This window comes from Intestinibacillus massiliensis (assembly GCF_900155735.1).
Classification (GTDB): Bacteria; Bacillota; Clostridia; order Oscillospirales; family Butyricicoccaceae; genus Intestinibacillus; species Intestinibacillus massiliensis.
Genome location: NZ_LT707052.1, coordinates 17729 through 65821, shown reverse-complemented (window position 1 = coordinate 65821; position 48093 = coordinate 17729). Strand labels below are relative to the sequence as shown.

Here is a 48093-nt window from a genome sequence, read left to right as displayed (position 1 = left end):
CCAAAAATCTCGTCGGCCCAACAGGGGGGGGCCCGCCCCCGGGCCCCCCCGGGGGGGGGGGGGGGGGTACGCCCCTTTGAGCGCCCCGCGCCCCTATTTTCCCTTTTGCAACGCTGCGTGAACGCGAGGACCGCATGTCGATGTACGCCGGCCTGGAAGTCCGCCTGCCCTTCTGCGACCATCGCATCGTAGAATACGCCTACAATATGCCCTGGGCGCTGCGGGGGATGGACGGAGGCATCCTGCGCCGCGCGTTCGCGGCCGACCTGCCTGGGGAGGTGGTAGGGCGCAAAGAAAGCCCTTACCCCAGGGCGTCCCATCCGCTTTACACGGCGCTGGCTGCCAGCTACGTGCGCCAGATCTTCCGTGACGAGCACTCAATCGCGGCCAGCCTCTTTCGCCAGGAGGCCGTCCTGCGGCTCATGGAGCAGCCTGAGACGCTGTCTGCGCCATGGTATGGGCAGCTTATGCGCACGCCGCAGCTATTCGCGTATATCATCCAGCTTGACCGCTGGTTTAAAAAGTACCGTGTGGAGCTGGTGTGACTTTTGCACAGGGTGTGCAAAAGATTGTCGCTAACCCGCTGGACAAAAAAACGCCCCCGCTTTTTAAGCGGGGGCGTTTTGCATGTTATCCTTTGCTTGTGCGCCGTCCCATGACGAGCAGCGCGGTCAGCGCCGTGCCGCTTGCAACCATCAGGACGATGAATAGCAGGATCGGGGTGCTGTCGCCGGTCTTGGGGATCGCGGCCAGCGGGACAGCTTCCTCTTCCACGTCGATCTCCGGTAGCCCCAGCGGGACGTCCGGGTCTTCTACGACCACTTCCGGGTCGGGAAGGTCGAGCGAGCCGGTCGGGACTTCAGGGTCCGTCACGGTCACGGAGGGGGTCGGACGCTTGTTGCTGCCGCCCGTCGAGCCGCCCGGCGTGGTGTCGCCGCCGCCGCCCGGTGGGGTGACGCTGCCGGTGACCTGCTCGGCATAAAACATCCAGTTGACAAAGCTCTTTGCGCCCTGGAAGCCATTGCCCAGTTCAATCGGCACGGTCAGCTTGACTGTGAGGTCAGCGCTTTCGCTCCCGGCAAACGTGCCGAGCAGCACACCCGCGGTGCCTTCGCCCGCGTCCATCACCTTCAGCTCGTTGTTCTGGCTATCCTGTACCGTGAGGTTCAGGGAGCTTAGGAAATCCTCGGTATTGGCCTCCTCGGTGTTCTCTCTCGCGTAGAGGTAAATACGGTAGCTGTCCGGGTTGCCGGAAGCCGCCTGCACCCGGATAGACTGCGTCAGCTCGTCGCCGGGCATGACGCCGGTAAAATTATCAAACAGGTTGCCGCTCTCGCGGTTAAAACTGAATGATGCGCTTGCGCTTGTGGCCGTGAGCGTGACGGTGGGGGTGGTGCCCTGCTCGCTGGGGTTCAGGACAGCCGCCGCCAGCGCGCCTGCGCTGTACACGAAGACGAATGCCGTGCACAGGATGGCGGCGATGACAAGCTTACTGAATTTCCGTTTCATAGTTGCCGCCTCCTTTAACTGAGTGTGCCGTCAGCACCCGGCGTGACGCCCCAGGCTTCTTTAACCGCATCGGCGGGGTCGGCCTGGATGACTTCGGACAGGATTTGCAGGTCCATGTGCGCGCCGTCCGGGGCGCCGGTTACCGTGATCTTGTCCGCGAGGTTCGCTGTCTGCCCATTTGCCGCTACGACGCTTTTGTGGTAATAATAGCCATCCGACTTAAACCAACCACTGCCAAGCGCAAAGTTCAGATTCGCTTCGCTGGCCGATTGCGGGAGGATGTTGCCGTCCTTATCGACCCATGTCGGGACGAGCGCGACGCGGACATAAACCGGGATGTTGCTTTTGTTCTCCACATAGACATTGCTTTTCGTACTGCCATTAAACGTCTCATGGATTTCGCCTGTGACCTCGCCGGGGACAAAAGCGTTTTCTGCGGCATCCGTGCCGATTTGCAGCCACGCAACCGTTCCGCCGACCGCCACCGCTGCGACCGTCGCCATCGCGACGATCAGCAGGAGGGGCTTTGTAAATTTCTTTCTGAATTTCATGTCAGTCCCCTCCTTTCTCAGCCTTTCGAGCCGAAGACGTTGGACTTACTGTCGCCATCGGACAGCCATTTATGGTTGTTAAATGCGTTGTTAAACGTCAAGTCCTGATCCGCGATCGTGGGCGCTGTCCGGGAAGTCTCATTCGTTACTGCCGGGACGTTTTTACTGCCCGGCATGCCGTACCGCCAAGCCCACGCGCCGTCTTCCGCTACCGTATACGCCTTGCCGCACAGCAGGCCCTTGAAGGTCTTACTAAGGCCGAGGTCGCGATTGTCGCCCAGTGCGAACGGGACGCTTAAGCCGCTGTCGCCCGTCAGCTGGAACGCAAAGGTCTGGGCGCCGTATTCCGGCGGGGTGTTATGCGTCTTTGTAACGGTAAGGTCAAAGCGGTTTGTGTGAACGGTAAAGTGGTCTCTGTTGTCCGGATAGGCGACCTGGATATAAATCGGGTCGGTGCCCGCCGGGACTGTAAATTCCGTACCATGGATTTTGTACTTGGCCAGCGCCACCTTGAAGTCCGTATCCTTTTCGCCCGTCGTGCAAACCGAACCACTCAGCGAGCCATCCCCGTTGGGGTCTGCCTTCTTGGTGAAGGTGAACGTGAAATCAGACATATCGTCCAGCGTCGGCGCTGTGCCAATGGCGCCGTCCACCGTAACTGTCTGATGCTTATTGGCATCGACCCACTGGCCTGCTTCAAAGGAGGGTTTATACCCTGTGATTTCCCCTGCCTGACCCGCACCGCCGAGCGCCCACTTGCTGAGGTCGACGGCTGTGCTAAAGTCTGCCCAGACGTCGTTGGCCTGGATTTTAAACTTCGGCATCATGACATGGACGGTAGCCTTTTCCGTATCGCAAACCTTATCCGATACGCTGCCCGGAGATGCCGGGGATACCGTGCAGCCCAGGGTGTAACCGGTGCAGTCGGAAAGCGCGGGTTCCATGGCCGTAGGATTGCTCCACGTGCCGCTGGCCGCCCCTGCCGGGATTGTCATTGTGGCAACCGTCGTGCTCCCCTGCTTGAGGGTGTACGTGATGTCCACATAGGCATTGTTCGTGCCGTTGGGCTGGTAGTATTCGCTTGCGCTGCCCTTGCCGGCATAAACCATGAGGCCGGCTAATTTGGCCTTGTTGCCGAGATAGATCGTCTGATCCTGCGCCGCGATCTCGTACTGAATGGGAATATTCACCGTGGGTACTTCAAAACTACCGATGCAGGAATCGTCTTCGCCATTATAAACAGCAGAAACACCGCCGAGGTTCGTAGGTACTGTTGCCCCGCCGAAGAAATCGTCCGCGGGCTTCACATAGATGCTTGCCGAGAACTTCTCACCGGAGGTATCAATTTCACCAGGGTCAAGCGTAATCTTTGTCCACTCAACATAATAGCTGTTCTTCTCGGAATCGTATGCTACTGTGCCGGGATGCCCCGCGTCATCATAAACGGTATCTCCGGTATCCAATACATTGCCATTGCTGTCGATTAGCTGCAGATAGGCGGGGATATAATCGCGGATTGTCGCGTTTTCAATCGTCTTGCCTGTCTGCTGTGCAATCTTCTGGAATATTTTATCCAGTTCATCCAGATTGTCGGTGGTCAGATAATAATATGGCGGCTGGTTGCGCGTCCTGGAATCCCAGTAAGCTGAGTCCCATCCCGATACATGGGAACCATCCTCGCGGTTACTGGATACGCGGTACAGGTACTCGTTGATCATTACATCACCGGCTGGAAGATTTAATCCAACGGTATACACTTTAGCGCCGCAGCCGGTCGTATTATTAAAGCTGTCGTTGCCATGGTAGTTATAGAAACCTTCGTTCTTGTTAATCGTTACGCTCGACCCCTTCGCGCCTTTTAAAATCTTGGACCATTGGATCGAGTCCTGCGCAGTATGTTCAGCAGAATAAGGATTGAAACTAAACCAATCATTCCAAGAACCATCACCAGGTACGCCGTCTGTAAACAGGATCACCGCGCGCGTGTTGTTATAATTGGAATCATTCGGCCGTATCGCCTGGAACATTTCAGTTGCTTTTTCCAAGCCCGCGTCAGAATACGTGCTGCCGCTAGTACCATAACTTTGAATCGTATTTTTTAAGAACGTCGCGCCGGTACTAACCTGCGTCAAATCCGTATAAGATTTTACACTGTTGCCGTAAGCCACCAAGCCAATCCGGCTTGTCGGGGAATTTTTATTTACGGTATCGACAAAATTCTTAGCTGCGCTTTTTAAACTGTTGATCGCCTTACCCGCCATACTGCCCGAGGTATCCAATACCAAAATAATGTCACAAGGCGCGCTCGTCACAACGATATTGGACTCCGCTTCCGCCTTCAAGTCGATTTGGAATTTGGAACCGTCGCCTCTCATGTCCGTTGCAGATTTGTTAAGCAGCAGCCCTTCTACCGGCTTGGTAAAATCATATGCAACGGTGTATTTTTTCGGCATTGCACGAAACGCCCTTGCAAAAACCTGCATTCCGTAGTCTTCCTGTACGGCCGGGATCAAATCGCTTTCTTCCACCAGCGTACCAACTTCAGAAAAGGGTTCTTCGGAAGAAGTATCGGATTCGGGTCTCTCCCCGTTTATGAAATCCTTATAGAAGTTAATCTCATCTTCGTCTACCAACGTTGCCAAAAGTGCCCATTCATCTTCGCTAAGTGCGCTTAACATATCCCAAAATGCGCCTAAATCCGAACCGGTTGCTTCAAACTTATCGACTAAAGCCTGTTCGGTGACTGTCGGAGCCACGACCGGGGGAACTTCTGGTTCAACCGGTGCGTTCGGATCAACCGGCGCGTTCGGGTCGACGGGGGGTAATTCTGTGCCGCCGCCCTCGGTGGAGCCGCCGCCTTCGGTAGTGCCGCCGCCCTCAGTGGAGCCGCCACCCTCGATAGTGCCGCCGCCTTCGGTAGTGCCGCCGCCTTCGGTAGTGCCGCCACCCTCGGTGGTGCCGCCGCCCTCGGTGGTGCCGCCGCCTTCGATAGTGCCGCCACCCTCGGTAGAGCCGCCGCCCTCAGTGGTGCCGCCGCCCTCGATAGTGCCGCCGCCTTCGGTAGTGCCCCCGCCCTCAGTGGTGCCGCCGCCTTCGATAGTGCCGCCGCCTTCGGTAGAGCCGCCACCCTCAGTGGTGCCGCCACCCTCGGTGGAACCGCCGCCTTCGGTGGAGCCACTGCCCTCAGTAGAGCCGCCACCCTCAGTGGTGCCGCTGCCTTCGGTGGAACCGCCACCTTCGGTGGAGCTGCCGCTGCCGGTCTCAGTAGAGCCGCTGCCGCCCTCGGTGGAGCCGCCGCCGCTTACTTCGCTGTTGGAGGTGCTGCTGTCACCGCCGGCCGTACCTTCGCCTTCCTCTGCGAAGACTGCCGTAGAGAGTACGGACATCACCATACACATCGCCAGCAACATGGCTAAAATCTTTTTACGTTTCATGGTAATTCCCCCTCCCTGTTATACTCCCGGTTCCGGTTCCGGTGTAGGTTCCGGCTCTACTACGGTGCTGTCGTCCGGCCAGCCCTGCACCTCAAGGACAGTCTCGCCGTTGTTTACATCATACGTGTTGTTCTTGGACTGTACGGCCTGGGCAATGTTCAGCACGTCGAACTTTGCGCCCAGGTATTCGTTGGACATCTGCTTGCCATCAAAAAAGATGTTGCAAAGCAGGGGTTCCGCGGTTTCCGAACCGGGCGTCAGGATTTTGTTGTAACGCATATAGCCGTCTTCATCGAGCGTCCAGTCCTGCCCCTCCGGGAAGGTGATCTTTACGTCATCCGGATCGACCTGATCCTCTTTGCCCTCAGGCGGCGTGATCTGCATACGCAGCTTAAGGCGGACATAGCAGTCGCTGTCGCCAAGGTTCTTGATGAACACACGCTTAACGACTTCGTCGTCCGGCTTGATATCCAGCGTGTCCGGGAACTTTTCCCAGGCTTCCTCTACGTCCACTCCCGCCTTCTGTATTTCATCCCGCAGGCCAATCTCCACGGTGCCCATTGTGATGACATTCTTTGCGGTTGCGGTCGCATTGAGCGCCGCCCAGGTGCCGTATCCAGCCACCCCCAGGAGCAGCGCGACCGCGGCAATTAACGCTATCTTTTTTTTCATACAAAAACCGCCTTTCTACGAGGTATCGGTTGATTTTTTAGGGCTTAAGCCTGCCGTCTATCTTACAGGAAACAGCAAGCTTAAGGCCTAACGGTGGCGCTGCCCGGGGCGGGTTCCCCCCGCCCCGGACGCACCACATAGCATTTTTTCCAGGTTATTTTTTGTCCGGGTTACTCGCCAGTCTCTTCCACATACTCGCCCATTGCATCAGCTACGTTGTTGAACAGCGGGGAAGTCTGGATCGCCTTCGCGGAGACATTGACGACAAAGCCGTCATCGCCAAGATCCTCCGTAACCGCCGACCACTGGTCGTTATCAAAGTTCGGAATAATTACATGCGTGAACGCGGTTACCATACCTGCCGGGGCTTCTCCCTCAGCGGCCAGGACAACATCGTCATACGGATAGCTGACTACCAGCTTGCCATCCGCATAGCTTGCGTCCATGCCGGTGAAGCCTTCGGGCGTGCCGGTGAACATCGCCTTGGCAAGGTCAATCGCATTCGTCGTTTTCGTTGCTTCCTTCCACGCTGCATAAGCGGCTTCGCTCATCGGGACTTCCACGTCGATCTGTACCCACGCGTCGTACGCGCCGGTGTTGGTAACGGTCGGATCCTTCGGAAGGGTTACATTCGGGACGATGTCCTTATAGGTATTGCCTTTGTACGTGCGGGTTTCCGCGGCTACCCAGCCCCAGTTATCATTGTCATCCTTGCCGTTCTGGGACAGCGTCGCTTCATCAAGGGTAATGGTAAAGTCGTTTTTTCCGTCGGGGCCGCCCATGGTGAACGCGTTCTTCAAGGATGCATTCGCCTGCAGGTACGCCAAGGTGCCGCCGATGGCGATGGATGCGGTCATCATAACCGCCGCTGCTGTCATAACGATACTCTTCTTTTTCATTTCATTTCGCTCCTTTTCATGTCGTAGGTTGGTTAGGTAAAAACTTATTAATTTTCGTATTCAAACACACATCTTTTCCCCTGTGTGTGATTGATTTCATGGGTTGCCGTTACGGGTTCACGGGCGTGGCAAAATACGTAAGCGCTGCCTGGTCTGCGAAAGCCTGACGTTCTGCTTCCGTATCGCCGGTGCCGTTTGCCTGATGGGCGAAGCCTTGGATCGTGATCTGCGAATCTTGCAGCTTCGCGATATTTTCCATCGTGACTTTTTCGCCGTTGACAGTGACTTTGGTAAAGATATCCGTCAGCTTCTGGGCGGTATCTGCCTTTTGCACGACTTCCTTATAACGGTAGATGTCATAGCCCTTTTTGATGGGCGTCCAGTCTTTCGAAATATCCAGTGTGGTGGCGCCATCAACCGCGGTGTTCAGCCCGTTCTCAATTTGGACATATACATAGCAGTCCAGGCTGCCCTTGTCCACGGTAATCACCGGCACTTTATCGACCACCGCGCCCGGGTAAACGACTTGCGGATCCTCCGGATACGCTTCCTGATGGCCGGTGTCCTTATATTCGTTCAGTTCAAGCGTGATACCGTCGAATAGGAACTTATTTTCCAATGCGTCTGTCTTGCCGGTCAGGAACGCCAGCGTGCTCCCGATGGCAAGCGCTGCGATAATCATGACCGTTGCGCCAATTGTAAGGATCTTTTTCATGTTGTACGCCTCCTTATATATCGTCGGGTTTTTTCCCATTTTGCTTCTTCTTATCCGCGGCGTCCGCCTTTTCCAGCACCTCCGGCAGGAACACCAGGATGATGAGGACGATGCCCGCGGTGATTGCGATGTACATGCCCGGCGGGTTCGTGATCCAGTAGGATAGGAAACCCAGCAGCGGGATGGTGAATATCGGCTTGCCGATCAGGTTCGGGAAGTATACCCCGCCCGCGTCCGGCGATTCGTTTGCGTCGCCCTTGGTCTGGAAGGTCTGGTTTTCTGTGTCGATGCCGATCACGCGGTGCGTTGCGACAACCAAGTCTTCATTGAGTACAAAGGTGATCGGGTCCCCGACCTTGATCGTTTCGGGTTCCACATGCTTGACGTAGATCAGGGAACCGACATGGTATGTCGGCTCCATACTGCCGCTCAGTACGGCGTAGGGCGTGAGGCCGACGATACGGACGCCGGCCATCAGCACGGCGAGTACGGCGGCGCACAGCACCAGGACCCATGTGACGATATTCCATACCCTTTTAACCGTTTTGTTCATATAGGCCTCCTAGCGCGCTGTCCAGGATGCCGATCAGCTCAAGGACGCTACGGAACTGCGCGGCCGCCTGCCGGTCGACCCAGACAAGGTCCCCTTCCCAGCTCGCGTTCTGCCGGAACAGCACCCGGAGCTTGAAGGTTGCAACCGGCCGTTCCCGGTCGGCCTCCTCCACCGTCACGGGCTGCACCCTGGGGGCTTCGGTATCGAAGGTGCGGCGCTCCATGCTGCGCTGCGGGAACCGCAGGGAGTCCAGCATGTCTTCCATCAGCTGAAGCATCGGGATCAGCCCGTTAAAGTAAACGCTACCGCCGAAGAAGGGGTTGGACAAATAGCCGCATAGGTTTTTGTACTCGTACGACGTGACTTTGACCAGCGTCGTCTGCATTTCGTAGGGTACGAAACGGGAAGGCATTTTCTCCAAGCCATCTACCTTCTTTCCTGTTGACACAGCCTCAAGGGCTGCTTCATCCATTGCTTGTAACTTCAGTATAAAAGGCCGGGGTTATCTGCCCGGTTATATTTCTAATTTGTACATGAGGATTTTTGATTTCCACACATTGCACAATATACTGTCACATATTCTGTCTAGTTTGCCTATTCTTTTCACAAAATTAGCGCATCCGAATTGATTTAATGGCATTTTTATGCTATGCTGAATACATAAAAGCGCCTATGGTTTGCTACCGCAGGCAAAACGCGATCGCGAAGGGGGGGGATTTGTGATGGACACTTTGGGAAGCCTGCATGTAACCATGTTCAATAGCTGCACGGTGACGCACCGGGCAGGCGGGCAGGAATGGGTAATTTCCGACCAGGACAATTCCTCCCGGAAGATGTGGCTGCTGCTGGAATACCTGCTTTGGAACCACGGCAAACCCGTCCCGCGCGACGCCCTGCTCGACCTGCTCTGGGGGGACGAATCGGCGGCAGACCCCGCCAATTCCCTCAAAGGCCTGCTATTCCGCGTGCGCGCGATGTTTGGCAAGGATGGGCTGGGGTTTGAAAACCCGAAGCAGGTAATTCTCTACCAAAACGGTAGTTATTTTTTCAACGAAAATATCACGATCGAGCTGGACACCGAGGCTTTTGAACAGCATTACCGCGCCGCGGAATCCATGCTGGATCACCACGATACCTGCCTCGGGCACATGCTTGAAGCGCTCGCGCTTTACCGCGGCGATTTCCTGCCGCAGAACAGCGGCAACCGCTGGATCACACCGCTGAACGTCTATTACCACTCGCGCTTCCTCAAGCTTTGCACCGATGCGGTCGATCTGATGCGGGAGGACGGGCGGCACGAGGAAATCATCCAGCTTTGCCGGCATGCAATCGCGATCGAGCCGTATGACGAAAACCTGCACCGCTCGCTGATCAGCGCCCTTGCGGCGACCGGGTCGATGCACTCGGCCATGCAGCACTACAATTACACGACGGAGCTGTTTATGAACCAGTTCGGCGTAACGCCCTCGGCTGAAATGACCGCGCTGTACCGCGAACTGAGCAAGGCCATCCAGAGCCAGGAACAGGATTTGCAGTCCGTCCGCGAGGACTTGCAGGAGACCGACTTCCAGCGCGGCCCCTACTTCTGCGGCTACGCCACCTTCAAGGAGGTGTACCACCTGTCCGCGCGTTCCGCCGCCCGGTCAGGCGAAGTGGTGCAGCTTGCCATGCTGACGGTACAGTCCCTTTCGGGCGCACCCCTGCCCAAGCCGCAGATCCACGCGGCGATGTCGCGGCTGCGGGATACGCTGTCCAGCACCCTGCGCCTGGGCGATGTGATCACCCAGTTCAGCCCCACCCAGTACCTCATCATGCTGCCGTCAGCCAGTTACGAAAACGCCAAGAAGGCAATCAGCCGGCTGATGTCCAAGTTCCAGCAAGCCCACCCCAGGCCGTCCTTCGGCGTGCAGTACAGCCTGCTGCCCCTGCTACCGGTTATGAATACCGTTATTCCGTAAAACCAGTCCCCGGCAGGTTCCAAGACTGCTAAGGCCTGGTTTTTTTGCGCGCAAAAAAAGAGGGCAAACCTGTTTTAGCAGGTTTGCCCTCTTCGCGCTTCTATCTTTACTTTTCCGCGATGAACTCCGCGAGCGTATCGACGATAAGCTGGTGGTCGTCCAGGTGCGGCAAGCCGGATACCGCGATCACGCCCACGACGCCCACGCCCCGGACCGTCAGCGGGAAGCCGCCGCCGCCGAGCGCATAATCGTTCGGGTTGAGCTTCTGCGCGACATAGTCCTCGCCGTTGACCTCCAGCTGCGCCATGGTGCGCAGGGACGACATTTCAAACTGGGTGACCGTGCGCGCCTTGCGCTCGAGCCACTTGATATTGTTCAGGCAGGCGCCCTCGGGCACATAACGGAAAACCGACAGGCCGTTGACCGTGATCTCGACCGCCACGCCCTGCGGGTACTTCAGCGCGTTTTCGTGCAGCTTTAAGCCGAGCTTCAGCGCGTCCTCACGGGTGAAACGGTCAAACTGATACAGCGCCTCCTGGCGCTCGCAGGCCTGGAGCAAGGTTGCAGAATCATTCATGGGAATACCGCCTTTCCTCTCACATTGGTTGTCCTTATTATACGGGAGCGCCTGGGGCGGCGCAATCCCATAACCTGCTTTTTTACTTAGGTTTCTTGCTTACTTCAGGCGGTCCTGCCCGCCCATGTACGGGCGCAGCGCCTCAGGGATGCGCACCGTGCCGTCGGCCTGCAGGTTGTTTTCGAGGAAGGCGATCAGCATGCGCGGCGGCGCGACCACGGTATTATTGAGGGTATGCGCGAAATACAGCTCCTTGCCGCCTTCCTTGCGCACGCGGATGCCCAGGCGGCGCGCCTGCGCGTCGCCCAGGTTGGAGCAGGAACCGACCTCGAAATACTTCTGCTGGCGCGGGCTCCAAGCCTCCACGTCGCAGGACTTGACCTTGAGGTCGGCGAGGTCGCCCGAGCAGCACTCCAGCGTGCGCACCGGGATATCCAGCGTGCGGAAAAAATCAACCGTGTTCTGCCACAGCTTTTCATACCACATCGGGCTTTCCTCCGGCTTGCAGACGACGACCATTTCCTGCTTTTCAAACTGGTGGATGCGGTAAACGCCGCGCTCCTCAATGCCGTGCGCGCCGACTTCCTTGCGGAAACAGGGCGAATAGCTCGTGAGCGTCTGCGGCAGCGTGGACTCGTCGTTGATCGTGTCGATGAACTTGCCGATCATGGAGTGCTCCGAAGTGCCGATCAGGTAGAGATCCTCGCCCTCGATCTTGTACATCATGTTCTCCATCTCGGCAAAGGACATGACGCCCGAGACCACGTCCGAGCGGATCATAAACGGCGGGATATAATAGGTGAAGCCGCGGCCAATCATGAAGTCGCGTGCATAGGACAGGATCGAGGAATGCAGGCGGGCGATATCGCCCTTGAGGTAATAGAAACCGTTGCCCGAGGTGCGGCGCGCGGCGTCCAGGTCGATGCCGTCGAGCTGCTCCATGATGTCGACGTGGTACGGGATCTCAAAATCCGGGACAACCGGCTCGCCGAAGCGCTCGATCTCGACGTTTTCGGAATCGTCCTTGCCGACCGGGACGGAGGGGTCGATGATGTTCGGGATGACCATCATGCGCTTCCTGACCTCTTCCTGGAAGGCTTTTTCATCCTCTTCGAGCCGCGCCATTTCGTCGGCCATGGCCTTGACCTCGGCCTTGACGGCCTCCGCCTCTTCCTTCTGCCCCTTGGCCATCAGACCGCCAATCTGCTTGGACTTCTGGTTGCGCTGTGCGCGCAGCTCGTCGCAGCGGGTTTTCGCGGCGCGAAACTTCTGGTCGAACTCGATGACCTCGTCCACCAGCGCCAGCTTTTCATCCTGGAACTTCTTCTTGATGTTTTCCTTGACCAGCTCCGGGTTCGTCCGAACTAACTTAATATCCAGCATCTGTAATTTACTCCTTACCTTATATATAGAAACTCTATCAGCCTTCGTCCTGCGCCGCGGTGCGCGTATACAGCGCCTGGAACTCCGCCGCGTTCTGCCCGAGCAGCACGTCGCCGGAAGGCGGCACCAGGCGGCTTTCGCCGTACTGCGCGACCATCTTTTCCAGCACCTCATGCGCGCCTGCTAGGTCGTCCGCGTCCGCCATGCGGCGCGCCTGTTGCAGCGCGTCCAGCGCGATATAACGCGCCTTGAGCAGCTCGGCTTCCGCCATCAGCTTATCCTGCGAATCCACGCCCAGCGTGGCCGCAAGCGCGTCCAGCACCTTCTGCTGCGCCTCGATCTGCTTGCGCTGCTCCTCCGATGTGGCCTGCAACGTCTCCATCTTCTGCACCGCCCCCTGCGTCGCGCTGATCTGTTCATTGAGCTGCGAATCCTTGGACGCAAGCTGCCGGTCTGCGCGCACCTGGGTCAGGTAACTGAGCAGGATCAGCACCAGCGCCACGGAAAACAGCCCGATGATGTACACGGCCAGGAACCGTTTGCTCTGCTTTTTGTGCTCCTCGGTCTGGGGGGATTGGTTTTTCTGATCGTCCATCATGATCCTCCTGTGAAATTGTTGGGCGCAGGGGCTAGATCTGCACCGCGCCCAGCGCCTCGCTCAGGCGCTCAAGATCCTCGTCGCCGTAAAACTCCAGCGAAAGCATCCCATGGCTTTTGCCTACTTCAATGCGCACGCGGCGGCCGAGCTGCCCTTCCAGCTTCTTTTCCAGCTCCGCGATGTAATCGACCGCCGGGGTCTCGCCCGCGGGCTCCTCCTTCGGCGCCTTGTTCAGGCGGCGCGCCAGGCTCTCCGCCTGCCGGACGGACAGCGNAGCGGCATCCCCGGGAAGCCCGCGCCGCAGCCCACGTCGACCAGCGTGCGGCCTTCCAGCCCAAGCATTGCCCCCGCCGCCGCGCAGTCCAGGAAGTGGCGCGTGACGACCTCCATCGGTTCAGTGACCGCGGTGAGGTTCATCACCTTGTTCTTTTCCAGCAATAAATCCGAGAAATGCACAAGGTTTTCCACAGCTTGTGGAAAACCCATGTGGAGTTCCGCCAGCCCTTGTGTCAGTGCTTCGCGTTCGTTCATGCCTTCCCCCTCTGCTCCACGTAGATCATGAGCGCGGTCATATCCGCGGGCGACACGCCCGAGATGCGCCCGGCCTGCCCGAAATTAAGCGGCCGGATACGTCCCAGCTTCTGCCGCGCTTCCAGGCGGAGCGACGGCACCGCCCCGTAATCGATGTCCGCGGGCAGCGGGCGGCTTTCCAGCCGCCGGAACTGCTCCACGTCCTTTTGCTGCCGCTCGATATAGCCCGCATATTTGATCGAGATTTCCACCTGCTCCCGCACCGCGTGGCTGAGCGCGGGACGCGCCGGGTCAAAGGGCGCAAGTGCGCCGTACCCGAGTTCGGGACGGCGGATCAGGTCGATCAGCTTCGCGCCCGATTTGAGCGGCGTGCTGCCGTGCGCGGCCAGGAAGGCCTGCATCCCCTCCGACGGGCCGACCGAGACGCGNCTGCCGGACGCCCTCGTCGAGCGCGAGCAGGCGCAGCGCGTTTGCGACCGCGCTGCGCGACCGGCCGACGCGCTCCGCAATGCGGTCCTGCGTCATGCCGAAATCCTTGAGCAGCACGTCGTAGCCCTCGGCCTCTTCGATCGGGTTGAGATCCTGCCGCTGCAGGTTTTCGATCAGCGCCAGCTCCATGACCTGCTCGTCCGTCACGTCGAGCACCATGGCCGGGATTTCGGTCAGCCCGGCGCCGCGTGCCGCGCGCCACCGGCGTTCGCCGGCGATGATCTGGTAAAAGCCGTTTTCCTGCCGGCGTACGGTGATCGGCGTCACGACGCCGTGCCGCTTGATGCTCTCGGTCAACTCTTCCATGGCGGCCGGGTCGAACACCTTACGCGGCTGCCCGCGGTTCGGTTCGATCTGGTTCATCGGAAGCTTGGAAACGCCGGCCACTTCCGGCTCGCTGACGTCCACCATCTCTTCCCCGCCGAACAGGTCGGTCAGGCCTTTGCCAAGGCCGCTCCTATGCAAATTTTTTGCCATCCCTTCACCGCCTTATCCCTTATTCTTTTGTAAAAACTCCTCCGCAAGCCGCATATAGGCTTCCGCGCCCCTGGAATACCGGTCGTACGCGGTGATCGGCTGGCCGTGGCTGGGCGCCTCGGACAGGCGCACGTTACGCGGCACTACAGTTGCAAAAACCTGATCCCCGAAGTGTTTTTTGACCTCTTCGACCACCTGGATCGACAGGTTTGTGCGCCCGTCGAACATGGTCAGCAGCACGCCTTCCAGCTTAATTTTCTTGTTAAGCGCCTTTTGCACGGTGCGCACGGTGCTCATCAGCTGGGTCAGCCCTTCCAGCGCGTAGTATTCGCACTGCAACGGTACGAGGAAGCTGTCGGCGGCGCACAGGCAATTGAGCGTGAGCAGGCCGAGCGACGGCGGGCAATCGATCAGGATATAATCATACTGCGGGCGCACGCGCTCCAGCACGGTCTTCAGGCGGTATTCGCGATGTTCCATGCCGATCAGGTCAAGCTCCGCGCCGGCTAGGTTGACGTTCGCACCGATCAGGTCGACCCATTTTGTCTTTACGATGCAATCTTCGACCTTCAGCTCGTCGTCGATCAGCAAGTCGTAAATGCTGTATTCCAGCCCGCGCGGGTCCACGCCGAAGCCGGAGGTCGCATTCCCCTGCGGGTCAAAATCGCAGATCAGGATCCGTTTGCCTTTTTCGCTCAGCGTCGCGGCGAGGTTGACCGCCGTGGTGGTCTTGCCAACGCCGCCCTTTTGGTTTGCAAATGCAATTATTTTCGCCATAGCACTTCTCCCGTTCCGTAGCTTTTCAATACTTACTTATTATATCACGAAACGGACAGGTTGCAATGTACAAAGTGCAAATGTTTCACGTGGAACACTTCTGTTTTTTTAGTGTTTCCCAAAAAGCGCAAAAAAATGTTTCACGTGAAACAACCGATCTGCGCCGGCCTCGTGTTTCACGTGAAACATTTAACGTCCCTGGAACAGCTTACTTCTTTGCGTTCGGGATCAGGATATGTACCAGCAAGCCGGCCTCCTGCTCTTCCTTCTCGACCTTCGCCTCGACGCCGGATTGCTGCATCACATCGACCGCCTTGTCCACCGTGTTCAGGAAAAAGCGTACGTCCTTGATGAAGCGCAGCACATGCCGCTCCTTCTCCTTTTCATTCGGCTCGGCCAATAGGCGGTCGATGTACTGCTCGCTACGGCTGACGTTCAGCTCGTGCGCGATGATGTACTCGGTCGCGGACAGGCGCGCGGCCTCGTCCGGCAGGCGCAGGATGCAGCGGGCGTGGCGCTCGGTCAGGTTGCCATCCCGGATAAGCTGCATGTTGCGCGGCGAAAGCTTGAGCAGGCGCAGCTTGTTCGCAACCGCGCTCTGTGTCTTCCCTACCTTGCGCGCGGCTTCCTCCTGCGTCAGCCCGTGCAGCTCGATCAGGCGCTTGTAGCCCCAGGCCTCCTCGAAGAAATCCAGGTCGCGGCGCTGCAGGTTCTCGACGAGGGCAATGGCGGAAGAATCCTGCTCATCCGCGGACATGACGATGCAGGGCACTTCGGTCAGGCCGGCCGCCTTGGCGGCGCGCATGCGGCGCTCCCCGGCAATCAGCTCAAAGCCTGTCCCGATCCGACGGACGGTCAACGGGTTCAATACACCGTACTGACGGATACTTTCGGCAAGCTGGGTGATCGCTTCGGGGTCAAAGTATTTCCGGGGCTGGTAAGGGTTACGGGTAATTGCGGACAACTTGATTTTTCTTAGGGAGCGGTCGATCCCGCCGCCTATCAGGGTGGATAGCATATGGTGTCCTCCAGTCGCTAAAATATTTCTCTTAGTATTAGATTACCATTTGCTACCAAATTGTAAAGAAAAATCGTGCGCGTATTTTGACAGAAAGCCGCAGATTACGACGAAATACATGCAATTCATGCATTTCCAGACCTATTATTTTCAAAAAAAATTACAGGTTGTTAAATCAACAACCTGTAATAAATTCGTGCTTCCTGCCGCTTACAGCGGGGCGGCGGAAATCTTGCGGAACGGCCGCGGGTATTTCCCCGGTGTTGGTTTGACCTTGCGGACGACGACCAGGCGCTGCGTGACGTCGGTCAGCGGCACATGGTAATCGTGCACGGCCTCGACCTCGCCGCCGAGCAGGCGGATGGCCTGCCCCGCTTCGCGCAGCTCCCCGTCACAGCCCGTGCTCTTCATCGCGGCAAACACCCCGCCGACCTTGACCAGGGGGAGCGACAGCTCGGCCAGCACGTTCATCCGCGCCACCGCGCGCGAGGTGGCAAGGTCGAACTGCTCCCGATGCGCGACGGCAAACTCCTCCGCCCGCGCGTGGACGGCCACGGCGTTTGGCACGCCGATTTCCGCGATACAGTCGTTTAAAAAGCGGATGCGCTTGCCCAGGCTATCGAGCAGCGTCACCTGCAGCCCGGGCGCCAGCAGCGCGAGCGGCATCCCCGGGAAGCCCGCGCCGCAGCCCACGTCGACCAGCGTGCGGCCTTCCAGCCCAAGCATTGCCCCCGCCGCCGCGCAGTCCAGGAAGTGGCGCGTGACGACCTCCATCGGTTCAGTGACCGCGGTGAGGTTCATCACCTTGTTCTTTTCCAGCAATAAATCCGAGAAATGCACAAGGTTTTCCACAGCTTGTGGAAAACCCATGTGGAGTTCCGCCAGCCCTTGTGTCAGTGCTTCGCGTTCGTTCATGCCTTCCCCCTCTGCTCCACGTAGATCATGAGCGCGGTCATATCCGCGGGCGACACGCCCGAGATGCGCCCGGCCTGCCCGAAATTAAGCGGCCGGATACGTCCCAGCTTCTGCCGCGCTTCCAGGCGGAGCGACGGCACCGCCCCGTAATCGATGTCCGCGGGCAGCGGGCGGCTTTCCAGCCGCCGGAACTGCTCCACGTCCTTTTGCTGCCGCTCGATATAGCCCGCATATTTGATCGAGATTTCCACCTGCTCCCGCACCGCGTGGCTGAGCGCGGGACGCGCCGGGTCAAAGGGCGCAAGTGCGCCGTACCCGAGTTCGGGACGGCGGATCAGGTCGATCAGCTTCGCGCCCGATTTGAGCGGCGTGCTGCCGTGCGCGGCCAGGAAGGCCTGCATCCCCTCCGACGGGCCGACCGAGACGCGCCCCAGGCGTGCGATCTCCGCTTCGACGGCCTGGTACTTGCGCGCGACGCGTTCGCCGCGTGACGGCGGGTTGAGGCCGACGCGCACGCCGATCGGGACGAGCCGCTGGTCGGCGTTGTCCTGCCGCAGGAGCAGGCGGTATTCCGAGCGCGAGGTCATCATACGGTACGGTTCGCTCGTGCCGCAGGTCACAAGGTCGTCGACCAGCGTGCCGATATAGCCGTCCGCGCGGTCAAGCACCATGGGCGGCTGCCCCTTGAGCTTGAGCGCGGCGTTGATCCCGGCGACCAGCCCCTGCGCGGCCGCTTCTTCATACCCGGAGGATCCACAGAACTGCCCCGCGCCATACAGGCCGGCGACCTTTTTGGTCTCGAGCGTCGGCAAAAGCTCCAAGGGGTTCACGCAATCGTACTCGATCGCGTAGGCCGGGCGCATGACCTCGGCGTGTTCCAGCCCCGGCACGGAATGCAGCATCTCGAGCTGCACCTCCTCGGGCATGGAGGAGGAGAAGCCCTGGATATACATCTCCTCGGTGTCCAGCCCCATTGGCTCAATGAAGAGCTGGTGCCGCGGCTTGTCCGAAAAGCGGACGACCTTGTCCTCGATGGAGGGGCAATAGCGCGGGCCGATGCCCTCGATCTTGCCCGAATAAATCGGCGAGCGGTGCAGGTTCGCCCGGATAACCTCGTGTGTGCGCGCCCCGGTATAGGTGAGGTGGCACACGGCGCGGTTCGGGGGCGGCGCCTCGGTCTCAAAGGAAAACGGGATAACGTCCTCTTCCCCTTCCTGCACTTCCAGGCCGCTGAAATCAATCGACCGGCGGTTGACGCGCGCGGGCGTGCCGGTCTTGAAACGCTGGAGGTCAAGCCCCAGCCCGCGCAGGCAGGCGGTCAGCCCGGTCGCGGCAAACATGCCGTCCGGCCCGCCGTCGCGGAAATGCTCGCCAATGATGATGCGCCCGCCCAAATAGGTCCCGGAGCAGACGATCGCGGCGCGCACGCGGTACACCGCTTCCATATCGGTCTCGACCCCGCACACCGCGCCGCCCTCGGTCAAGATTTTGGTGATCTCCGCCTGCTTGAGGAACAGGTTTTCCTGCCGCTCAAGCGCGTGCTTCATATAAACGCGGTACCGGACGCGGTCGGCCTGCGCGCGCAGGGAATGCACCGCCGGCCCTTTGCCGCGGTTGAGCATCCGGTACTGGATGCAGGCCGCGTCGGCCGCCTTGGCCATCTCGCCGCCGAGCGCGTCGATCTCGCGCACCAAGTGCCCCTTGGCCGTGCCGCCGATCGCGGGGTTGCACGGCATATTGCCGACCGCGTCCAGGTTCATGGTAAATACCAGCGTGCGCAGCCCCAGCCGCGCGCAAGCAAGCCCAGCTTCAATGCCCGCGTGCCCCGCGCCGATCACGGCCACATCATATTGTCCTGCTTCGAATGTCAAGGCACAACCGTCCTTTCCGCCGCCAAAAAACAAACGGCTTTTTCATCAAGTATTTTTGCCTTCTATCGCTTGACATGATTACCCCCAGCCTGTTGATAACTCTGTGTAAACTGTGGATAACCCGCTTTTTTCAAATTGGTTGATTGCACTGCGTTATAAAACGGCAATGCTATCTGTATTGTAATTTTATCAACAGACTTTTGCACAGCCTGTGGAAAACCCTTGCGGATGACGGGGGAGAGTTCCCCCCTTCCCCTTGCCTATCATACCGAATCACGCGTCGATATGCAAGGGAAAACAAAGGGGAAAGGGCATTTTTTTGCCCTCTCCCCCGCGTTTCAGCCGCCCGCCGCATGGCGGGACGGCACTTTATTTGCCCACGCAAAAATTTTCAAAAATCTTGGAAATCACGTCTTCCGTGACGTTCTGGCCGGTCACCTCGCCGAGCGCGGCGATCGCGCCCTCCGCGTCCATGACCACCGCGTCCGGCGTCATACCGGACTGCGCCGCAAACAGCGCCTCCTCGCAGCGTTCCGCCGCACGGGCAAGCGCTGCCGCCTGGCGGGCGCTCGTGATGATGCTGCCGTCGAAGACCGCACCGTCCAGGCCGACCATGGACGGGATCAGCTTCGTCAGCGCGTCCATGCCCTCGCCGGTCTTGGCGCTGACGCTGACGATATGGTCGAAATGGCGGCGGATTTTCGCCAGGTCAAGCGTGTCCGGCAGGTCGCTCTTATTGATGACCGCGATCGCGCGCCGCCCGTGGCTGCGGGCGATGACCATAAGGTCCTCGTCCGACAGCATGTCCGAGCCGTCAAAGACCGCAAGGATCATGGCCGCGCCGTTCGCGGTTGCGAGCGCGCGCTCGATGCCGATCTTTTCGACCGGGTCGTCCGTATCGCGCAGGCCGGCGGTGTCCAGCATGCGCAGCAGCACCGGGCCGACCCGGACGGTCTCCTCGATCACGTCGCGGGTGGTGCCGGGTTGGTCGGTGACGATTGCGCGCTCGCAGCCGAGCAGCGCGTTGAGCAGCGAGGACTTGCCCGCGTTCGGGCGGCCGAGGATCACGCAGGGCACGCCGTCGCGGATGACGCGGCCTCGCTCATAGCTCTCGGCGAGGCTGTAGAGCGTCCCCGCGGCGCGGTGCAGAATCTCCTGCGCCTGTTCGAACAGGAACGGGTCGATGTCCTCGTCCGGGAAATCCACGACCGCGTGGAAATGCGCGACCATCTCGACCAAGCTGTCGCGCAGCGCCTGCACGGTGCCGCCGACCTTGCCGGCGATCTGGGCGGAGGCGTTCTGGGCGGCCTGCGCGGTCTGCGCGGTCACCAGCTCCTGCACGGCCTCCGCGCCGGACAGGTCCATTTTCCCGTTGATAAAGGCGCGTTTGGTAAATTCGCCCGGCCCGGCCTGCCGCGCCCCGTTTGCAAACAGGGCGGCGAGCGCTTCCCCGAGCACGGCGGGCGAGCCATGGCACTGGATTTCCGCCATGTCCTCGCCGGTGTAGGAATGCGGCGCGCGCATCCACGCGGCAAGGCAGCAGTCCAAGACCGCGCCCTTCCGGCTATGCAGCGTCCCGTAAACCAGCTTGTGGGGGGATGCATCTACCAGGCTGCCGCCGTTTTTCGGCTGGAAGACCGCGGAAACGGCGCGCGCGGCGCCGTCCCCCGACACGCGGATGATGCCGATCGGCCCGCCGGGCGCAGTCGCAACCGCCGCAATGGTGTCACTCATAGCAGCCACCCCAATCAGCGGCCGCTTTTGTGACCGCCGTAAGACGAATAACCGCCGCTGCGCGCGCCGCCGGTACGTCCTTCGGGCGCGATCACCACGCGGCGGCCGGGTTCGGTGCCAGTGGAATACGTCGTGACGCCCTTATAGTCCTGCAGCGCGGAATGGATGATGCGGCGCTCATAAGGGTTCATCGGTTCGAGCGTCATGCTCTTGTGGTAACGGGTGACCTTGCCGGCCATCTTACGCGCCAGGCGGGTCAGGCTCTCCGCGCGTTTGGCGCGGTAATTCTCGGTATCAATGGAAACGCGGACATGCTCCTCGGAAATGCGGTTCGCCACGAGCGAGGACAGGTACTGGATCGCGTCCAGCGTGTCGCCGCGGCGGCCGATGACCGGGCCCATATCCGGGCCGACGATCTCGATCTGCACATGGTCTTCCGCCGTGGTGTCGAGCACAACGGCGTGGCCGTCGATGCCCAGCTTTTCCAGCAGGCCGTCGATAAACTTGACCGCTTCGCGGCCGACCGGCGGGATCTGCCCCTCGTCCAGCGGGGACGCGGCGACCGGAGCGGGCGCTTCCGCCGCTTCTTCTTCGGGGGCGGCCGGCGCCTCCCCGGCGGGATTTACAGGCTTAACTTCCGCCGGGCGCACAGGTTCCGTGCGCGCCGGCTCCGCCTTCTTGGGGGCGGAAACGGGCTTCTGCACGGGTTCCGGGTGGCGCACGGGCGCCTCGTCGGGCGCTTCATAGCTCACACGGACGCGCGCGGGGGTCGCGCCGATGCCCAGGAAACCCTTTTTGCCGTTATCCAGCACTTCAACGGAAACGCTGTCGCGGTCCATGCCGAGCTGGCGCAGCGCGTTTTCGATCGCTTCATCACGGGTCGTACCCTGTGCTTCAATGCTCTTCAACATGCCTTAATCCCCCTTTTTCTTATCTTTCTCCAGCTTCTTGCGGCTGGTATTCGGATTGGGCTTGGCCTTGACCGGTTTGCCGTTCAGCATGGCCACGCCAGTCTCCTTCTCCTCCTGGATACGCTTCATATGTTCCTCATGCTTGCGCCGCCGTTCCTCGGCCTCCATCGCGCGCTCCTGTTCGGGCGTGATGATCGGGTGCCGCTTGTTGAGCAGCCAGGTAAGCCCCGCCTCCTGCGCCATCATCAGCACGTTACGGGTGATCCAGTAAATGCCGATGGACGCCGGGAAAATAAAGCCGAAATAGACCGACATCAGCGGCATCAGGTACATCATGGTCTTCATCTGCCCCTGCACGGTGTTGCCCTGCATCTTCTGCATGAGCCAGCTCGACAGGAACGCCGTCACGCCGGACAGGACCGGGATGATCCAGATGATGCCGGGCGCCTTGAAGTCCGGGGTGACCGAGAGGTCGAGCCCCAGGAAGTTAAAGTTCAGCGGGACCAGGTAATTTGCAATATCCGCCGAAAGGTTGGTGATCTCGGTGGCAAAATGCCCGCCCGCGTCGACGAACTGGTTGAGCGCCTGGGAAACCACGAGCTGGAAGGTGTTCGAGTTCTGCGCCGTGATCTCCACGCCGACCTTGGCGGCCAGGGTGCCGATATCGGTCTCGCCGAGGCCCATCATAAAGGTCAACGGCTTCTGCACCGCGTAATACAGGCCCATCAGGATGGGGAACTGGATCGCGGTCGGCAGGCAGCCCGACATCGGGTTGATATGTTCCTTTTCGTAAAGCTTCTGCATCTCTTCGTTGAGTTTTACCTTATTGTTCGCATATTTTTTCTGCAATTCCTGCATCCTGCCCTGTACGGCGGTCATCTTGCGCATGCCCTTTTTGCTCTTATAGCCCAGGGGCAGCAGGATGATCTGCGCCAGCAGTGCGAACAGGATGACGGCCAGGCCGTAAGACTGCACCAGGTTGTAGATCGCCATCAGGATCAGGCCGAACGGCCGGACGATCAAAACACCAAAAATATAGGCCATTAGTGTCCTCCAAAAATGTGTATTCTCCCCTCCATAAGGTACCCCGAGCAGCAGGAATCATACCGGAAAAAGGTATTTCCCGGTTTTTCCGCCTCCTGGGCGCGCATTATGGGACAGGATCGTAGGGTCCGCGGTGGGAAAACGGGTGGCAGCGCAGGATGCGCCGCAGCGCCAGCCACCCGCCCTTCAGGGCGCCGTACTTCTCGATCGCCTCGACGGCGTATTGCGAGCAGGTCGGTATGTAGCGGCAACGCGGCGCCATGCACGGCGAAATATAGCCCCTGTAAAACCGGACGATCGCCAGCAGGACTTTCTTTGCCAATTTGGATTACGCCTCCCCGGACGTTACGCGGAGTTTCAGCTCGTCCATCGCTGCAAGCAGCGCCTTTTCGATTTCCCGGCATTTGGCGCCCGCCGCGCGGCCCCGCGCGACTAACACAAAATCATAGCCGGTTTTAAACTCCGCTTCATGCAGGCGGTACGCCTCGCGCAACAGCCGTTTGATCCGGTTGCGCACGACCGCGCCGCCCAGCTTGGTGCTGACCGTGAGCCCTATGCGGTTTCTCCCCAGGCGGTTCTTCGCGCAGTAGACCACGACATAGCGGGTCGCCGCGCTTTTCCCGCGGTGGTATAACCGGCGGAAATCACGGTTTTCCTTGATGGAAACGGTTTGTTTCATGCTAAAAATGGCTCCTTTTTGAAAGAGAGCGTACGCAGGGCGTCCCCCGTCCGCAAGTGCCCAAAACGGACTTGGTTTCCCCGCGCCGCGGCACGGTTCAGAAATACCCTTATAAAAGGGCGCCGCGGCCTGCCCGCCGGCTGCCGGCGGGCCAAAAAGATCAAGGCTTACAAAAAATGGACCGCCTCGGCGATCCATCTTTGTCTTCGGTATTTACCCCTTAGTGGGACAGTCTAGCTCTGCCCTTCGCACGACGGCGGGCAAGAACCTTTCTGCCGTTCGAGGTGGACATTCTCTTGCGGAAGCCGTGCACCTTTGCGCGCTGACGCTTCTTCGGCTGGTACGTTCTTAACATCTCTAAAGCACCTCCATTCCTAAAATAAAGTGAAATCGGGCACCGGCACGGGTCCGAACCCCTCCGGAATTCCTGGAGCACTCGGGCGCGTGCCGCTGCCCGTCCGCTACACTCTGAATCAGCATTCATTATACAGGTAAATGCGGGCGATTGTCAAGCACTAGTTCTGGTTTTTTCGCATGGAACCACCCCCATATGTTGATAAAAAGCTGGATTTACCCTATTTCCGGGGAAAAATACATGCACATCCCCGCCGCCGGGCGGGCAGCCGGATTTCCATTTTTCCGTCATTTCCCCACAAAGTTATCCCCAGCCTGTGGATATTGACCTTGAACCGCCCCTAAATTTCTGCTATTATTTAAGGTGAATAAAAATCGGCTGAAAAAGGAGGTCCCGTATTGAACCCGTCTAACGACATCCTCAAAATGGCGCTCTCGCAAATGCAGCGCACGATCAACCCGGTCACGCTGACCGCCTGGTTTGACGACGCCACAGTCGTCGAATTCGTCGGGAACGTGCTGACACTGCATGTCCCGAACGATTTCAAAAAGGAGATCATCGAAACGCGCTTTATGGAGCCGCTGACCGCGGCGCTGCGCGAGCTGTTCGACGACGAGATCGGCGTGGTGCTCACCACCGGGGAGATTGAGAACCCGGGCGGCGTCAGCTACGGCCTGACCCCGGACGACGAATACACCTTCGACCACTTCATCGTGGGCAACTCCAACAAATTCGCGCATGCCGCCGCGCTTTCCGTGGCAAACCAGCCCGCCCAGTACTATAACCCCCTCTTCATCTATGGGCAGTCCGGCCTCGGCAAGACGCATTTGCTCTATGCGATCGCGGCGGTCATCCGCCAGAACCACCCGTCCTACCGTATTATATATGTAAAGGGCGAGGATTTCACCAACGAGCTGGTCGGCGCGATCCAGGAGGGCGACGTACAGAATTTCCGCGGCAAATACCGCATGGCCGACCTGCTGCTCATCGACGACATCCAGTTTATCGCCGGCAAGGAGCGCACGCAAGAGGAATTTTTCCATACCTTCAACGCGCTTTACGAGGCCAAAAAGCAGATCGTGCTGACCTCCGACCGGCCGCCCAAGGAGATCAACACCCTGGAGGACAGGATGAAGACCCGTTTTGAATGGGGCCTGCTCGCGGACATCCAGCCGCCCGATTACGAGACCCGCATGGCGATCATCCAGGCCAAGGCACAGAAAATCGGCTTTACCCTGCCGCCCGAGGTCGTGCAGGTGATCGCGGAAACGCTGCATTCCAATGTACGCCAGCTCGAGGGCACCGTGAAGAAAATCCAGGCGCTGCACAACCTCATGCACCAGGATATCACAGTCGAACTGGCCAACCGCGCGATTGAAGAGGTGCGCGGCTCCGACGAGGCGCTGACCCCCACCCCGCCGAAAATCCTGCAGGCAGTCGCCAATTATTACAGCATCCCGGTCGAGCAGATCGTCGGTTCCCGCCGCTCCAAGGATACGGTGCAGCCCCGGCAGGTCGCCATGTACTTAGTCCGCGAACTGACGAATTATTCCCTTCCCGAAATTGGCAAGGTCTTTTCGCGCGACCACACCACGGTTTTGCACTCGATCAACAAAATCGAGGACGAGCGGAAAAACTCCTCCGAAATGGACGGCATCCTAAAGACCCTGATCTCAAATATCCACCAGGGGACCCTTTAAAAAACCCTCCGGCAACGGGTTGCCCGCAGCCGGAAACAGGGATATTTTACGTAAAAATTTATCCACAGGGATTGTGGATTGTGGACAATCAACCTGTGGACAAAAATTACCCCCTGATTTTCCGACCAGTTCCGCCAAAAACATCCACAACCCGCTGGGGACGCGAAAAACCCCGGCCTGCCTGGGCGCGGAAGGGTTTTCCACAGTTTCCACACTACTACTACTACTACGAAAAACATATCCTATTTATCTTTTATTTCCCGGATAATGCGTCCACACCGCAGACGCTTACCTGTGGACAATCGAAAGGAAGAAGTTTAAATGAAATTCTCCTGTGAAAAATCGACACTGCTCGACGCGATCAACACCTCCTCGCGCGCCGTCTCCGGAAAAAGCGCCATCGCCCTGCTCGAAGGCCTGCTCATCCAGGCCGGCGACCGCCTGGCGCTGACCGGCTACGACCTTTCCCTCGGCATCCGCACCACGGTCGACGCGGATATCATCGAACCCGGCGAGGTCGTGCTGAACGCGCGCATCCTGGGCGACATCATCCGCAAGCTGCCCGACGACGCGGTCTATGTGGAAACCGATGAAAAGCTGCTGACAACGATCAAATGCGGCCGCGCCGTCTTTAACCTGATCGCCTCCCCTGCGGACGATTTCCCGCAGATGCCCGAGGTTTCACAGGAAAATTTCATTTCCCTGCCGGAACAGACGCTGAAATCGATGATTTCCCAGACGATTTTCGCCGTTTCCGACAATGAGAGCAAGCCGATCCACACCGGCTGCCTCTTCGAGACCGAGGGCGGCCGCCTGAACGTCGTCGCGGTCGACGGCTACCGGCTGTCCGTCCGGCGCGAAAACCTGGAAAACCCCGCGCCCGACGGCCTGAAATTCGTCGTGCCCGGTTCGGCGCTGCGCGAAATCGAACGTATTTTGAGCGAGGACGACGCGCCGGTCTCGGTTTACCCCGACCCGAAGCATATTTTGTTCTCGGTCGGCGATACCGTGCTGATCACCCGCCTGATCGACGGCGAATTTTTGAATTACCGCGCCGCAATCCCGAACGACGCGGATTACCAGGTCAAGGCGGACGTCAAAAACCTGATCACCTGCATCGAGCGCGTGTCGCTCATTGTGTCCGAGAAGCTCAAAAACCCGGTGCGCCTGGATTTTGACGGCGACACCCTCAAAATGAGCTGCATCACCGCGATCGGCAAGAGCTACGACGAGTGCACGATCGGCGGCATGGTCGAAAACCTGGAAATCGGCTTCAACAACCGCTACCTGCTCGACGCGCTGCGCGCCTGCAGCGACGAAACCGTCGTGCTTTCGCTCAAGGGCGCACTGAACCCGGTGATCGTCACCCCGGTCGAGGGGGACAAGTTCACCTACCTCGTGCTGCCCGTCCGTCTGAAAGCGGGGGACTAAAATGCAGGAAATTGCCATTTCCGGCGCGTTTATCAAGCTTGACGCGCTGCTCAAATTCGCAAACTTGGCCTGTTCCGGCGGGGAGGCGAAAATCCTCATCGCCGAGGGGCAGGTACAGGTAAACGGCGAAACCTGCACCCAGCGCGGCAAGAAAATCCGCCCTGGGGATACGGTCGCGCTGAACGGCGAGGCCGTGCGGGTGATCGGCTGATTATTCGGGAAAAGTATAAATATGCATTGGGAAATCCAAAAATGTTGCGGCGGGACAGAGCCCCGGCGTGGGGCGGGTATGCCAAAATGTCCGCCTCACACGGACAGTCCCGCCCTTTTGCAGGAGGGCAGGCATGGTTTTGCGCACGCTAAAACTGCATAACTTCCGCAATTACGGGGACGCGGCGTTTACCTTCGGCGAGGGGGTCAACCTAGTCTGCGGCCGCAACGCGCAGGGCAAGACCAACCTGCTCGAGGCGGTCTCCGCCCTGTCCACCATGCGCCTGTTCCGCACCGGGCAGAAGAAGGACGGCCTGCGCTTCGGCGAGGACGCCGCCGCGGTCGAGGGCGCTTTTTCCGCGCAGGGGCGCGACTTCACCCTGGAGCTGCGCCTGTTCCGCCGCAAGTCGATGGAGATTTACCGCAACGGCGTGCGGCTGCGGCGGCAGTCGGACGCGGCCGGGCTGCTGCAAAGCGTGCTGTTCTGCCCGGACGACCTGTACCTCGTGCGGGAGGGCGCGGCGGTGCGGCGGCGCTTCCTGGATACTGCGCTGTGCCAGCTTCGGCCGCGTTATGCGCAGATCCTGGAGGAATATAACCGGCTGCTCGAGCATAAGACGCGCATCCTGCGCGACAGTGAGGAAAAGCCCGCGCTGCTCGACCTGCTCGACGATTTTTCCCTGCGCATGGCGCNTGGCCGCGCAGCTTTACGCGCGCGCGCTGGCGCCCCGCGCGGCCGAGGTATCGGCGCGCTCCTGCCTGTCCGGCCCGCACAAGGACGACCTCGTGCTCGAGATCGACGGCCGCCCTGCCGCGGCTTACGGCTCGCAGGGGCAGGTGCGCACCTGCGCGCTGGCGATCAAGCTGGCGGAGCGCGACCTGTTTTTTGACGATACCGGCGAATATCCGCTGCTGCTGCTTGACGACGTGCTCTCCGAGCTTGACCGCGGGCGGCAGGACTTTGTGCTGAACCGCATCCGGGGCGGGCAGGTGCTGATCACCTGCTGCGAGGAGGAGCTTGCCGCAAAGGTCGGGAGCGGCGCGGTGTTCCGCATCGAGGGCGGGCGGGTTGTGTAAGAATGTGTCAGCCAACACAAGAAATCATAAATTTTTTTGAAAGTTTTTCATGAAAAACGACCACAAACGCGCAAAATTATGGTATAATAGTCGCAAGGCGGCTATCGTGGCGGCGCACCCGAAAGGGGGACGCCCCCGGCGCGGGATGCGGCGTCCCGGACGCGTGCCCGCCGCCATTTTGGCCGGATAGGCTGCATTGCAGAGCCGGTATTGCGGCGCCTGCGCCGCGGGCAAGGGGGGATTTGTGCTTGTATGTGCATTTAGGGCAGGACTATATCGTCCCGGTGCGCTCCATCATTGGTATTTTTGATATGGATACCGCTACGGTGTCCAAGCATACGCGCGCCTTCGTCGCCCGCATGGAGCGGGAGGCCAAGGCGGTCGCCCTGTTCGAGGACCTGCCGAAATCCGCCGTGCTGTGCGAAACCGCGCTCGGCGAGCGGCTGTATATCTCGCAGATATCCACGGCGACGCTTGCGCAGCGCGTGGAGCGGCTGCAAAAGGGCGAATTTGCATAGGGGCGCATAGTACGGTTTTATCGATCGCACAGTGTAAAGCTGAGCGTTTTTTTGATTTTGCGGCGGTTTTCTAACAGTGGGCGCGCCCACCCCCAGCCGCAGGGAAGCGACTCTTTCGGAGAAAAGGATACGGAAATATGAGCATGAGTGAAGAAATGTTGGACCTCAAGGTCACCGAAACCTATGACGAAAGCCAGATCCAGGTCCTCGAGGGCCTGGAGGCGGTGCGCAAGCGCCCGGGCATGTACATCGGTTCCACTTCGGCGCGCGGCCTGCACCACCTGGTGTATGAGATCGTCGACAACTCGATCGACGAGGCGCTCGCGGGCTACTGCACGCATATCGAGGTGACCATCGAGAAGGGCAACGTCATCCGCGTCACGGACAACGGGCGCGGCATCCCGTGCGGCATCCACCCGCAAATGGGTATCCCGACGCTCGAGGTGGTGCTGACCGTGCTGCACGCCGGCGGCAAGTTCGACGGCGCGGGCTACAAGGTGTCCGGCGGCCTGCACGGCGTCGGCTCCTCCGTCGTAAACGCCCTGTCGGAATGGATGGAGGCCGAGGTGCGCGACGGCACGCACAAGCACTATATGCGCTTTGAGCGTGGCCAGACCGCGCGCAAGATGGTTTCCACCCCTTGCGACAGCGAGACCGGCACCACGATCCGTTTCAAGGCCGATCCGGAGATTTTCGAGACCACTGAATACGATTACGACACGTTGCAGCTCCGCCTGCGCGAGCAGGCTTTCCTGAACGCGGGCGTGCGCATCACCCTGCGCGACGAGCGCGACGATGAGGCGACCGAGGAAAGCATGTACTATGAGGGCGGCATCCGCCAGTTCGTAGAGCACCTCAACCGCCAGAAGAACCCGCTGCACGACGAGGTCATCTACATCGAGGGCAGCCGCGACGGCTCGATGGCCGAGGTCGCCATGCAGTATACCGACAGCTATTCCGAGCTCATGCTGTCCTTTGCCAATAACATCAACACGACCGAGGGCGGCACGCACGAGACCGGCTTCAAATCCGCGCTCACCAAGGTGCTGAACGATTACGGCCGCAAGTATAACATCATCAAGGAGGGCGACAAGCTCTCCGGCGACGACACGCGCGAGGGGCTGACCGTTGTGCTTTCCGTCAAACTCCAGGACGCGCAGTNGCGCGAGCTGACGCGCCGCAAATCCGCGCTGGACGGCGCTTCCTTGCCCGGCAAGCTGGCCGACTGCATCGAGAAAGACCCCGCGCTCACCGAGATTTACATCGTCGAGGGCGATTCCGCGGGCGGCTCCGCCAAGGAAGGGCGCGACCGCACCCGCCAGGCGATCCTGCCGCTCTGGGGCAAGATGCTGAACGTCGAGAAGGCGCGCCTGGACAAGGTATATGGCAACGAAAAGCTGACCCCGATGATCACCGCCTTCGGCGCGGGCTTTGGCGACGATTTCGACACGACAAAACTGCGCTACGGCAAGATCATCCTGATGGCCGACGCGGACGTCGACGGCAGCCATATCCGTACCCTGCTGCTGACCTTCTTCTTCCGGTTCATGCGCCCCCTGATCGAGGAGGGGCACGTCTATATCGCGCAGCCGCCGCTGTTTAAGAACGAAAAGGGCAAGGACGTGCGCTATACCTACACCGAGGAGGAACAGCGCGCCTGCATCGACGAGATGGGCGACAATGTGCACGTACAGCGTTACAAGGGCCTCGGCGAGATGGACCCCGTCCAGCTTTGGGAGACCACGATGGATCCGGCTAACCGCATCCTCAAGCAGGTGTGCATGGAGGACGCCGTGCAGGCGGACGAAATCTTCACGCTGCTGATGGGCGAAAAGGTCGAGCCGCGGCGCGAGTTCATCGAAAAGAACGCCAAGTACGTCAACAATCTGGACATTTAAGGCAGGCTGGATGCGGGCAGGCGGCTGCCGCCCCTTCCGTTAAGCTTCTTGGAGGCAATCAATGAGTCAGGAATTTGAAAACCAAAAAATCATCCAGGTCGACATTGACCGGGAAATGAAGCGCTCCTACATCGATTACGCGATGAGCGTCATCGTCGGGCGCGCGCTGCCGGATGTGCGCGACGGCCTCAAGCCGGTACACCGCCGCATCCTGTACGCCATGTATGAGGACGGGCTGACCTCGGACAAACCGTACCGCAAGTCCGCGACCACGGTCGGCAACGTGCTCGGCCGGTACCACCCGCACGGCGACGCCTCGGTATACGACGCGCTCGTGCGCATGGCGCAGCCCTTTTCCCTGCGTTACCCGCTGGTAGACGGCCACGGCAACTTCGGTTCGGTCGACGGCGACCCCCCGGCGGCTTACCGTTACACCGAGGCGCGCATGGCCAAGATCGCCAACGCCCTGCTGGAGGATATCAAGAAGGAAACGGTGGATTTCCAGCCGAACTTCGACGAGGACCGCAAGGAACCGGTCGTCCTGCCCTCCCGTTTCCCGACGCTGCTGGTCAACGGCTCGTCCGGTATCGCGGTCGGCATGGCGACCAATATCCCGCCGCATAACCTCGGCGAGGTCATCGACGGCGTGTGCTATGTCATCGACCACCCGGAGGCCGGGCTGGATGAGATCTGCCAGTTCATCAAGGGGCCGGACTTCCCGACCGGCGGCATCATCATGGGGCGTGCCGGCATCCGCGCGGCCTACGCCACCGGCCGCGGCAAGATCAAGGTGCGCGCCAAGGCCGAGATTGAGGACCTGCCGAACGGCCGCAGCCAGATTATCGTCACCGAAATCCCCTATATGGTCAACAAGGCGCGCCTGGTGGAGTCCATGGCGAACCTCGTCAAGGAAAAGCGCGTAGACGGCATCACGAACATCCAGGACCATTCCTCGCGCGAGGGCATGCGCATCGTCATCGACGTGCGGCGCGACGCGAACGCGCAGGTAATCCTGAACCAGCTCTATAATTATACGCAGCTCCAGGATACCTGCTCCATGATCCATCTTGCGCTGGTGCCGAACCCGTTTAACCCGGATAAATTGCAGCCCAAGGTGCTCTCCCTGCGCGAGATCATCGACGAATATATCGCCTTCCAGAAGGACGTGGTCGCCCGCCGTACGCGCTACGACATGAAGCGCGCGCAGGACCGCGCGCACATCCTGGAGGGCCTCAAGGTCGCGACCGACAACATCGACCGCATTATCCAGATCATCCGCGCCGCGGCAAACGAGTCCATCGCCAAGGCCGACCTGCAGAAGGAGCCGTTCATCGTCAACCAGATCGCCCTGCTCGGCATTGTGGACGGCCAGGAGGAATATGAGTTCCACCTGGACGAGGCGCAGGCACAGGCGATCGTCGACATGCGCCTCGGCCGCCTGTCCGGCCTGGAGCGCCAGAAGATCGACGACGAATACAGCGAACTGGAGGGCAAGATCGCGGAATTCATGCGCATCCTGTCCTCCGACCACAACATTGCCGAGGTCGTCAAGCAGGAGATGCTCGAAATCCGCCGCAAGTACGGGGACGAGCGCAAGACCGAGATCGCCAATGTGGCGGACGAGATCGATATCGAGGACCTGATCGAGGAACAGGAGTGCGCCTATACCCTGACGCACTTCGGCTATATCAAGCGCCAGCCGACCTCCGCTTACCGGGCGCAGCGCCGCGGCGGCCGCGGCGTGTCGGCCATGGCAACGCGCGAGGAGGACTTTGCAAAGAGCCTGTTCACCGCCTCGACGCATGATACCATCCTGTTCTTCTCCAACTTCGGCAAGGTATACAAGCTCAAGGGCTACCAGATCCCGGAGACCGGGCGCAGCGCCAAGGGCATGAACATCGTAAACCTGCTGGAGGTCGAGCCGGATGAAAAGATCACCGCGATGTTCCCGATCAAGGAGTTCGCGGACGATAAGTTCCTGTTCTTTGTGACCCGCCAGGGCGTGGCCAAGCGCATCGTGCTGTCCGACCTGCAGAATATCCGCAGGGGCGGCCTGCGGGCGCTCGGCCTGAACGACGGCGACGCGCTCGTCGACGTGCGCCTGACGGACGGTAACCAGAACATCCTGATCGCAACGCACGAGGGGCGCGCGATCTGCTTTGACGAGAACGAGGTGCGCGCCATGGGGCGCACGGCGGTCGGTGTGCGCGGCATCAAGCTCTCCGAGGAAGATTACGTCGTGGGCGCCGCGCGTGCGCGTAAGGATGCCTACGTGCTCACCGTGACCGAGAACGGCTACAGCAAGCGCACGCCGGTCGACGAATATACCGTCCACCACCGCGGCGGCGGCGGCATCCTGCTGCACGGCCTGACGGAAAAGACCGGCATGATCGCGGGGCTTGCGGTCGTCGACCTGGATAACGACGTCATGATCATTACGGACGATGGCGTCATCATCCGCACCGCGTGCGAGGACATCCGCGAATGTGGCCGCGCCTCCCAGGGCGTGATCACCATGCGCACCGGGGACGACGTCAAGGTCATTTCGATCGCCCGGACGGAAAAAGCCGAGGACGATGAGGACGAGGACGTAGGCGAAGCCGCTGAAAACGGCGCGCCCACCGAACCCACGGAAGGATAAACGGCAAGCGCGCGGCCAAATACGGCCGCGCGCTTTTTTATCCCCCCGGCGCGGGGTTGCTTTTGTGGCGTGGAATACGCGTAAACCCCTTAAATTCCCACCGCCGTTGTGGTATCATAGCCGCAAAGCGGCTACGATACCTTTGATTTAAAAATGATATCACAATGGCACGATATGCAATGGCTTTTGTAGGGTTCCACTTGCCATTGTGGTATAATGGGAAAAAAACAGACATTGGGAGATTTTATGAAGAAGGTCACAATTTATACCGACGGCGCCTGTTCCGGGAACCCGGGGCCGGGCGGCTGGGGCGCGATCCTGCAATACGGCGCGCATGAAAAGGAGCTTTCCGGCGGCGACCCGCAGACGACCAACAACAAAATGGAGCTGACCGGCGTTATCGAGGCGCTGCGGCTGCTCAAGGAGCCGTGCGAGGTCGACCTGTATTCGGACTCGAAATACGTCATCGACGGGATCACCAAGGGCTGGGCGAAGGGCTGGAAGGCGCGCGGCTGGAAAAAAGCCGACAAGACCCCGGCGAAAAACCCGGAGTTTTGGGATGCGCTGCTCGGCCTGCTGGATTACCATACCGTGCGTTTCCACTGGGTCAAGGGGCACGCGGACAATCCGAAAAACAACCGGTGCGACGAGCTGGCGGTCGCGGCTTATCAAAAATACAAATAAAAAAAGCCCCACGTGGGGCGCGGCCATAAATACAGGGCAGCGGGCGTATTTGCCCGCTGCCCTGTTGTTTTATAGCGTAACGGTTTTTTCTGCGTAAACAATACCCGACAGTCCATATCCCCCGGTACTTCCGCATGACAAAAGCTTTGCAGCTTATAGGTACTTTTTTGGGAATTCCCGCACCCGCAGATACGGGATAACCGCCTTTTTTCATTTAACTTTTTTGCATTTTTTCAGATGATAAATCACACAGGCGAGTAAGGCCAAGGAGACGATAAACCAGACGATTGGGTTTTTATAAATCCCCTGCGGGAGCGAGATGAGCACCGCGCTGGCGGAGTCGGCCGATAACATAAAGGATCCCAGGTAGATAAAGTAAATCAGCTGCACGGCAACCAAGACGGAAAGCGCAATGGTTGCCGTGATGAGAACTTTCTTTTTCATATGCCCTCCATCTGTGCTTAAAGCAGGATATGCCTATCCAATAGCTAAAAGTATAAATCTAATGACGAAAATTGTACAGGAAAATAGGTATAAATTTCAAAGTTTCATAAAATGCAAATGCAATGCAAGGATGCCGCGATACCGCAAGGCCAGGCGGGAGCGTATAAAAAAGGCCGGAAACCTTTACGATTTCCGGCCTTTTCTGCGTTTGTTTTAGGAAGCGGCCTGACCCGCGTCGGGATTGCTTTCGCCCTGGCCGTCTGCGGGACCGGCGTCCGTACTGGAAGCGCCGCCCGCAGGCGCCGTGCCCGCCTGATCGCCGCCGTCGCCCGGCAGGATGTAGTCGAACACGTTGTCGAGGTTGATCTTGTCAAAATCTTCGGTGGTTTCGACCTGCGCCTCAGCCATCCACTGGTCGACCATTGCGTTAAAGGATACGTCCTCGCCCTTGACGATGCTCGCCACGGCGGCGGCATAATCGTCGAGCTTGGTTTCGTCAAGCGGCACGCGCTTGATGATGTGGTAGCCGTAGGAGGTCTTGACGAGGTCGGAGACGCCGTTCACCTCGAGCGCCCAGGAACCCTTGTTGAACTCCTCGATCATGGTGCCGGTCAGCGTGTTGCCGTCCTTATCCATGATATAGCCCTCGGGGCTTTGCGTCATGCCCGGGTCCTCGCCGTAGGTCTTGATCAGGGAATCAAAGTCCTCGCCCGCCTTGGCCTGCGCCAGCACGTCTTCCGCCAGCGCGGTCTTTTCCGCGAGCGCGTCGCCGGTCAGGGCGTTGCCCTGGTCGTCCACGGTGCTGATCAGCACGTGCTTGACCTGGATATAGTTTTCGTTGAAAGCCTTGAGCAGCTCGTCGCGCGGGGGCAGCGCCTTGCCGTTTTCGCCGAAGTAATAATCGTTCAACGCCTCGACATAGCTGCTGACAAGCAGGATGTTGTCGTACATCTCCTCGTCAAAGCCGAGCGTTGCCAGCCAGATGCCGAACATCGTCTTGCCGCCCTGCTGCTCGACGACCTGCGCCTTCTGCTCTTCCATGGCGTTGACCTTGTCGCGGCCCAGCTTCAGGCCGGCCTTGTTGAACTGGTCGACGATCGTATGGATATAGACCACCTGCTGCTTGGTCTGATCCTGCAGCTGGGCGAACAGGGACGCGCTCATCTCCGGGTCGTCCCAGATTTCGGTGCCCATGCCGTACATGGTCATCATATTGTCCATGTAGGCCTTGGAATAGACCATCATGGAGGCGTATTCCTTGGCATGGATTTCCTCGCCGTTGACCGTCATGACGACGGGCGTGCCGGGGTCGGTTACCTTGAATTTCGGCGCGGGGTGCATTGCGAGGACGATGCCGATGCAGATCACGGCGATCAAAACCATCGCAATGATGGGGATCAGTTTCTTTTTCATGTTGATTCTCCTGTTTTTTATCACAAAATACAGTTGCTATTATAGCACTATGCACGGATAAATACAATCCCACGCGCACAAAAACACAAAAAGGACACGGTTCCCCACCCCATGGCGCACAAAAAAGCAGGCGGCTAAACAGCCGCCTGCCCCATGGGTTGGTCTTCTTTTTCTTCCGCGCATGCGGGACAGATACACTGGGCGACGAGCGAATAGCCCGTTACCTCCAGCCCGGACTGGATCGCAAGCTGTTCGGCAAGCGGCGGCGTGCAGCGCAGCGTGATGTCGATCATCTTGCCGCACCGCTCACAGACCATGTGGTCGTGCCACTCGCCCTGCCGGTCGAAATGGTCGGGCTGGCCGGGCACGGAAATCTTGCGGATTTTCCCCAGCTCGGTCAGTACGTTGAGGTTGCGGTAGACTGTGCCAAGGCTGATGTTCGGCAAATCCCGGCGCACCGCGCGGAAGACGTCGTCCGCCGTGGGGTGCGCGTAGCTGCCCTGCACGGTCTCGTATATCAGCGTCCGCTGCTTGGTGTTGTTCATAGGCCTCTCCCTTTTCTAATTGCCAATAAGAATGGTTCTTATATTCGGTGTAACTTCAGTATAGCGGATCGCGCACAAACTGTCAATCATAAATAGAAAAACGGGGTTATTTCATGAAATAACCCCGTTTTTATCTAAATAAAAGTGCTTTAATTTGATCAAGCTAACAAAATACGGCGCTTTTATTCGTCGTATTCCCGCGCATCCTCCTCGGCTTTCCGGATACGCTGTTCGTTTTCGTATACGCGGCGGGTGAGCTGGCAAAGCTCCTGCGCCACGGGGTCGGGCATGTGGATCTGGTCGAGGTCGAAGGAGGGCGTGGTGGATACGCGCTCGCCGCCGATCTTGACCACGCGCGCCTTCACGCCGACCACGGTCGAGTTGGCGGGCACCTCCTGCAACACGACGGCGTTCGCGCCGATGCGGGAATTGTCGCCGACCTTGAACGGGCCGAGCACCTTCGCGCCGGTCGAGATGAGCACGTTGTCGCCGATCGTGGGATGGCGCTTGCCGGTGTCCTTGCCGGTGCCGCCCAGGGTCACGCCGTGGTAGATGGTGCAGTAGTCGCCGATCTCGGCGGTCTCGCCGATCACGATCCCCATGCCGTGGTCAATGAACAGCCCGCGGCCGATCTTCGCGCCCGGGTGGATCTCGATGCCGGTCAGGTGGCGGGCGAGCTGGGAAACCAGGCGCGCCAGGAAAAAGCGCTTGTGCCGGTACAGGAAATGCGCCATGCGGTGGTAAATCAGGGCGTGGAAGCCCTGGTATAGCAGGAAAACCTCCAGGGTGGAACGCGCCGCGGGGTCGCGGTCGCGGATCAGCCGTGCGTCTGTCAGCAGGCCTTCAAAAATCATAAGCAATCGTCCTTTTGCGTTTATCCGCGGGATGGCCGCAGCAAGAAAAGTGTGCTGCCGGCCATACAAATAGCAATATCGCGTATAGTACATTATATCCTGAACGGGCGGGAAATTCAAATAAAAGTTGTGGGATATGGGACAGGCGGCGGGATTCGTGCAATTTTAACGACCGTGCCGCCGTATAAATGCGTAAAATCGCCATTTTTCTGTAAATTCAAATTGTAACCGCCCATGCTTTGTGTTAAAATGGACGTGTATAAGAAAAAGGGCCGTGTCAGGCGCGCAGCGCGCGGCCGCGGCGCATAAAGGAAGGTTATACAATATGAAAAAAATCACAGTCATGGGACTGGGCTATATCGGCCTGCCGACGGCGATCACCCTGGCGGGCGCGGGCTACGAGGTCTGCGGCTTCGACGTGACCGAACGGGTCGTCGAAAGCCTCAAGGGCGGCAAGATCCACATTGTCGAGCCCGGCCTGCAGGAGGCCTTCGACCAGGCGGTCGCGGGCGGGCACCTGCATTTTTCGAGCGAGCTCAGCCCGTCCGACGTGTTTTATATCGCCGTGCCCACCCCGTTCTTTGAGGACGCGTCGGGCGCGCACAAGGCCGACCTGCGCTTTGTCGAATCGGCCGGCCGCATGGCGGGCAAGGTGCTGCGCCCGGACGACCTCGTTATCCTGGAGTCGACCGTGCCGCCCCGCACGACCGAAATGCTCGCGCGCGTGCTGGGCGAGGAAAGCGGCATCCCGCAGGGCGAGATCCATGTCGCCCACTGCCCCGAGCGCGTCATCCCCGGCAATATGATGTACGAGTTGAAGAATAACGACCGCATCGTCGGCGCGCGCACGCCGGAGGCCGCGCAGATGGCCAAGGAGATTTACGAGCATGTGCTCGACAAGGGCGTCGTGCGCGTCACGGACGACATCACCGCCGAGATGTGCAAGCTCACGGAGAATACTTTCCGTGATGTTAACATTGCATATGCCAATGAGTTATCAGTTATCTGCGATAAAATGGGGATCGACGTGTTCGAGCTGATCAAGCTGGCCAACTGCCACCCCCGCGTCAATATCCTGACGCCGGGCGTCGGCGTCGGCGGCCACTGCATCGCGGTCGACCCGTGGTTTATCTACGAGCAGTTCCCCGAGGAGGCCAAGGTGATCCACGCCTCCCGCCTGCGCAACGAGAACAAGCCGCGCTTTGTCGCGGAAAAGGTGCTCTCCTCCCTGCGCGACCCCAAGAAGGACTTGGTCGCCGTGCTCGGCCTGTCCTACAAGCCCGACGTGGACGACCTGCGCGAGTCCCCCTCGATCGAGCTGTGCAACATCCTGCGCGACAAGGGCGTGAACTTCATCGCCTGCGAGCCGTTCGCGCCGTATGGCGAGGTGCACGGCATCCAGAACGTGCCGTTTGAAGAGGCGCTGTCCCGCGCGGACTATGTGGTCGTCACGCTCGGCCATTCGCTGTTTCAGGAAAACCGGGACAAGATCGCCGCGAAGCCGTTTTTCGACTGCGTCGGCATGATGGAATAAACGCAAAGGCCCGCTGCAAAGCGGGCTTTTCCCTACCCCTCCGGCAGGACGGGTGGATAAGCCGCCCATCCCGGGGCAATACTAAGAAAAAGTCCGGAAAATGCACTGATTTCCTTGCATTTGATGCGGGGAGCGAGTAAACTTATAAATTAGGCGGCGCTATTTTAGGATATCCTAGGAAGTCCGTCTAAATTCGTGCGATTCAAGGCGATTCTTTCGTGCAATTTTGGCGTTGATAACCCTACCTTTGGGGTGTATATTTTAAGTTAGTAATAGCCAACATAGGAGGCGAACAATATTTCATGAAAAGACTGGTCTATACCGATAACGCGGCGACCACGCCGATTTCCAAGAATGTATATAACGCAATGCAGCCCTGGCTGACGGGCGGCTTCGGCAACCCCTCCAGCCTGTACGGCCTCGCGTGGGACGCCAAGCGCGCCATGGACGGCGCGCGCGCCACGGTGGCCAAGGGCATCGGCTGCGACCCGGACGAGATCATCTTCACCGGCGGCGGCTCGCAGGCGGATAACCTCGCGATCAAGGGCTTTATGCCCGGCCGCACGGCGAAGGGGCGCAAGCACATCATTACCTCCAAGATCGAGCATCACGCGGTGCTCTATACCTGCCAGTACATGGAGACGCTGGGCTACCGCGTCACCTACCTCGACGTGGACGCGCAGGGCCGCGTCGACCTCGGCCAGCTCCGCCGCGAGATCAGCGAGGACACCGCGCTTGTCACCATCATGGCCGCCAATAACGAGATCGGCACGATCCAGCCGCTTGCGGAGATCGCGCAGATCGCCCACGAGGCGGGCGCGCTTTTCCATACGGACGCGGTGCAGGGCGTCGGCCATATGCCGATCGACGTGCACGCGATGGATATCGATATGCTGTCCCTGACCGCGCACAAGATCCGCGGCCCCAAGGGTATCGGCGCGCTGTATGTGAAAAAGGGCATTGATATCGTGCCCCTCGTCCACGGCGGCGGCCAGGAGCGCGGCAAGATGTGCGGCACGGAAAACATCGCCGGCATCGTCGGCCTGGCGGAAGCTGTCCGCGACGCGACGGCGCGCATGGACGAGATCCTGCCGCGCGTCCAGGCGATGCGCGACCGCCTGGTGGAGGGTATCATGAAGATCCCCTACACCCACTACACCGGCGACCCGGTCAACCGCCTGCCCGGCACGGCCTCCTTTATCTTCGAGGCGATCGAGGGCGAGGGGCTGATCATGCGCCTCAATAACGAGGGCATCTGCGGCTCGACCGGCTCGGCCTGCTCGACCGGCTCGCTCGACCCGTCCCACGTGCTCATGGCCATCGGCCTGCCGCACGAGATCGCCCACGGCTCCCTGCGCCTGACGCTGGGCGAGCAGAACACCGAGGAAGAGGTCGACTATATCCTCGAAAAGCTGCCCCAGGTCGTGGAGACCCTGCGCTCCATGAGCCCTGTATGGGAAAACGGCAAGCCCAACATGACGGCGGCGACCGAGCTTCACGCGCACTAAAAGCGTAACAAAAACCCTGTGTTTTCATAAAGGAGAATCACCATGCAATACAGCGACAAGGTACTCGACCATTTTTCCAACCCCCGTAATGTCGGCGAGATTGCAGACGCAAACGGCGTCGGCGAGGTCGGCAACGCCAAGTGCGGCGACATCATGAAAATTTACCTCAAGGTGTCCGACGACGGCATCATCGAGGACGTCAAGTTCAAGACCTTCGGCTGCGGCGCGGCAATCGCGACCTCTTCCATGGCCACCGAGATGGTCAAGGGCAAGAGCCTTGAGGAAGCGCTCAAGCTGACGAACAAGGCCGTTGCCGAGGCGCTGGACGGCCTGCCGCCGGTCAAGATGCACTGCTCGGTGCTGGCCGAGGAGGCGCTCCGCTCCGCCATCGCAGACTATTACAAGCGGATGGGCAAGGATCCCTCCGAAATCCTGGGCTGCGACTGCGACTGCGCGCATTGCCACGAGCATTAATCCCCGCAAACCCGCATAGCGTATAAGGGCAGATTGAAAAATCTGCCCTTTTTGGCGTATCCGTACTTTTGGCGCAGACAGGCCATAATCCGAATACAGATGGTGTAATTTATGAATGAAATTGCTTTAAGTATTACAAATCTGCGGGAATACAACGCAGTATACGACGCGCTGCGGCGCGGCGATACGCCGGTCGCGTCGGCGGGCCTGTCCCCTATCCATAAAGCGCACCTGGCGGCGGCGCTGCACCTCGAGACCTCGCGGCCGGTGTTCGTACTAACGGCGGACGACCAGGCGGCCGCCCGTATGGCGCGCGACCTGTCGGCCTTCCTGGAGCGCGACGTGCTGACGCTGCCCTACCGCGATTTTGTCATGCTGGGGGCGCTCGGCTCGTCGCGTGAATTTGAGCACAAACGCCTGGCGGCGCTGCACCGGATGCGCATGGGAGCGCCGGCCGTCGTGGCGTCCGTCGCGGCGGCGGCCGAGGCCTGTATCCCGCCCGGACGGCTTGCCGCCGCGACCCTGACCCTCAAGGCCGGGGAGGAATACGACCTGCTGCGCCTGGCCGCCGACCTGTCCCGCGCGGGCTATGCGCGAGCCGTACAGGTCGAGGGGCCTGGGCAATTTGCCGTGCGCGGCGACCTGCTCGACCTGTTCCCGCCCCAGGAGCGCGCGCCGGTGCGCTGCGAATTCTTCGGCGACGAGCTGGACACCATGAGCTATTTCGACGTGGGGAGCCAGCGGCGCGGCGACCGGCTGGATACGCTGCTGTGCCTGCCCTGCGCCGAGGCGCTGCCCCATTTGGCGCCGGGCGGCGTGCCCGGGCTGGTGGAGACGCTGCAAAAGACGCTCGCGGGCCGCCGCAAGAAGCACCCCGACCTGGATAAGAACCTGCGCCGCGATATCGAGCGCCTGACGGAGGACGGCACGCTGCCCGGCGCGGACAAGTACCTCCCCCTCATATACCCGGAACGCACCTGCGCGCTTGCCTACCTGCCGGAGGACGTGCTGTTCCTGGTGGACGATACGCCCCGCGTGCGCGAAGCGTCGCGCGGGTTTGCCGCGCGCATGGCGGACGACGTCGAGGCGCTCTTGGAGCGCGGCGAGCTTTCCGGTGAACATACCGGTTTTGCACTGGGTTTTCCACAGATTGTGGAAAACTTCAAGCGGTATGGCTGCGTCTTGATGGATACCTTCCTCTCATCCGTGCCCGAGGTGGCGCTGGGCGCGATCGTCAACTTCACCGCCAACCAGATGAACGCCTACGGCGGCAACGTCGATATGGCGGCGGCGGATATTTCGCTCTATGCCGGTCAGGGGCGGCGGGTGGTCATGCTGTGCGCCAGCCCGCTGCGCTGCAAGAACATGGAGGAGACGCTGCGGGACGCGGGCGTGCCCTGCGCCCTCTCCGATAAGCTGCCCGCCGAAGGGCGCGTGCACATCATGGAAGGCGGCCTGTCGGCGGGCTTTGAGTATCCCGCGCTGGGGCTGGCCGTCATGACCGAAGGGCAGGTGCTCAGCCGCCGCCAGGCGGGCAAAACCCGCAAAAAGTCCAACCGCGACCGCGTCAAAAGCTATACCGACCTGACCCCGGGCGACCTCGTCGTGCATGAACACCACGGCATCGGCCGGTTTGTCGGCATGGAACGCATGACGGTGGACGGCGCGCAGCGCGACTTTGTCAAAATCGCGTTTGCGGGCACCGATTTCCTCTATGTCCCCGCGACCAACCTCGACCTGATCTCCAAATACATCGGCGGGGGCGGCGACCCGGAAAAGACGCGCCTGAACAAGCTGGGCGGCGCGGACTGGGCGCGCGCCCGTACCCGCGCCAAGGCGGCGGCCAAGGAACTGGCCGCCGGGCTGATCCAGCTCTATGCGGAGCGCAACCGCCTCAAGGGCTACGCCTTCCCCGCGGACGACGACTGGCAGCGGGAGTTTGAAGCTTCCTTCCCGTATGACGAAACCGACGACCAGCTCAAATGCATCGAGGAAATCAAGGCCGACATGCAGTCCGCGCGCCCGATGGACCGCCTGCTGTGCGGCGACGTGGGCTTCGGCAAGACCGAGGTGGCGCTGCGCGCGATCATGAAGTGCGTGCTTGCGGGCAAGCAGGCGGCCATCCTGGTGCCGACGACCGTGCTCGCGCGGCAGCATTACCTGACCGCGCTCGACCGTTTCTCCGGCTTCCCGATGACGATCGAGCTGCTTTCGCGCTATAAAACGCCGTCCGAGCAGAAAAAAATCCTGGAAAAGCTGCAAACCGGCATGATCGACCTGATCGTCGGCACGCATAAGCTGTTCCGGAAGGACTTGAAGTTCAAGGATCTCGGCCTGCTCGTCGTGGACGAGGAGCAGCGCTTCGGCGTGAGCCATAAGGAAAAGCTCAAGGAGATTTCCAAGCAGGTCGACGTGCTGACGCTGTCCGCGACCCCGATCCCGCGCACGCTCAACATGGCGCTGTCCGGCATCCGCGACATGTCGGTCATCGAGCAGCCCCCGCATGACCGCCACCCGGTACAGACCTTTGTCATCGAGTTTTCCGAGCCGGTCGTAAACGACGCGATGCGGCGCGAACTGGCGCGCGGCGGGCAGGTCTATTACCTGCACAACCGCGTGGAAAGCATCGACCGCACGGCAAACCGCATCCAGAAGGCCTTCCCGGACGCGCGCATCGGCGTGGCGCACGGCAAGATGACCCAGCGCGAGCTGGCGAATATCATGACGCAGATGTCGGACGGCGAGATCGATATCCTCGTGTGCACGACGATCATCGAGACCGGTATCGACATCCCGAACGCAAACACCCTGGTCATCGAGAACGCGGACGCGATGGGGCTGGCGCAGCTCCACCAAATCCGCGGGCGCGTCGGCCGCTCGAGCCGCCATGCGTTCGCCTACCTGACCTTCCGGGCGGGCAAGGTGCTCAGCGAGATTTCGCAGAAACGCCTGTCCGCGGTGCGTGAGTTTGCGGAGTTCGGCTCGGGCTTCAAGATCGCGATGCGCGACCTGGAAATCCGCGGCGCGGGCAATGTGCTGGGGCCGGAACAGTCCGGGCATATGATGTCGGTCGGCTATGACCTATACCTCAAGCTGCTGGAAGAAGCGGTGCTGGAGGAGCGCGGCAAGACCCCGAAGCGCCGTGTCGAATGCGCGGCGGAACTGACGCTGTCGGCCAATATCCCGACGGATTACGTCGCGGACGCGGGGCAGCGCGTCGACCTGTACCGGCGCATCGCGCTCATCCGGAACGCGGAGCAGCGCGAGGATATGCTCGACGAGCTGATCGACCGCTTCGGCGACCCGCCGGCGCCGGTGGCCGCGCTATGCGATATCGCGCTGCTGCGCGCGCAGGCGTCCGACCAGGGGATCGTGGAAATCCGCCAGACCGAAGGCCGGCTGCTGCTGACCTGGGAGTCCGCCGATTTTGCGCGGCTGTCCGCCCTGTGCGCAGAAAAGGCGTACAAGGGGCGGCTGCTGCTTAACGCGGGCAGCCAGCCGTATATTTCGCTGCGGCTCAATAAGGGCGAAGCGCCGATGGAGATGGCGCAGAAGCTGGTTGCGCTTTACGCGGCGACCGGGACACAAAAAGAGGACGGTTAACCGTCCTCTTTTCCTGTTTCATGGGTCAAAATATCTTCTGTTTTTAACTGGATTTGTTGCAATTGCGCGATTACGTCGGTCACTTCATTAAACAGCTTTAAATAAGCGAGTTTATAATCTTCCATAATCTTACTCCTTTCTTTTTTATTTTAGGTCAATTTCACCCTAATGTCAATAGGTCAATTTGACATAATAATTTTGGTGATGCAATTGACGAGATTAAAAGCGCTCCGGAAGGAAAAGGGCTATACCCAAATTAAAATGCAGACTTTAACCGGGATTGACCAAAGCGATTACTCAAAGATTGAAAACGGCGTGCGTTATATGACCTTTGAACAGTGCAAGCGGCTGGCATTGGCACTGGATACCAGTATGGATTATCTGGCGGGGCTTACGGATGAAAAGAAGTCATACCCGCGAGGGAAATGAGCAAAGGGTTTAGGGGATGTTTCCCCTAGGCCCTTTTTGATGTTCATGCGCGCGGTATGCGCGGGGGTTTGCGGCTGCGCGCCGCAGGCGCCAAAGGGGTATGGGCAAACCTGCGGTTTTCCCGGACCCCTTTGGAATCCCCACCCTTTCCCTTCCGCCTGCGGCGGCTCAAAATGCTGCCCGCATTTTGACCGCCAAACGGCGGGCGGGGGCGTTCCTTTGCGTGCGGTGCGCCGCCCCTCCCGCGAACCGGGGATTGGAGGGTGATGCGTATAAACGGGGATGCGGGGTGCAGGGTAATTTGACGGTGCAGCCCGCCCGTCCGGCACTCCTGCGTGCAGGGCACAAAGTGGGATATGCCCCGGGGCGCGAACCCCCAGGCGCACAGCAGCACGGCGGCGCGGGGGATCACAGTCAAATCGGCAGGAAATCATCCCCAAAAACAGCCCCCTTCTTAAAGCGGTACGCGGCGTTGCGTGATTGCGGAAACAGCCACGCCCCCCGCGGCGCGCGCCTTAGGAGGGCAGGCGTAGCCTGTCCGACGGGTAGCGCGCCAAAGGAGGGGGCGGGGTGTCCAGAGGGACATGGGGGAACCATGGGTTCCCCCATGTCCCTTTGGCCCTTGCGCGGGAGCGCATATCCCCGTCCCGCGCCCGTGGCGCGAATATACCTACGCGGGCAGCACGCCCCTTGCGCGAACCGGGGATTGGAGGGTGGTGCATGTAAACGGGGACGCGGGGTGCAGGGTAACTTGACGGTGCAGCCCGCCCGTCCGGCACGCCTGCGCGCAGGGTACAAAGTGGGATGTGCCCCGGGGCGCGAACCCCAAGTGAGGAAGCCAGCGGGTGCTTTTGCAAAAAACAAAAATCCCGCGCACAGGCGGGATTCTCAGAAATGTTTTATGAGCATCAGGCGACAAACGAGGCTTCGCGCGCATACCGTGCAAGGACGGCAAGTTCGTCGTCCGTAAACCCGTGCACGTCGCGCAGGATTTGGTATTCCCGCGCTAGGGTTGTGCCGGAAACGGTCATATTGTCCGTACAGACCGCGATTTTGACCCCCGCGTCAAACAGGCGGCGGATCGGATGGCTTTGGTAGCTGCCCACGCACTGCGTCTGCACGTTGCTGGTCAAGCACTGTTCGAGGACGATCCCCTGCGCGACAAGCTGCCGCAGCAGCTTCGGCGCGTTTGCGGCGTGCGTGCCGTGCCCGATGCGCCGCGCCCCGAGCTTGACCGCCAGGGCGACGTTCCGGTACGTCCCGGCCTCGCCCGCGTGCAGCGTGATCGGCAGGCCGGCGTCCCGCGCGGGGGCGAGCAGCCCGGCGTACTCCTGCATCGGCCGCGCGTCCTCCTGCCCGGCGAGGTCGACTGCGCAGACGCCCTTGTCCCGGTAGGCGAGCGCCAGGCGCACGGTTTCCGCGTTGTCCGCGTCGCTGCCCGTCGTCATCATACATAGGATCACGCCGGCCTTTAGGAAGGGATAGCGCCGCCGGCCATCCTGCACGCCGGCCAATACCGCTTCGACCGCACCGGCCTGTGCAAGCCCGCGCTGCCCGTGCAGTTGGGGCGCAAAACGGATTTCCGCGCAGGTCAGCCCCTGCATCCCGAGCGTGATCACCAACTCGCTCGCCGCATAGCGCAGCGCGTCCGCGGTTTGCAGCACGGACAGCGGCAGGCGGAAGCAGGCCAGGTATTCCGCGAGGCTATGGCAGTCCGGCGGCACCATGCAGTAAGGCGTCAGCCCGTCCGGCGTGGCGGCAGGCAGCGCGGCCCCCTGCCGCGCGGCAAGGGTTAAGATGGTCTCCATGCGGAGCGAACCGTCCAGATGGAGATGCAGGTCGGTTTTTGCATAAGGGTGGCGCATACATATCCCTCCTTTTTTTATCGGATGACCAGCCCAAGCAGGCGCGCGAGCTGCGCCGCCTGGGGTTCCGTGACGATGGCGCCCGCAAGCTCCCTGCCCTCCACGACCAACCGGTCGATGCAGGCGCGCCGCAGGTCGACCCCGGCAAGGGGCGTGCCGAAGAAGCTGGCCTCCGTCAGGTCGGCGTCCCCCGGGTCGAAGGCGCGGAGTTTGCAGCCCGTCAGGTTGGCCGTGCGCAGGCCGCACTTCTGCATCCGGAGCGCGCGGATGGAAGCGCCGTCCCAATTGGACAGCGAAAAATTGCATTCTTCCAGCAAAACATCGTGAAAATAGCCCTCGACCAGCCGCGCGCCGACCGCCTTGCAGCCGGTAAATGTGCAGCGGATNGCAGCCGCGCCAGGATTTCCTCCCCGCGCTGGCGGCGGTTGTGTTCGTAATAGCTGACCATTGGCTTGTGCAGGCCGAGATGGCGCAGCAGCTTCTGGCTGACGCGGGTGTCCTCCGCCGCGATGAAGGCGGCTTCGCCGAGCACCGCCGCCGCGCGCGGCGACAGGTCGCCGAGGTTGCCGATCGGCGTTGCGACCAGGTATAGGGTTGCACTACTCATTGTAATATTCCTCGATTATATTTCTTCTAGACGTTTCTGTATTATACGTATTGCAATTATTTAAGTTGATATATTGTTTTGTATTCGTCCGTAAAGCTGCCGTCCGGGTTTTGCACCAGCAGCGGAGGCAGGACGGACAGCCCTTCCCGCGCGCCCTTCATGCCTTCGAGCAGCACCGCGGACGGGGGCTTGTCCGCGCGCTGGTGCACAAAGCGTAGGCGCTTGGGTGTCAGGCGCGCGTCCCCGAAGGCGCGCAGCAGCGCGGGCAGGCGTTCCGGCCGGTAGACCATGGCGCATTTGCCGCCCTGCTTCAGGCAGTAGGCGGCGGCGTTTGCCGCGTCCGCGGCGGTGCAGGAAAGTTCCTGCCGCGCGGCGGGCAGGGCGCTGTGAGAAGCGCCGCTGCCGGGGGCAAAATAGGGCGGGTTGCACACGGCGTAATCCATGGAGCCGTGGGGCGGCAGGACGGCGCGGTCGCGCAGGTCGCCTTGGATGACGTCCATGCGTCCCTCTAGCCCGTTGCGCGCGCGGTTACGGGTGCACAGCGCGGCGGCCTCCCCGCACAGCTCGAGCGCCGTCACATGGAGCTGCGGGAACCTGCCGAGCAAAATCAGTGAAAGCGCGCCCGAACCCGCGCCGAGGTCGAGCGCGCGGCCGCGCGGCTTGGGGCGGGCGAAATGGCCGAGCAGCACGCTGTCCTGCCCGAGGGGGAAGGCCGTTCCCGCCTGCCCGAGCGAAAGCCCGCCCGTCAGCGTCAGCGTTTTCCCTTCCATGCGCCACTCCCCTTCCCGCCGTCCCGCTGTTGCGCGGCGATTTCCGATATATCCTTATGATACTGTCTTTGCCGCGGGGTGTCAATGAAAGAGGGGCGCGGGCGGCGTATTATTTTCGGAAAGTTCACATCTTTGCGGGATATACGCTGTTTATCCGTCGTTTTTGGCGATAAAATGGCGGGTTTCTGGGAAATCTGCCGCCCCGGGCGGCGGCGCGGGGAGCAGGTTTCATGAAGCC

Annotated in this window: 48 protein-coding genes and 2 pseudogenes; 16 read left to right on the top strand and 34 right to left on the bottom strand. The window is 60.2% G+C overall.

The window, feature by feature from the left end; all coding sequences use genetic code 11:
• Positions 1-95: 95 nt before the first annotated feature.
• The gene (locus tag CZ203_RS03670; RefSeq protein ID WP_087064824.1) at positions 96-545 is read left to right on the top strand and encodes an asparagine synthase-related protein; all 450 of its coding nucleotides are present in this window, start codon (positions 96-98) and stop codon (positions 543-545) included.
• Positions 546-630: 85 nt separating this feature from the next.
• Here the strand turns inward: CZ203_RS03670 and CZ203_RS03665 are convergent, their stop codons facing one another.
• From CZ203_RS03665 to CZ203_RS15085, 8 genes are all read right to left on the bottom strand, one after another.
• A complete protein-coding gene (locus CZ203_RS03665; protein ID WP_087064823.1) occupies positions 631-1509 on the bottom strand; it encodes a sortase B protein-sorting domain-containing protein in 879 nt (292 codons plus the stop codon).
• 14 nt (positions 1510-1523) lie between these two features.
• Positions 1524-2060: a hypothetical protein gene (locus CZ203_RS03660; RefSeq protein WP_087064822.1), complete on the bottom strand. Its 537-nt coding sequence runs from the start codon at positions 2058-2060 to the stop codon at positions 1524-1526.
• A 17-nt stretch (positions 2061-2077) separates the two neighbouring features.
• Complete coding sequence (locus tag CZ203_RS03655) at positions 2078-5494, bottom strand: vWA domain-containing protein (protein WP_087064821.1); 3417 nt, start codon at positions 5492-5494, stop codon at positions 2078-2080.
• An 18-nt stretch (positions 5495-5512) separates the two neighbouring features.
• On the bottom strand, positions 5513-6166 hold the full coding sequence (locus CZ203_RS03650) for a SipW-dependent-type signal peptide-containing protein (RefSeq protein WP_087064820.1): 654 nt from the start codon (positions 6164-6166) through the stop codon (positions 5513-5515).
• Positions 6167-6336: 170 nt separating this feature from the next.
• Positions 6337-7065: a SipW-dependent-type signal peptide-containing protein gene (locus tag CZ203_RS03645; protein WP_087064819.1), complete on the bottom strand. Its 729-nt coding sequence runs from the start codon at positions 7063-7065 to the stop codon at positions 6337-6339.
• Between the two features lie 109 nt (positions 7066-7174).
• Entirely contained in the window at positions 7175-7780 is a 606-nt protein-coding gene (locus CZ203_RS03640; protein ID WP_087064818.1) for a hypothetical protein, read from the bottom strand.
• Positions 7781-7793: 13 nt separating this feature from the next.
• Positions 7794-8333 (bottom strand): signal peptidase I, encoded by a 540-nt coding sequence (locus CZ203_RS03635; protein ID WP_087064817.1) that lies wholly within the window; start codon positions 8331-8333, stop codon positions 7794-7796.
• Positions 8317-8754 (bottom strand): hypothetical protein, encoded by a 438-nt coding sequence (locus CZ203_RS15085; protein WP_227105332.1) that lies wholly within the window; start codon positions 8752-8754, stop codon positions 8317-8319. Before CZ203_RS15085 ends, CZ203_RS03635 begins: the two co-directional genes overlap by 17 nt.
• Positions 8755-9055: 301 nt before the next feature.
• On the opposite strand from CZ203_RS15085, the gene CZ203_RS03625 reads away from it, so the two are divergent.
• Positions 9056-10291 (top strand): AfsR/SARP family transcriptional regulator, encoded by a 1236-nt coding sequence (locus tag CZ203_RS03625; RefSeq protein ID WP_087064816.1) that lies wholly within the window; start codon positions 9056-9058, stop codon positions 10289-10291.
• Between the two features lie 106 nt (positions 10292-10397).
• Here CZ203_RS03625 and CZ203_RS03620 read toward each other — a convergent pair whose 3' ends face one another.
• From CZ203_RS03620 to rpmH, 16 genes are all read right to left on the bottom strand, one after another.
• Positions 10398-10868 carry a heme-binding protein gene (locus CZ203_RS03620; protein ID WP_087064815.1) on the bottom strand — a complete coding sequence of 157 codons (471 nt, stop codon included), beginning with the start codon at positions 10866-10868 and terminating at the stop codon, positions 10398-10400.
• Positions 10869-10967: 99 nt separating this feature from the next.
• Positions 10968-12251, bottom strand: coding sequence for a serine--tRNA ligase (serS, locus tag CZ203_RS03615; RefSeq protein ID WP_087064814.1), 1284 nt, complete (start codon positions 12249-12251; stop codon positions 10968-10970).
• Between the two features lie 37 nt (positions 12252-12288).
• Entirely contained in the window at positions 12289-12846 is a 558-nt protein-coding gene (locus CZ203_RS03610) for a hypothetical protein (RefSeq protein ID WP_087064813.1), read from the bottom strand.
• 234 nt (positions 12847-13080) lie between these two features.
• A complete protein-coding gene (locus tag CZ203_RS03605) occupies positions 13081-13335 on the bottom strand; it encodes an RsmG family class I SAM-dependent methyltransferase (protein ID WP_456236184.1) in 255 nt (84 codons plus the stop codon).
• Positions 13336-13376: 41 nt separating this feature from the next.
• Complete coding sequence (locus tag CZ203_RS03600) at positions 13377-13781, bottom strand: MnmG/GidA family protein (RefSeq protein ID WP_087064836.1); 405 nt, start codon at positions 13779-13781, stop codon at positions 13377-13379.
• Positions 13672-14280 carry a ParB/RepB/Spo0J family partition protein gene (locus CZ203_RS03595; RefSeq protein WP_456236183.1) on the bottom strand — a complete coding sequence of 203 codons (609 nt, stop codon included), beginning with the start codon at positions 14278-14280 and terminating at the stop codon, positions 13672-13674. The genes CZ203_RS03600 and CZ203_RS03595 overlap by 110 nt, the downstream gene beginning before the upstream one ends.
• Before the next feature lie 78 nt (positions 14281-14358).
• A complete protein-coding gene (locus CZ203_RS03590; RefSeq protein ID WP_087064810.1) occupies positions 14359-15123 on the bottom strand; it encodes a ParA family protein in 765 nt (254 codons plus the stop codon).
• 208 nt (positions 15124-15331) lie between these two features.
• Positions 15332-16141, bottom strand: a complete 810-nt coding sequence (locus CZ203_RS03585; protein WP_087064809.1) for a ParB/RepB/Spo0J family partition protein — start codon at positions 16139-16141, stop codon at positions 15332-15334.
• Positions 16142-16351: 210 nt separating this feature from the next.
• On the bottom strand, positions 16352-17056 hold the full coding sequence (gene rsmG, locus CZ203_RS03580) for a 16S rRNA (guanine(527)-N(7))-methyltransferase RsmG (protein WP_087064808.1): 705 nt from the start codon (positions 17054-17056) through the stop codon (positions 16352-16354).
• Complete coding sequence (gene mnmG, locus CZ203_RS03575; RefSeq protein WP_087064835.1) at positions 17053-18927, bottom strand: tRNA uridine-5-carboxymethylaminomethyl(34) synthesis enzyme MnmG; 1875 nt, start codon at positions 18925-18927, stop codon at positions 17053-17055. Before mnmG ends, rsmG begins: the two co-directional genes overlap by 4 nt.
• Positions 18928-19296: 369 nt before the next feature.
• The gene (gene mnmE, locus CZ203_RS03570; RefSeq protein WP_087064807.1) at positions 19297-20661 is read right to left on the bottom strand and encodes a tRNA uridine-5-carboxymethylaminomethyl(34) synthesis GTPase MnmE; all 1365 of its coding nucleotides are present in this window, start codon (positions 20659-20661) and stop codon (positions 19297-19299) included.
• Positions 20662-20675: 14 nt separating this feature from the next.
• Positions 20676-21572, bottom strand: coding sequence for an RNA-binding cell elongation regulator Jag/EloR (gene jag / locus CZ203_RS03565; RefSeq protein ID WP_087064806.1), 897 nt, complete (start codon positions 21570-21572; stop codon positions 20676-20678).
• A gap of 3 nt (positions 21573-21575) precedes the next feature.
• Positions 21576-22616 carry a YidC/Oxa1 family membrane protein insertase gene (locus CZ203_RS03560; protein ID WP_087064805.1) on the bottom strand — a complete coding sequence of 347 codons (1041 nt, stop codon included), beginning with the start codon at positions 22614-22616 and terminating at the stop codon, positions 21576-21578.
• Between the two features lie 106 nt (positions 22617-22722).
• Positions 22723-22938 carry a membrane protein insertion efficiency factor YidD gene (yidD, locus tag CZ203_RS03555; RefSeq protein WP_087064804.1) on the bottom strand — a complete coding sequence of 72 codons (216 nt, stop codon included), beginning with the start codon at positions 22936-22938 and terminating at the stop codon, positions 22723-22725.
• Between the two features lie 6 nt (positions 22939-22944).
• Positions 22945-23295 (bottom strand): ribonuclease P protein component, encoded by a 351-nt coding sequence (gene rnpA, locus CZ203_RS03550; RefSeq protein WP_087064803.1) that lies wholly within the window; start codon positions 23293-23295, stop codon positions 22945-22947.
• A gap of 220 nt (positions 23296-23515) precedes the next feature.
• Positions 23516-23650 carry a 50S ribosomal protein L34 gene (gene rpmH / locus CZ203_RS03545; protein WP_087064802.1) on the bottom strand — a complete coding sequence of 45 codons (135 nt, stop codon included), beginning with the start codon at positions 23648-23650 and terminating at the stop codon, positions 23516-23518.
• Between the two features lie 398 nt (positions 23651-24048).
• Here rpmH and dnaA point away from each other — a divergent pair, with 398 nt between their 5' ends.
• The 9 genes from dnaA (at position 24049) to rnhA (ending at position 33809) form a co-directional block, all read left to right on the top strand.
• Positions 24049-25350, top strand: coding sequence for a chromosomal replication initiator protein DnaA (dnaA, locus tag CZ203_RS03540; protein ID WP_087064801.1), 1302 nt, complete (start codon positions 24049-24051; stop codon positions 25348-25350).
• Positions 25351-25671: 321 nt separating this feature from the next.
• Positions 25672-26781 carry a DNA polymerase III subunit beta gene (gene dnaN, locus CZ203_RS03535; protein WP_087064800.1) on the top strand — a complete coding sequence of 370 codons (1110 nt, stop codon included), beginning with the start codon at positions 25672-25674 and terminating at the stop codon, positions 26779-26781.
• 1 nt (position 26782) lies between these two features.
• On the top strand, positions 26783-26992 hold the full coding sequence (locus tag CZ203_RS03530) for an RNA-binding S4 domain-containing protein (RefSeq protein ID WP_087064799.1): 210 nt from the start codon (positions 26783-26785) through the stop codon (positions 26990-26992).
• A gap of 133 nt (positions 26993-27125) precedes the next feature.
• Positions 27126-27881, top strand: coding sequence for a DNA replication/repair protein RecF (locus CZ203_RS03525; protein ID WP_235847452.1), 756 nt, complete (start codon positions 27126-27128; stop codon positions 27879-27881).
• Positions 27829-28068, top strand: a complete 240-nt coding sequence (locus CZ203_RS15080) for a DNA replication/repair protein RecF (RefSeq protein ID WP_235847451.1) — start codon at positions 27829-27831, stop codon at positions 28066-28068. The genes CZ203_RS03525 and CZ203_RS15080 overlap by 53 nt, the downstream gene beginning before the upstream one ends.
• A gap of 254 nt (positions 28069-28322) precedes the next feature.
• A complete protein-coding gene (gene remB, locus CZ203_RS03520; RefSeq protein WP_227105622.1) occupies positions 28323-28586 on the top strand; it encodes an extracellular matrix regulator RemB in 264 nt (87 codons plus the stop codon).
• A 137-nt stretch (positions 28587-28723) separates the two neighbouring features.
• Positions 28724-30484: a DNA topoisomerase subunit B gene (locus tag CZ203_RS03515; RefSeq protein ID WP_087064797.1), complete on the top strand. Its 1761-nt coding sequence runs from the start codon at positions 28724-28726 to the stop codon at positions 30482-30484.
• Between the two features lie 61 nt (positions 30485-30545).
• A complete protein-coding gene (gyrA, locus tag CZ203_RS03510; protein ID WP_087064796.1) occupies positions 30546-33125 on the top strand; it encodes a DNA gyrase subunit A in 2580 nt (859 codons plus the stop codon).
• 246 nt (positions 33126-33371) lie between these two features.
• On the top strand, positions 33372-33809 hold the full coding sequence (gene rnhA, locus CZ203_RS03505) for a ribonuclease HI (RefSeq protein ID WP_087064795.1): 438 nt from the start codon (positions 33372-33374) through the stop codon (positions 33807-33809).
• 210 nt (positions 33810-34019) lie between these two features.
• On the opposite strand, the gene CZ203_RS03500 is transcribed toward rnhA, so the two are convergent.
• The 4 genes from CZ203_RS03500 to epsC all read right to left on the bottom strand — a co-directional run bounded on the left by CZ203_RS03500 (position 34020) and on the right by epsC (position 37065).
• Entirely contained in the window at positions 34020-34253 is a 234-nt protein-coding gene (locus tag CZ203_RS03500) for a hypothetical protein (protein WP_087064794.1), read from the bottom strand.
• A gap of 213 nt (positions 34254-34466) precedes the next feature.
• On the bottom strand, positions 34467-35666 hold the full coding sequence (locus tag CZ203_RS03495; RefSeq protein WP_087064793.1) for a peptidylprolyl isomerase: 1200 nt from the start codon (positions 35664-35666) through the stop codon (positions 34467-34469).
• Between the two features lie 134 nt (positions 35667-35800).
• Positions 35801-36211, bottom strand: coding sequence for a Fur family transcriptional regulator (locus CZ203_RS03490; protein ID WP_087064792.1), 411 nt, complete (start codon positions 36209-36211; stop codon positions 35801-35803).
• A gap of 182 nt (positions 36212-36393) precedes the next feature.
• Complete coding sequence (epsC, locus tag CZ203_RS03485; RefSeq protein WP_264472916.1) at positions 36394-37065, bottom strand: serine O-acetyltransferase EpsC; 672 nt, start codon at positions 37063-37065, stop codon at positions 36394-36396.
• A gap of 325 nt (positions 37066-37390) precedes the next feature.
• On the opposite strand from epsC, the gene CZ203_RS03480 reads away from it, so the two are divergent.
• From CZ203_RS03480 to mfd, 4 genes are all read left to right on the top strand, one after another.
• On the top strand, positions 37391-38599 hold the full coding sequence (locus CZ203_RS03480) for a nucleotide sugar dehydrogenase (RefSeq protein WP_087064791.1): 1209 nt from the start codon (positions 37391-37393) through the stop codon (positions 38597-38599).
• Between the two features lie 302 nt (positions 38600-38901).
• Positions 38902-40107 (top strand): cysteine desulfurase NifS, encoded by a 1206-nt coding sequence (nifS, locus tag CZ203_RS03475; protein WP_087064790.1) that lies wholly within the window; start codon positions 38902-38904, stop codon positions 40105-40107.
• A gap of 42 nt (positions 40108-40149) precedes the next feature.
• Positions 40150-40581 (top strand): Fe-S cluster assembly scaffold protein NifU, encoded by a 432-nt coding sequence (gene nifU, locus CZ203_RS03470; RefSeq protein WP_087064789.1) that lies wholly within the window; start codon positions 40150-40152, stop codon positions 40579-40581.
• 111 nt (positions 40582-40692) lie between these two features.
• Positions 40693-44184 (top strand): transcription-repair coupling factor, encoded by a 3492-nt coding sequence (mfd, locus tag CZ203_RS03465; protein WP_087064788.1) that lies wholly within the window; start codon positions 40693-40695, stop codon positions 44182-44184.
• On the opposite strand, the gene CZ203_RS15250 is transcribed toward mfd, so the two are convergent.
• Entirely contained in the window at positions 44181-44309 is a 129-nt protein-coding gene (locus tag CZ203_RS15250) for a hypothetical protein (protein ID WP_268875362.1), read from the bottom strand. The two genes, mfd and CZ203_RS15250, sit on opposite strands and share 4 nt — an antisense overlap.
• A gap of 85 nt (positions 44310-44394) precedes the next feature.
• Here CZ203_RS15250 and CZ203_RS03460 point away from each other — a divergent pair, with 85 nt between their 5' ends.
• Positions 44395-44613, top strand: coding sequence for a helix-turn-helix domain-containing protein (locus CZ203_RS03460; RefSeq protein ID WP_200809422.1), 219 nt, complete (start codon positions 44395-44397; stop codon positions 44611-44613).
• A gap of 908 nt (positions 44614-45521) precedes the next feature.
• On the opposite strand, the gene add is transcribed toward CZ203_RS03460, so the two are convergent.
• The 5 genes and pseudogenes from add to CZ203_RS03440 all read right to left on the bottom strand — a co-directional run bounded on the left by add (position 45522) and on the right by CZ203_RS03440 (position 47855).
• Entirely contained in the window at positions 45522-46478 is a 957-nt protein-coding gene (gene add / locus CZ203_RS03455; RefSeq protein ID WP_087064787.1) for an adenosine deaminase, read from the bottom strand.
• A gap of 17 nt (positions 46479-46495) precedes the next feature.
• A complete protein-coding gene (locus CZ203_RS14495; protein ID WP_087064786.1) occupies positions 46496-46732 on the bottom strand; it encodes a pentapeptide repeat-containing protein in 237 nt (78 codons plus the stop codon).
• A gap of 15 nt (positions 46733-46747) precedes the next feature.
• Positions 46748-46795: pseudogene (locus tag CZ203_RS15585) on the bottom strand (hypothetical protein); the annotation flags it as partial.
• Positions 46796-46866: 71 nt separating this feature from the next.
• Positions 46867-47085, bottom strand: a pseudogene (locus CZ203_RS15075) (SAM-dependent methyltransferase); the annotation flags it as partial.
• A gap of 56 nt (positions 47086-47141) precedes the next feature.
• A complete protein-coding gene (locus tag CZ203_RS03440) occupies positions 47142-47855 on the bottom strand; it encodes a tRNA1(Val) (adenine(37)-N6)-methyltransferase (protein WP_087064784.1) in 714 nt (237 codons plus the stop codon).
• Between the last annotated feature and the right edge of the window lie 238 nt (positions 47856-48093).

Bases quoted from the DNA above. Each gene is read 5' to 3' on its own strand.
- CZ203_RS03665 (WP_087064823.1), bottom strand. From the start codon at position 1,509: ATGAAACGGAAATTCAGTAAGCTTGTCATCGCCGCCATCCTGTGCACG.
- CZ203_RS03660 (WP_087064822.1), bottom strand. From the start codon at position 2,060: ATGAAATTCAGAAAGAAATTTACAAAGCCCCTCCTGCTGATCGTCGCG.
- CZ203_RS03655 (WP_087064821.1), bottom strand. From the start codon at position 5,494: ATGAAACGTAAAAAGATTTTAGCCATGTTGCTGGCGATGTGTATGGTG.
- CZ203_RS03650 (WP_087064820.1), bottom strand. From the start codon at position 6,166: ATGAAAAAAAAGATAGCGTTAATTGCCGCGGTCGCGCTGCTCCTGGGG.
- CZ203_RS03645 (WP_087064819.1), bottom strand. From the start codon at position 7,065: ATGAAAAAGAAGAGTATCGTTATGACAGCAGCGGCGGTTATGATGACC.
- CZ203_RS03640 (WP_087064818.1), bottom strand. From the start codon at position 7,780: ATGAAAAAGATCCTTACAATTGGCGCAACGGTCATGATTATCGCAGCG.
- CZ203_RS03635 (WP_087064817.1), bottom strand. From the start codon at position 8,333: ATGAACAAAACGGTTAAAAGGGTATGGAATATCGTCACATGGGTCCTG.
- CZ203_RS03625 (WP_087064816.1), top strand. From the start codon at position 9,056: ATGGACACTTTGGGAAGCCTGCATGTAACCATGTTCAATAGCTGCACG.
- CZ203_RS03620 (WP_087064815.1), bottom strand. From the start codon at position 10,868: ATGAATGATTCTGCAACCTTGCTCCAGGCCTGCGAGCGCCAGGAGGCG.
- serS (WP_087064814.1), bottom strand. From the start codon at position 12,251: ATGCTGGATATTAAGTTAGTTCGGACGAACCCGGAGCTGGTCAAGGAA.
- CZ203_RS03610 (WP_087064813.1), bottom strand. From the start codon at position 12,846: ATGGACGATCAGAAAAACCAATCCCCCCAGACCGAGGAGCACAAAAAG.
- CZ203_RS03600 (WP_087064836.1), bottom strand. From the start codon at position 13,781: ATGCAGGCCTTCCTGGCCGCGCACGGCAGCACGCCGCTCAAATCGGGC.
- CZ203_RS03590 (WP_087064810.1), bottom strand. From the start codon at position 15,123: ATGGCGAAAATAATTGCATTTGCAAACCAAAAGGGCGGCGTTGGCAAG.
- CZ203_RS03585 (WP_087064809.1), bottom strand. From the start codon at position 16,141: ATGCTATCCACCCTGATAGGCGGCGGGATCGACCGCTCCCTAAGAAAA.
- rsmG (WP_087064808.1), bottom strand. From the start codon at position 17,056: ATGAACGAACGCGAAGCACTGACACAAGGGCTGGCGGAACTCCACATG.
- mnmE (WP_087064807.1), bottom strand. From the start codon at position 20,661: ATGAGTGACACCATTGCGGCGGTTGCGACTGCGCCCGGCGGGCCGATC.
- jag (WP_087064806.1), bottom strand. From the start codon at position 21,572: ATGTTGAAGAGCATTGAAGCACAGGGTACGACCCGTGATGAAGCGATC.
- CZ203_RS03560 (WP_087064805.1), bottom strand. From the start codon at position 22,616: ATGGCCTATATTTTTGGTGTTTTGATCGTCCGGCCGTTCGGCCTGATC.
- rnpA (WP_087064803.1), bottom strand. From the start codon at position 23,295: ATGAAACAAACCGTTTCCATCAAGGAAAACCGTGATTTCCGCCGGTTA.
- rpmH (WP_087064802.1), bottom strand. From the start codon at position 23,650: ATGTTAAGAACGTACCAGCCGAAGAAGCGTCAGCGCGCAAAGGTGCAC.
- dnaN (WP_087064800.1), top strand. From the start codon at position 25,672: ATGAAATTCTCCTGTGAAAAATCGACACTGCTCGACGCGATCAACACC.
- CZ203_RS03530 (WP_087064799.1), top strand. From the start codon at position 26,783: ATGCAGGAAATTGCCATTTCCGGCGCGTTTATCAAGCTTGACGCGCTG.
- gyrA (WP_087064796.1), top strand. From the start codon at position 30,546: ATGAGTCAGGAATTTGAAAACCAAAAAATCATCCAGGTCGACATTGAC.
- rnhA (WP_087064795.1), top strand. From the start codon at position 33,372: ATGAAGAAGGTCACAATTTATACCGACGGCGCCTGTTCCGGGAACCCG.
- CZ203_RS03500 (WP_087064794.1), bottom strand. From the start codon at position 34,253: ATGAAAAAGAAAGTTCTCATCACGGCAACCATTGCGCTTTCCGTCTTG.
- CZ203_RS03495 (WP_087064793.1), bottom strand. From the start codon at position 35,666: ATGAAAAAGAAACTGATCCCCATCATTGCGATGGTTTTGATCGCCGTG.
- CZ203_RS03490 (WP_087064792.1), bottom strand. From the start codon at position 36,211: ATGAACAACACCAAGCAGCGGACGCTGATATACGAGACCGTGCAGGGC.
- epsC (WP_264472916.1), bottom strand. From the start codon at position 37,065: ATGATTTTTGAAGGCCTGCTGACAGACGCACGGCTGATCCGCGACCGC.
- CZ203_RS03480 (WP_087064791.1), top strand. From the start codon at position 37,391: ATGAAAAAAATCACAGTCATGGGACTGGGCTATATCGGCCTGCCGACG.
- nifS (WP_087064790.1), top strand. From the start codon at position 38,902: ATGAAAAGACTGGTCTATACCGATAACGCGGCGACCACGCCGATTTCC.
- nifU (WP_087064789.1), top strand. From the start codon at position 40,150: ATGCAATACAGCGACAAGGTACTCGACCATTTTTCCAACCCCCGTAAT.
- mfd (WP_087064788.1), top strand. From the start codon at position 40,693: ATGAATGAAATTGCTTTAAGTATTACAAATCTGCGGGAATACAACGCA.
- CZ203_RS15250 (WP_268875362.1), bottom strand. From the start codon at position 44,309: ATGGAAGATTATAAACTCGCTTATTTAAAGCTGTTTAATGAAGTGACC.
- add (WP_087064787.1), bottom strand. From the start codon at position 46,478: ATGCGCCACCCTTATGCAAAAACCGACCTGCATCTCCATCTGGACGGT.
- CZ203_RS14495 (WP_087064786.1), bottom strand. From the start codon at position 46,732: ATGCAGAAGTGCGGCCTGCGCACGGCCAACCTGACGGGCTGCAAACTC.
- CZ203_RS03440 (WP_087064784.1), bottom strand. From the start codon at position 47,855: ATGGAAGGGAAAACGCTGACGCTGACGGGCGGGCTTTCGCTCGGGCAG.